Source organism: Mitsuokella sp. UBA4253, from assembly GCF_002395285.1.
Lineage (GTDB): Bacteria > Bacillota > Negativicutes > Selenomonadales > Selenomonadaceae > Mitsuokella > Mitsuokella jalaludinii.
In genome coordinates this window covers 46,167-87,436 of record NZ_DGWR01000002.1, presented here as the reverse complement: position 1 = coordinate 87,436, position 41,270 = coordinate 46,167, and the positions used below count along the sequence as shown (strand labels likewise).

Sequence of the window (41,270 nt, the reverse complement as noted above, 5' to 3'; positions counted from 1 at the left end):
CTGCCGCATAGGCAGCTTAGAAATCTGATGACTTCTACCATCGCTTTTTTCACGCGTTAACTGCCGCATAGGCAGCTTAGAAATTTTTGAAATTACGAGCATTCATGTGATTGAGGTTAACTGCCGCATAGGCAGCTTAGAAATTGATGCAGCAGTTTACAGCTTTTAAGCCGCTTGCCCATCGCCCCAAGCCAAGGCTTGCAAGGCTTTGAGCAGAGCGCTTGAATTTATGCTACTTTGGGCTTTGGACACCAAAGTGGCGAAAAATACTTCCTTGTGGATCTGTTGGCTCAGTGCGTGCCGCAGCTCTTGCGGGCTCTTGTCCTGGTAGGCACTCAGCCGCTCGTCCTCGTACGGCAGGATCTTCATAAGAGCGTGTCCGGCATTCGTCAGGTTCAGCAGATGCTCAATCGCAGTCTTTGTGCGAACTTTGTAGCTGCCGAGCTCCCCATCTTCTGCTCGTAGTAGTTCGTCTCAATGCCCCAGCGGAGTTTGTAGAGCTTGAGCGGGTAAATCGCCATATGCTTGGAGCTGGTGTTGCGGAGCCCTTTGTTCTCCTGCCAAGCAATGCTCATGTGCAGCGCCATCGGATCTATGGTGATGAAAAAGAGACGGTACGAGCCACTCTTGCTCAGCGTCACATAGGCATGGACGGTATGGTCGCCAAAGATGCGCGTTTTCACCAGACGGTGAGCAACAAAATAGTTGTCCATCCGGCAAAGGTAATTCGTGAGATCATTGGCAATCTCGTCCAGCATCAAGCGTTTACCGTACTTTGGTGGACGGCCGCGACGGCCTGCTGTCGAATCCGGCAACTCGAACATCGCCGTATCATGACGTGCATTGCAGATCACGCTGAGATTCGGGTAGCGGAGTGCATGCGCGAGCAGCTCACGCTTGGCATACCAGCTGTCGAAGAGCAGGATGACCTGGCGCTTTTCAAGGATTGGCATGACTTCATCGAGAAGCTGGCAGGCAAGCGTCAGCTTCGAGGCTTCGCCGTTGCTCATGACGTAGCCAATCGGCACCGCGATATAACGGATCTGCTGCTTGCCTGCGTTCTCATGGAAGGACCGGCACGCTCATCGTCAAGCTGACAAATGCATGGCCATTGAAATAGGACTTGCCATCGTGTTTGGCGTGGTCGTACAGGATCCCTACACCGTCGAAGTGCTTGCCCCACTTGGCAATGGACGTGTCGTCCACGCTGAGCAGGATAGGCTCCTGCCGCAGTGCCTCTGGCACTATGGCAAGCGCCCGCAGCGCCAAGGCCTGGCGAATGGATGCATCCGTGACGAGGCCGTTGCCAAGGGCACGGTAATAGCTGTTGAGCGATGTGTCCGTCTGCTTCGACAGGAACTGCCGGAACAGGCAGCGCACCGACGAAGCCGACTCCAGAGCCAGCTGAGCAATGAGAAGCCACGCCAGCAAATGGCGCGTCGGTCTCGTTGCAGCGAGAAACAAGGAAGAAAAAATCGTCAAGAGTTTGTCAACTGTTGACTGACTGGTGTATAATTGAGACACCACGTAGCACCTCTCGTGTTTGGTTTGTGGTGAATCTATTATACACCAGCAGGGGCTACGTGATTTTATTATGTCTCAAAAGCTGTAAACTGCTGAAATTGATGATGTACAGATGGCTGTCGTTAAGAGCGTTAACTGCCGCATAGGCAGCTTAGAGAGTCATCGTCACGCCGCAGAATATACAGACCAAGTTAACTGCCGCATAGGCAGCTTAGAAAAAGATCTGCGCTCTGGTCGGTTCGGACTTCGTGTTAACTGCCGCATAGGCAGCTTAGAAAGCGTGAAAAAAAGTAGCTCTCTTGCAGGGCTGGTTAACTGCCGCATAGGCAGCTTAGAAAATCCCGCTTTGCATTACTCTCGTTGATTTCCTGTTAACTGCCGCATAGGCAGCTTAGAAAACGATTTCGGCATCGACGCAGACGATTACGATGTTAACTGCCGCATAGGCAGCTTAGAAATGGTACCGCACAGCGTAGGAGGTGACACGACAGGTTAACTGCCGCATAGGCAGCTTAGAAACGGTAAAGTCACTGATGCATCGGCTTATACGAGTTAACTGCCGCATAGGCAGCTTAGAAATGAATGACTATTGGCTGCCAGGCCATACACGCGTTAACTGCCGCATAGGCAGCTTAGAAAGGACGGCCGCCCGATATCGTCGGACAAGACTGGTTAACTGCCGCATAGGTAGATTAGAGGTTCCTATTTGTGAGAGTGTCGTACGACTGAGTATGAAGTGCTAGGTGATGAAAGGGGAGGGTTGCTATGGCTTTCCGTATCGTGTCAGGCGATATTTCCACTGATTACAGACTCTTTGGTACGGTATTGATTGCGGATGGCCGCCCACCGATTGCGCTCAACAAAGTGTCGATTCTAGATTTTCAGGAGATTTCCGTTCGCACGGATTACGGTTTTAGCTGGGCGCGTGGATTGCCTGCGCTGGCTTTCGGCGCACTATGTTTTCACTTTGGTGGTGCTTTGGCTTTTGCTGCGATAGTTGGACTGCGAATCCGTCATTTGTATATGTTCCGTATTACAGTGCGCTATTATGGAACGTTTATAGCTGAGGCTGATGCGGAAACGTATAGAGATTTTTTACGCTGTTCCTTGTAGCTTGCATTAATGCTTCAGATTCTGCAGGATGGCAATGAGGGATTTTGTATCTTCGGTCCGGGTGGCCCAGCTCGTGGCAAAGCGGATTACTGTATGGTTTTCGTCATATTTTTCCCAGAACCCATAGGCGACTTTCTTTTCAAGTTCCGGCAGGATCTGATTGGGCATGACAACAAAGATCTGATTCGTCGGCGTGGGGAAGAAAAGCTGGTAATGATGTGCTTTCAGGGCTTCGCAGATCCTGTCAGCTGCTTCGATGGCAGGGCGGCCGATCTCTTGATACAGATGATCCGTGAACAGCGTATCAAACTGCAGGCCGAGCAGCCAGCCCTTGGCGAGCAGGGCACCATGTTGCTTGATGATGGTAAAGAAATGCGGCACGGTGTTCTTTTTCGGGAAGACAACAGCCTCGCCAAACAAGGTACCGCATTTCGTGCCGCCGATATAGAAGGCATCGCAGCATGCGGCAATCAGCGGCAGATCCAGCTCGTTTTCCGGGCAGGCCAGTGCATAGGCAAGGCGCGCACCATCCAGATATAGGCGGATGTGATGTTCCTGGCAGATGCGATGGATGGCGCGCAGTTCATCGGCCGTATACAGTGTGCCGTATTCGGTTGGATGTGAGAGATAGACCATGCCGGGCATGACCATGTGATCGCGGTTGCCGTCCTGCTCAAAATTTTTGAGAAAGGCATCAATCTGATCCGGGGAAAGCTTGCCGAGTTTGTGGGGCAGCGGCAGGACTTTATGGCCGCCGAATTCTATGGCGCCAGCTTCGTGAACGCTGATGTGTCCCGTATCTGCCGCAATGACACCCTGATAGGAGGGCAGCATTGCATCGATGACGGTGGCGTTTGTCTGCGTGCCGCCGATGAGAAAATGCACTTCACCTTCAGGCGCGTGGCAGGCCGCGAGAATTTTTTCGGTTGCGCGGTGCGAGATATCATCCGCGCCATAGCCAGGCATCGGCGTGTGGTTGATTTCCATCATTTTTTTGAGAATGGCAGGATGGGTGCCTTCCATATAGTCGGAAGCAAAGGGCAGAAGATAATGCTGTTCATTCATGATAAATCCTCCTGAAACAAGATTGTCGTTGATGTTTTGTTGTAGATATTGTACGATAGATTTATCCATGATACAAACGGCAAACTATCATAAACATCATGACATTTCATCATAATAGGAGAAAAAGATGGATAGTGTAAAATGTGAAGCCCTTCTGATTGCAGCGGAACAGGGCAGCCTGACGCGTGCTGGCGAGATCCTCGGTTATACGCAGTCCGGCATTACGCGCATGATCCGCTCATTGGAGCAAGAAACTGGATTTCCTATGTTGATTCGGACGCAGCACGGTGTGCGCCTGACGGCTGACGGCAAGGCAATGCTGCCGGCTTTGCGCAATATCGTGAAGGCACAGCAGATTGCCGCTGAACAGGGGGCGGCAATCCGCGGCGTGATCCAGGGCAGCCTGAATATCGGCAGTTATTACAGTGTGTCGGCGGCCTGGTTGCCGAAAGTCCTGCGGGTCTATCGGCAAAAATATCCGCAGGTGGAGATTCACCTGCGGGAAGGCACGAATCTGGACCTTTCGGCCTGGCTCAATGAAGGTTCGATTGACTGCAGCCTGTCTGCCCGGCCAACGAAAGGAATCGTCCACGACTGGATCCCGCTGGCCAGGGATGAGCTTTTTGTCTGGCTGCCACCGACGCATGATGCCGCAAGCCAGCCGGATTTTCCGATTCCTGGATTAAATCATGCATCGTTTATCATCACGTTGCCTGGACATGACACAGACATTGACCGCTTTTTGCAGGAACACCAGATCCAGCCGGATATTCAGTTCACGACGGCAGATCCCTATACGACATACTGTATGGTGGAGGAGGGGCTCGGACTGAGTCTGAATAATGATCTGACCACGAAAAACTGGACGGGCCGCGTCGTCACGAGGCCGTTTCGCCCGCGTCAGTATATTGAGCTGGGCATTGCTGTGCCGCATATGAAGGATGCATCCCCGGCTGCCAGGAAATTCATAGCCTGTGCCGTGCAGCTGCTCAGTGCCGAGGAATAGCCCGACAATGATGCATCCTGCATGCGCGGGAAGTAGTTTTTCGCAAAACGACATCATGCAGGATTAGAAATTGAACGGCAGATTGAGGAAGTACTGCTTTGGTGATGCTTTTTAGATGTTGATAGGTGAGGTAGCAGGATTCTGTAAAGTTATAGCGAATTATAATCTTACAGAAGATTGTAATTTTTAAGGAGAGGAGCGGTTGAGATGAAACATTCTTTCGTAGCTATGGCGCTGATGGCAGCGGCAATAGGGATGTCTTCGGCATTTGTCGCTTGTCCGACGGCATCGGCGAGCATCTCGTCGGAGGCGGTGAAGACAGGGGGACAGGACTCGTTGTACCCTGTCGTGCATATCAAGGATGATGCGGCGGTTGCAGCGAAGATCAATGCGGATATCCGCAGTCAGATCGAGGACATGAAAGCTGCGTTGAATTACCAGTATGATGAACTGCAGGTATCATACAAACTCAAATATGAAGGGCAGAGTTACGTTTCGCTCGTTCTCTGCGTTTGGACGTACACGCATGGTGCGGCACACGGCATGCCACATTATCGCGGCGTCACATACAGCAAGGATACCGGTGAGCGCGCGAGTATCCGCGATTTTGTGCGAATCGGTTCAGATGATGCCTGGCGCATCTACAATTTGCCGGTGTTCAGCGGTAGCGGAAAGGTAATCCCGAAGTACCAGCTGTTCCGGGATTATGCGAGTGAACCGCTTAGCGGCAATTTCTACCTTGCCGGTCACGGCCAGGTCGCGTTGATCTATCAACCTTACCAGCTCGCGGCGTTTGTTTATGGTATGACGAGCATCATTCTACCGGAGGGACTCGTCGAAGAGCTTAACGAGAAAAAACCATGATAAGTATAAACGATACATGACATAAGTGTATCGATGTATCGACACAGTATGCGGTTGACAACGAGGCGTGCGTGATATATCATAGATAATATATATGCGATACATAGTTGACGGATATGTACATATCGGTAGGTCATTCGAAAGACGGAAGCCTATGGGTCTGTGCGGGGTGCTCTGCGCCCTGGCACGGGCCTGTAGGCCTTTTTTATGGACGGGAGATGGTTTTATGCGATTTACGACACGCTTGCTGCACGGCAGCTTTGGGCCGGATCCGGCGACGGGGGCGACGACGCAGCCGATTTTTCAGACATCGGCATTCTATCAGGAGACGGCGGAGGATATGGCGTGGGTGTTTGCGGGGCGCAAGCCGGGATTTGTCTACACGCGTGTCAGCAATCCGACGCTCATGAGCCTGGAGCGCCGCATCAATGATCTGGAGGGCGGTGCCGGGGCTGTGGCCTGTGCATCGGGCATGGCGGCTGTCTCTCAGGCGGTGCTCAATGTGCTGCGGGAGGGCGATGAGCTCGTGGCGTCGGGCGGTCTTTACGGCGGCACGAGCTCGCTGTTCCGCGATCTTGCACACTACGGCATCCAGGTCCGCTACGCGGACGGCGACAGTCCTGCGGCTTTTGAGGCTGTGATGACGGAGCGCACGCGCCTGCTCTACGTCGAGACGATCGGCAACCCGAAGCTCGACGTGCCGGACATCAAGGCGCTCGCAGAGCTCGCCCATGCGCATGAGGTCCCGCTCTTCGTTGACAATACGGTGACGACGCCGTACCTCTGCCAGCCGCTCGCGCTCGGCGCGGATGTCGTCATCCACTCGACGTCAAAATCGCTCAACGGCAATGGCAATTCCATCGGCGGGATTGTCGTCAGCGGACGGAATTTCCGCTGGGACCCTGTGCGCTTCCCGAAGTTCCAGGATTACCGCTTCGGGCCAATGAGCTTTCTCGTGCGCATGCGCATGCGCATGGTGACGGATTACGGCGGCTGCATGGCGCCGATGAATGCGTATCTGACGGGCATCGGTCTCGATACGCTGGCCCTGCGCCTGGACCGCATCACATCGACGGCGCAGCAGCTCGCAGAGCATTTTGCTGCACGTGGCGTTGCTGTCAATTATCCGGGGCTTGCCTCGAGCCCTTATCATGAGGTGGCCAAAAAGCAGTTCGGCAATCGCTACGGTGCGATGCTGACCCTGCGGCTCGGCACGAAGGAAAAGGCATTTGACTTCATCAACCACTTGCACTACGCGCTCAACGTCTCGAATATCGGCGATGCCCGCACGCTCGTCCTGCATCCTGCCACGACGATCTTCGTGCATGCCAGCGAAGAGGAGAAGGCGGCGGCCGGTGTGACGTATGACCTCGTGCGCATCAACGTGGGCCTTGAGGATCCGGAAGACCTGCTCGAGGATTTCCAGCAGGCACTGCAGCAGATCTGAGTCCTGGCTGCGGCAAAGCGATTCTGCTTTGCCGCAATTTTTTTTGACTGGATTCTTCGGTCCACGCTACAATGGTGCGTGTAAGGGGGTATGTGAGATGTTTCGTGATCTGGCGCGCATGACAGCCAGCCTAAAGGGGGCGCGATATGAAGGGGCTTTGATTGGCCGGGCGGTCTGGCAGCGCAGGCGGGGGCGTGCGGGAGATGGCCTGCACATCCTGCGCGATCATCATGGGCTTCTGGATATTGTGGCTGCAGATGATTCGGGGGAACTGCGGCTCACCATGCTGCTCGGGCGCCGCGCTCTGCAGAGGAATAATCCGACCAGGCGAGCCGGGCGGCCTTTGCAGATACTGGCGGAAGGGGTGCCGGATGAGATACAGCTATCCTTCTGCTTCTCGGCGGAGGAGGTGCACGCCTTCGTGGAAGATGTCGGGGACACGAATCCGCTTCATGCCGGTGATGCGCCGCTTGTCCCCGGACTGGAGATCCTCGAAGCCGCTCTGTCCCACGAGGAAATCTGCCGTGCGGCGCGCGTCGAGCTGCGCTTTCATGGCGCTTCGTTTGCCGGGGAGATGATTTCGGTGCAGGTTCGCTCTCTTTAACGTTAACCTAAGCGATGACATTGGTTGACATGACAGGATGGCTGTCCTATAATAAGACACATGCGCAGCACTGTCGCTGCCTTGATGTTTGAGCCCTCCGCGGGGATCGGGGAGGGGATTAGGGGGAATTCGTATGGATTTAACGGCAAGAGATATGACGAAGATGGCGCTCTGCGTGGCGTTCTGCTGCGTGACGGCGTATATTTCTTTTCCGCTGCCTTTTACGCCCGGCATGGTCACGGCGCTGACGCTGGCGCTTGGCGTGACGGCTTTCGTGCTGACGCCAAAACAGACGTTCATGGCGCTGCTCGTCTATGTATTGCTCGGGTGCATCGGCCTGCCTGTATTTGTCGGCGGCACGGCCGGCTTCGGCAAGCTCTTCGGCCCGACGGGCGGCTACATCATTGCCTGGCTCGTCGTCTATCCGATCATCAGCGCATTGAAGGGCGCTACGCCGAACTTCAAGCGCTATGCGCTCGTCGACATCGTCGTCGGCATCCCGCTGACGTATGTCGGCGGCCTGATCTCCATGATGCTCGTCATGGATGTCAGCTTGGGCGCGGCGCTTGTCATGGCAGTGCTGCCGTACATTCCCGGCGACATCATCAAATGTCTCATGGCGGCGTTCCTCGGCGTCAAGGTCAATGAGGCGCTGGAGCGGGGCAGATGAGTCCGGCGGACGGGCCACTGAGCCGGGCCTGTATTGCTGGCGGACTGCGGACACCCATTGCGCATCGGGGTGGCGCGCTTTCGCGCATCCTGCCGGAAGATCTCGGCGCGTTCGTCATCCGGGCGATCCTGCAGCGGTATGGGATCGCGGGACGGGAGGTCTGCGGTGTGCTGGCGGGGAATGCCGTCGGGACGGGCGGCAACCTCGCGCGGCTGATGGCGCTGAAAGCGGGCCTGCCGGAGGAAGTCCCCGCCGTCACGATCGATGTGCAGTGTGCCTCGGCTGCGGCGGCTCTCTCGATAGCGGCCGCGAAGATCGCGAGCGGCCAGGGGGACTGCTATCTCGTCGGTGGGATGGAGAGCGCCTCGCTTCAGCCGCTGCGCATCTATGCGGAGCACGACCCGCGCCGTGCGCTCGTGCCGGATGGCGCGTACTGGACGGCGCAGTTCGCGCCGGGGGATGTGTCGGGCGATGCGATGCTGAGGGGCGCGGAACGCGTCATGGAGGCGGAGCAGGTGAGCCGGGCTGAACTCGATGCGTTCGTGCTGCGCAGCCATCGTCTGGCTGGGAAGGCGCGTCGGCTGCTGGCCGATGCGATCGTGCCGGTCGGGGACTGCCGACAGGACAGCGGTGTCCGCCCGCAGCTCACGCAGCGCCTTCTCGACCGCCTGCCGCCGCATTTCGGTCCCGGGACGCTGCTCAATGCGGGGAATGCCTGTGCGGTTCACGATGGAGCGGCCTTCCTGCTGATGGCGAGCGATGCGTTCCTGCAGAGGCACGGACTGCCACCTGAGGCGCGCGTCGTGGATGCGTGTGCGCTGGGCGGCAATCCGGCAGAGAGCCCGCGCGGCGCGATGCGCACGGCGGACTTCCTGCTCAAGCGGCGGGGCCTCTGCTATGAAGACTTGTCGGCTATCGAGTTCAACGAGGCGTTTGCGGTCATCGACGTGCTGTTTGACCGCGCACATCACGGCTGCCTCGACCGCTATAACCGGCTCGGCGGAGCACTGGCCTACGGCCATCCGTACGGCGCAACAGGTGCAATCCTAGCCATTCACCTGCTGCGTTCCCTGCAGACGGCGGGCGGCGGACTGGGCATTCTCTCCATTGCTGGAGCAGGCGGCATGGGCGAAGCCGTTCTCCTGCATATGTGATGCGGGGCGGTATGGAATTGGACAGAGGGGAAGGTCATAGATGCATGAGGGCATGAGAAGACAGGACGTGCAGGCGGCAAAGGGCTGCCTGCACGATTATGCGGCACTGCTTCGCTGGCAGGCTGCCTGGCAGCCGCAGAAGGTGTTCCTGGTCGCGGATGAGGAGAAGCTGACGTACGATGCGCTGTGGCGGCGCGTTGCTGCTATGGCGGTTGAGGCGTCTTTTTTGGGTGTTCGCGGTGACATCCTCGTCCTGGCGGATGACTTTATCGGCCAGCTGGTCTCGTTCTTGGCGCTGCAGGCCATTGGGGCACGCCCTATCCTGCTGCATCACGGGATGGAGCCTGAGGAAGTGCGGGCCGTCCAGCGGGAAAACGGCCTGCAGGGCATCTGGCGCTGCGCGGGTGCCTCGCATCTCTTTGAACCGTCGGGGCTGGTAGAGCGCACACATGAGGAGGCGGATGTCCTCGGCGTGCTGAGCTCCGGCTCGACCGGGACGCCGAAGGTCATGTACCGGACATATGCGAGCTGGGCGGGCTTTTTTCCGGTACAGGACGATATCTTCCAGGTCTGTGCGGACACGGTGATGTTCCTGCACGGCAGCCTGAGCTTCACGGGGAATATGAACAGCCTGCTCTCGGTGCTCTATGAGGGCGGCACGGTGGTGACGAGCGGTTTGATGCGCTGCCGTCATTGGGAAGACCTGATGCGCTGCCATGGCGTGAACTGCCTCTACCTCGTGCCGACAAAGCTCCACTTGCTGGGACGCGCCATGCGCGGGCCGTATGCGGGTGTTTCGACGATCTTTACAGGGTCGCAGCTCCTGACGCCTGACATGCTGCGCCAGCTGCAGGCGGTCTTTCCGGCGGCCAGGATATTGCTCTATTACGGGGCAAGCGAGCTCAACTACATCACGTACGCCGTCTGTGATGATCCGGAGCGCGACAGCGCCAATCTCGGGCGGCCGTTCCCCGGTATCGGGGTGAGCATCGGCGCAGATGGGCTCATCTACGTCACGACACCGTACCATGTCAGCGGCATCGAGATACCGTTTTCGGTCAAGGACACAGGATCGCTGAACGAGCGGGGTGAGCTGATTTTTGGCGGCCGGCGCGAGGCGTGGATCAACAAGGGCGGCGTCAAGATCAGTACGGTGCATCTCGAGGTGGCGCTCAAGGCGCTGCCGGGCATTGCCGATGCGGTTGTGCTGCCGGTCTGCGATGTGCGGCGCGGCGATACGGCCGCCGCCTTCCTCGTTCCGGAAGACGGGGCAGAGCGCCCGCTGATCCGCCACATGGTCCGTCACGCACTCAAGCCGGTTGAGGTCCCCGACGTGATCGTGCTTCTCCCGCACCTGCCGCTCAATGACCGCGGCAAGATCGACCGGACGGCACTGCACCGCATCCTCGGCACGCTGCAGAAAGCGGCGCGGGCCGGATGCGATTCCGATGCGAAATGTGAAGAAAAAACATGATCGGAGGCTTGACAAGGTCAGGGGAGGCTCCTATAATAAAGCCATCGACAAAAGCGATGCGGAAGACATGACCGCGGGGACGCTGCCTCAAGAGAGGGATGCATTTGCTGTGAGCATCTCAGGTGAGCGCCGGGGCTACCCCTTCTAAGCTGCCGTGCTGAACGAGAGTAGGCACTGCCGGAGCACATTCTCCGTTACGAAATGCTGAGTGGCTGTTTCCTGTCTGGCGATGGGGAGTGGCAATCAGGGTGGAACCACGATGCATGAGCTTCGTCCCTAAGCGGGACGGAGCTTTTTTGATTTCCTGAATTTAAGGAGGGCATATTATGTTAAAGATCACCATGAAAGACGGTGCGGTGCGCGAGGCGGAAGCTGGCATCAGCATCCAGGATTTCGTGAAACAGGTAAGCAACAGCCTGGCCAAGAAGGTGCTGGCTGCTAAGGTGGACGGCGAGACGAAAGATCTCACGACGGTCCTCGATAAAGACTGCAAGGTAGAATTTTTGACGTTCGACGACGAGGATGGCCGCTGGGCACTGCGCCACACGGCTTCCCACATCCTCGCACAGGCCGTCAAGCGCCTCTATAAGGATGCCAATGTGCGCCTGGCCATCGGACCGGCCATCGATAATGGCTTCTACTATGACTTCGACATCGACCGTCAGCTGACGGAAGCCGATCTTGCGGACATCGAGAAAGAGATGAAGAAGATCGTCAAGGAGAACCTCAAGCTCGAGCGCAAGGAAGTCAGCCGCGAAGAGGCCCTGAAGTTCTTCGAGGAGAAGGGCGAGACCTACAAGGTCGAGCTCATCAACGACCTGCCGGAAGGCGAGAAGATCACGATGTACACGCAGGGCGAGTTCACGGATCTCTGCGCTGGCCCGCACGTCGTCTCGACGGGCAAGGTCAAGGCCCTGAAGCTCATGAGCATCGCTGGTGCTTACTGGCGCGGCGATGAGCACAACAAGATGCTGCAGCGCATCTACGGCACGGCCTTCGAGAAGCAGGCAGACCTCGACGCATACCTCCACATGCTCGAGGAGGCCAAGAAGCGCGATCACCGCAAGCTCGGCAAGCAGCTCGACCTCTTCAGCCTGCATGAGGAAGGCCCGGGCTTCCCGTTCTTCCATCCGAACGGCATGGTCGTTCGCAATGAGCTCATCAACTACTGGCGCGATGTCCATCGCCGCTACGGTTACCAGGAGATCAAGACGCCAATCATCCTGAACCGTCAGCTTTGGGAAACGTCCGGCCACTGGGATCATTACAAAGAGAACATGTACTTCACGAAGATCGACGGTGAAGACTATGCGATCAAGCCGATGAACTGCCCGGGCGGCATGCTCGTCTACAACTCCAAGCAGCACAGCTACCGTGACCTGCCGCTGCGCCTCGGCGAACTCGGCCTCGTCCATCGCCACGAGAAGTCCGGCGAGCTCCACGGCCTGTTCCGCGTCCGCAACTTCACGCAGGACGATGCGCATCTCTTCGTCACGCCGGATCAGGTAGAGGAAGAAATCCAGCACACGATCGACCTCTTCGATGAAGTCTACAACACGTTCGGCCTGACCTACGTGGCCGAGCTCTCGACGCGCCCAGATGATTCCATGGGCACGGATGAGGATTGGGACCTCGCGACGAATGGCCTGCGCAAGGCTCTTGAGCACCGCGGCCTCGACTACATCGTCAATGAGGGTGACGGCGCATTCTACGGCCCGAAGATCGACTTCCACCTCAAGGATTCGATTGGCCGTACGTGGCAGTGCGGTACGATCCAGTACGACATGCAGATGCCGGAGAAGTTCAACCTGACGTACGTCGGCGAGGATGGCGAGAAGCATCGCCCGATCATGCTGCACCGCGTCGTCTACGGCTCCATCGAGCGCTTCATCGGCATCCTCATCGAGAACTACGCCGGTGCATTCCCGACCTGGCTCGCCCCGGTACAGGCACGCATCCTGCCGATTACGGACAAGCAGGCGGATTATGCCTACGAGCTGCGCAAGAAGATGTTCGACCTCGGCCTGCGCATCGAAGTCGATGACCGCAGCGAGAAGATTGGCAAGAAGATCCGCGAGAGCCAGATGCTCAAGACGCCGTATTCGCTCGTTGTCGGCGACCAGGAGATGGCCGATGGCACGGTTGCTGTCCGCAAGTATGGCGAGCAGCAGAGCGAGACGATGAAGGTCGAAGACTTCATCGCTTACCTGCAGGAGCAGATTGCGACGAAAGCAAAGAAATTCTGATCCGGAAAGAAATTCGGACGGATGACGAGATGAGGGGTTGACACGGTATCCATACCGTGATATACTCATCAAGTACGCAACAAGAAGGAGCCACCGCTTCTCACCTGATGATGAACAGTCAGCCGGGTTTATAGTATGAATTGATGGAGGTGGCTTTGTGCCGCCTCCTTTTTAGTTATTTCTATTATAAGGTTGCAGACGTGATAATTGATCAGGAGGTGTTTCCACTATTAGCAGGGAATCGTTAAGAATCAACGAACAGATCCACATCCGCGAAGTCCGCGTGACGAGCGCTACGGGTGAGCAGCTCGGCATCATGCCGACGCGCGAAGCGCTGCGCATGGCCGAGGAACAGCATCTCGACCTCGTCGAGGTTGCGCCAAAGGCAAAACCGCCGGTCTGCCGCATCATGGATTTTGGCAAGTACCGCTATGAACAGCAGAAACGGGAGAAGGAAGCCAAGAAGAAGCAGAAGACCATCAACATCAAAGAGGTCAAACTTCGCCCGAACATTGAGCAGCATGACTTTGATGTCAAGCTGAAGAACGCACTTCGCTTTGTCGAGGAAGGGAATAAGGTCAAGGTCACGATCATGTTCCGCGGCCGCGAACTCTCGCATCCGGAGCTCGGCAAGGAAGTTCTCTCGCGTGTGGCTGCGGCCCTTGGAGATGCTGTCTCCATTGAGCGCAATGCCAAACTTGAGGGTAAGAATATGACGATGATCGTTGCACCGAAGGTACAGAAGTCATCGAAAAAGAAGTCGCAGAAGACGCAGACTAAGGGAGGAAATAGCAATGCCGAAAATTAAGACTCGCAGAGCTGCCGCAAAACGCTTTACCGTAACGGGCAGCGGTGAATTCAAACGCAACAAGGCTTTCAAGAGCCACATCCTGGAGAAAAAGTCCCCGAAACGCAAGCGCAACCTGCGCAAAGCTACGCTCGTAGCTGGCGCTGATTTTGGCCGCGTCAAGAACATGCTCCCGAACGGCTGAGCCGCGGGACAATCGATATAGATATTTAGGAGGATAAGAACATGCCAAGAGTAAAAGTCGGCGTGACTGCACATAGACGTCATAAGAAGATCCTGAAGCTTGCTAAGGGTTACAAGGGTTCCAAGAGCAAACAGTTCAAGAAAGCAAACGAGACTGTCATGAAGGCGCTCTACTACGCGCGTCGTGACCGCCGTGCGAAGAAGGGCAACTTCCGTCGCCTCTGGATCGCTCGTATCAATGCGGCTGCACGTACGAACGGTATCTCCTACAGCAAGCTCATCAACGGCCTGACGAAGGCTGGCGTTGAAGTCAACCGCAAGATGCTGGCTGACCTCGCTATCTCCGATGAGAAGGCATTTGCGCAGCTCGTAGCTGTTGCAAAAGAGAATCAGTAATTCTTGAATTCTTGATTCCATGGCCCGACGGGCGGCACGCAGGTGCTCTCGCCGGGCTTTTGTATTAGGTCGTTTCAGGTTTCTGGTTTCGGGTAAGGGTAGAGCAGAGGAGAGAACCATGGTCATCGACAGTGCATCCAACAAGAAAATCAAGCTCATGGAGAGCCTGCGCCTGCGCAAGCACCGAGAGAGAGAAGGGCTTTTCCGCATCGAAGGCGTGCGCCTGGCGGAGATGGCGGCGGAGTCCGGCTGGGAACTGCGCTTTGGCCTCTACACGGCGGAGCTATTGGAAAAGGAGCGCGGCCGCCAACTGCTGGCAGGCCTCCGGGAGCGCTGTCCGCTCTATGAGATCAGCGCGCCCCTTGGGAAGAAAGTCGCAGCGACGGATACGCCGCAGGGCATCTTCCTCGCTGCAGCCCAGCAGAAGACGGACCTTTCAGAGCTGGCAGGCGGGGGGCAGAGCGGCCGGAAGCAGGATGGTGCAGAGCAGCCGCTCTTCGTCGTGCTCGACGGCGTGCAGGACCCCGGCAATGCAGGCACGATCATCCGCACGGCTGATGCCGTCGGTGCGACGGCTGTTATCCTGACGAAGGGATCGGTCGATGTCTTTGGCGACAAGGTGGTGCGCGCGACGATGGGCTCGCTCTTCCACCTGCCCATCGTGGCAGATGTCAGCGCGGCGGAGGTCGCTGCCTTTGCAGAGGCGGCAGACTGCCAGCTCCTCGCGACGGCACTCGATGCGCTGGCCAAGCCGCATTTTGCGGTTGACTTCCGCAGGGGCTCATTGATTGCCTTCGGCAATGAGGGCAATGGCGTCTCGGAGGCCCTGCTGCGCGCGGCGGCGAAGGTCTACATCCCGATGTACGGCCGGGCGGAGTCGCTCAATGTCGGCGTATCGTCAGCCGTCGTGCTCTACGAGGCCGTGCGTCAGCGCCGCTTCTGCTGATCTTGTCATTCGTGCCAGACGAAGTAGACGCCCAGCAGGCCGCTTTGAAGTGAAACGGTGAGCGCACGGCTGCCCGCGGCGAGCACATTGCTGACCGCCCGCATGCTGCTCGCTTCCAGCGTCGCGCCGTGCAGCGGCCAGTGCGTGCCGGTGAGGTCCACACCGTAGCACCGGGGCGTGAAGGGCAGGAGCGAGATGGCCTTTGGCTCTTTGGCCGGGGTGAAGGTGATCGTCTCGTCGCTGTGCACGAAGAAGAGTGCTTCGCGCTCATCGGCGAGCAGGCACGGCAGCGGCGCAAAGGCGCAGCTCATCACGGTGGAGAGCGCGTGGTCGAAGCGCCCGCCGAATGCGCCGGTGACGATGGTTGCCGGGAATCCAGCTTCTTTTGCAATCCTGAGTGCAAGCTGTGTGTCGGTGTCGTCTTTCTCGGGCGGGAATTTCTCGATAGGGATGCCTTTTTTCTCGGCGAAGTGCCAGGCAGCGGGTGTGGCGCTGTCGCCATCACCGATGAGGCGCTGCGGCACGATGCCGGCAGCTAGACAGGCATCAAGGCCGTGATCGACGGCCCAGACAATGCGCCCCTCAGATGCCTTGCGGAGCCATTCGACTTCCGGTGCGCGGCCGCCAACGACGAGCAGGCAGGCTTGCTGGAAACAGGAGAGGGCGCCCTGCAGGCAAAGTTGCGGCAACTGCAGGATGGCAGGGCGAGTGGCTGCGTTATCCCTGCCGTTCATGTCGTTCATATTGTTCATGTTGTTCATGGTAAGACCTCGATTTCACTAGGGGTGTGTGCTATAATCATAGCATAGATTGAAAGGAGTTGGAACAGATGCTCACGCTTACATATTATGGCCATTCTTGTTTCCTGCTGGATGACGGTCAGTACAAGGTACTCTTCGACCCATTCCTGACGGGCAACCCAAAAGCTGCTATCGCTGCCGCTGATGTGGACTGTGACTACATCCTCGTCAGCCATGCGCACAGCGACCATCTCGGCGATGCGCCGGAGATCGCGGCCCGCACGGGAGCGGCCATCGTCGCCATCCCGGAGGTGCTCGCGCTCTGCGAGGAGCGCAAGCCCGGCCTCAAGCAGTACCCGATGAACCTCGGCGGCTCGCTGACGCTGCCGTTCGGCAAGGTCCGCATGACGCTCGCGCAGCACAGCGCAGGCGTTGCAGGCGGTGTGGCCTGCGGTTACGTCGTCTACATGGGCGGCAAAGTCGTCTACTTTGCCGGTGATACGGCGCTGTTCCGCGACATGGAGCTCATCGGCCAGAAGGATGCGCTCGACTATGCTTTGCTGCCTATTGGCGACAATTATACGATGGGCCTTGAGGATGCCGCTCTTGCGGCGCAGCTCCTCAATGTGCGCCACGTCATCCCCATCCACTACAACACGTGGCCGATCATCAATCAGGATGTGCGCCACTACAAGGAGATTACAGAGGCGATGTCGCGCGCAGAAGTCCACATCATCGAGCCGGGCGGGAAACGGGTGCTCTGATGGGGCCTGTGTCAACCGTACCCTCAGCAAGGCGCGAGAAACTCATCGTCATCCTCGGGCCGACGGCTTCGGGCAAGACGGCACTGTCCGTCGAGCTCGCGAAGGCACTGCACACCGAGATCTTGTCAGGCGACTCGATGCTCGTCTACCGCGGTTTTGACATCGGCGCGGCTAAGCCGGATGAAGCGGAGCGTCAGGGCGTCGCGCATCATCTCATCGACATCTGTGCCCCCGATGAGGCCTATAGTGTGCCGCTCTTCCAGCAGCAGGCCAAGGCCATCATCCACCGCCTCAATGAGCGGGGCAGGGTGCCCATTCTCGCGGGCGGCACGGGCCTCTACATCAAGGCGCTGCTCGAGGATTACCAGTTCAACGAGACGGGAGAGCACGCATCCTTCCGCCAGCAGATGAAGGAGCTCATCGAAAAGGAAGGCCTCGAGTCTGTCGTTGCGCGGCTCAAACGGGAAGACCCCGCAGCGGCGGCAACTGTCGATACGAAGAATCCGCGGCGCGTCATCCGCGCGCTCGAGGTTGCGCATTTCGGCGAGACGATCTCGCGCGAAAAGGCGTTTGATGAGACGGCGGAGGACATGCAGGCGCATCTCTACTACGATGCATTCGTCATCGGCCTGCGCTGGGAGCGTGAGCTTCTCTACGCGCGCATCAACAAGCGCGTCGACCGCATGGTGGAGGCAGGCCTTGAGCAGGAAGTCCGGGGGCTGCTAGCCCGGGGTGTCACGCGCGAGATGCCCGCGATGAAGGGAATCGGCTACAAGGAGATGGCCTCCTATCTCGCGGGCGAGATCACGCGCGAGGAGGCCGTTGAGGCCATCAAGACGGGCACGCGCCACTTCGCCAAGCGCCAGATGACCTGGTACCGCAAGATGAAGTACATCCACTGGTACGAGCCGGAAGGTTGCACGGCAGATGAACTTTTGCAAAGGATTTTGACGGATATGGCAGGATTTTTGCCAGAATGAGCGAAAAGGAATAAAAGATGAGCAATGTCGGGCACGATGCCTGGCAGCATGCGTCGGGACTCGAACAAGAGAAGAACGTAGAGATTCAGAGATTCAGAAATGTAGAAACGTAGAAAGGTGGGGTTTTATGCCCAACAAGGCAATCAATCTGCAGGATAGCTTCCTCAATCAGGTGCGCAAAGAGAATGTTCCCGTGACCATCCATCTGGTCAACGGTTTCCAGATCAAGGGCAGTGTGCGCGGCTTCGACAACTTCACGGTCGTGCTCGATGTCATGGGCAAGCAGCAGATGGTCTATAAGCACGCCATCTCGACGATCACGCCGGCGCATCCGATTGCAGGGATGTTTGGCGCGGAGCATCCGGAAAAGAAACCGGAGAATGCCTGAAACACGATGCCTCGATGTTTCTTTGAAGGTCCTTCCATTTCTGATGGGAAGGGCCTTTTGTCGTGTACTGGAAGCGACACAGCGTGAAACGATACAAGTGATAAAGGCGATAGAGATGAGCCGAGAACGAAAACGAAAGGAAGATTGAGATGAAGACGAGAGGTTTCGAGATCGTATCGAAGTATCAGGGTCGCGGCATCGATCTGCCGCAGCGCAAGACGGCGGCGAGTGCTGGCTACGACCTGCAGGCAGCGCGCACGGTCGTCGTCGAGCCGGGACAGTTGGCGATGGTGCCGACGGGACTCAAGGCGTACATGCAGAGCGACGAGGTGCTGACCATCCACATTCGCTCGAGCATGGCTATAAAGCGCGGCCTCATGCTCGCCAATCATGTCGGCATCGTCGATGCCGATTACTACAATAATGAAGAGAACGAGGGTCACATCTTCATCGCGCTCTGGAATCGCGGCAAGGCGGCCGTGACGATCGAGGGCGGCGAGCGCATCGCGCAGGGCATCTTCATGAAGTACCTGGCGGTAGATGGCGATGAAGCCGGTGCGGGCGAAGTGCGCAAGGGCGGTTTCGGCTCGACGGGACGCTGAGGTGAGCACCATGGATAACGACAAGGAAAGCCTGGATCTCTTTGCAGAGCCGCCCTTCAACCCGCGCGGCCCGAAGGGGAAGAAGGGGCAGGCGGCGGACAGCGGGGCTATGCGCGCCTTCCTGCCGCTTGCGCGCCGCATGCGTCCGCGCAACTTCGAGGAATTCATCGGCCAGCAGGAGGCTGTGGGCCGCGGCCATTTCCTGCGCCGCATGATCGAGACAGACCAGATTCCGTCCATTATCTTCTATGGCCCGCCGGGTACGGGCAAGACGACGCTCGCGCAGATGATCGCTGAGATGACGGACAGCGCCTTTGAGAAGCTCAATGCTGTCTCGGCTGGCATCAGCGACCTGCGCCGCATCGTCAAGGAGGCTGATGAGGCGCGCCGTTATTATCAGCGCCGCACGATCGTCTTCATCGACGAGATCCATCGCTTCAACAAGAGCCAGCAGGATGTGCTGCTGCCATACGTTGAGGACGGCAGGCTCATCCTCATCGGCGCGACGACAGAGAATCCGTTCTTCGAGGTCAACCACGCGCTGCTCTCGCGCGTGCGCATCGTCAGGCTCTATCCGCTGACGGATGCGCAGCTCGTCGAGGTCCTGCGCCGGGCGCTCGGCGACAGTGAGCGCGGCCTCGGCGGGCAGCATATCGAGGCTGCGGACGAGGTCCTGAAGGCCATGGCGCAGATGGCGGGCGGCGATGCCCGCATGGCGCTCAACCTGCTCGAGGGCGCGGCGGCGATGCTGCCGGTATCGGGCGGCGCCATCACGCTCGATATGCTCGAGGAAATCACGGGTGAGCGCGTGCAGCGCTATGACAAGACGGGCGACAATCACTACGACACAGCGTCGGCCTTCATCAAGAGCATGCGCGGCAGTGACCCGGATGCGGCACTCCATTACCTAGCGCGCATGCTCGCAGCGGGCGAAGATGTCAAATTCATCGCGCGGCGCATCGTCATCTGTGCGTCGGAAGATGTCGGCAATGCCGACCCGATGGCCCTGACACTCGCGATGGCCGCCGCGCAGGCTGTGCAGTTCATCGGCATGCCGGAGGCGCGCATCACGTTGGCGCAGGCTGTGACATACGTCGCCTCGGCGCCGAAGAGCAATGCCGCCTACCTCGGCATCGATGCGGCGCTCGCTGATGTGCGGACGAAGGACTGCGGCACGGTGCCAAAGCACCTGCGCGACTCGCACTACAAGGGTGCCGCGGCGCTCGGTCACGGCCAGTCGTACTGTTACCCGCACGACTACCCGGGCCACTTCAAAGAGCAGGCGTACTTGCCTGACAAGATCCGCACGGCGCATTACTACGAGCCGACAGACCTCGGCCGTGAGAAGGCGCTGCACGATTACCTCAAGAAGTGCTGGCCGGAGCGCTTCTGAATTTCCTCTTGCGTATACCTGTGGCAGGGGAAACCGGGATATTTTGACACCTTGGGTCATTTCTGCTATATTGTCAATATAAATCCAAGGTATTTACTCGGAATTCCGTTTTATTCTAGATACGAGGTGCATCATGAAGATATCGACGAAAGGAAGATACAGCGTGACGGCGCTCTACGAGCTGGCGCTGCGCTACGGCGAGGGTGCTGTATCTCTGAAGAGCATCGCGACGAGCCAGGGACTCTCAGAGAACTATCTCGAACAGCTCATGGCGCCGCTGCGCAGGGCCGGCATTGTCAAGAGCGTGCGCGGGGCGCAGGGTGGCTACATGCTCGCGCGCGACCCGAAGGACATCACGATCGGCGAGATCATCACGACGGTAGAGGGGCCCATTGCGCTCGTCGACTGCCTGTTGACGAGCGCCGAGTCCTCTGAGCAGCCGTGTGACAGGGCCTGCGCCTGCGTGACGCGCGGCGTCTGGGAGAAGGTCTGTGACAGCATCAGCAATGTGCTCAACCACATCACGCTCTACGACCTCTGCGTGGATCAGCCGGACAATCCGAAGAAAGTAGGGTGCGCGCGATGAAGACTGTCTATCTGGACTACGCGGCGACGACGCCGGTCGACGCGCGCGTGCTCAAGGCGATGCTGCCGTATTTCTGTGAGCAGTACGGCAATCCCTCGAGCCTCTATTCCTTTGGACGCGAGGCGCGTCAGGCCGTGGGCCAGGCGCGCCGCCAGCTTGCCTCGCTCCTAGGTGCGGAGCCGGATGAGATTTTCTTCACGAGCGGCGGCAGTGAGAGCGACAACTGGGTCATCCGCTCCTTGTCGGAAGAGGCACTGCGCCATGGCGGCGGCCATATCATCACGACGAAGGTCGAGCATCATGCAGTGCTGCGCGCCTGTGAGGCGTTGCCCTCTGGCATCGAGGTGACGTACCTCGATGTCGACAGCGAAGGGCGTGTACAGCCCGAAGCCGTCGAATCATCGCTGCGCCCCGATACCTTTCTCGTCTCGGTGATGGCGGCCAACAACGAGGTCGGCACTATCGAGCCCATCGCTGAGATCGGCGCCATCTGCCGGGCGCACGGTGTCTTCTTCCACACGGATGCCGTGCAGGCTGTCGGCCACATTCCCGTCTCGGTCAAGGAGTGGCAGGTCGATGCGCTCTCGCTCTCTGGGCACAAGCTCTATGGGCCCAAGGGCATCGGTGCGCTCTACCTGCGCCGCGGCCACAAGCTCGCACCGTTCATCCATGGCGGCGAGCAGGAGCGCGGCCTGCGGGCAGGCACGGAGAATACGGCGGGCATCGTCGGCCTTGGCGAGGCTGCTGCCATTGCAGCGGCGGAGCTTGCGGAGGAGAGCGCGCGCCTGCAGGGACTGCGCGACCATCTCTTCGAGAAACTGCTGGAAATCCCCGGCGTGCAAGGCAACGGCCCGCGCGAAGGCCGCCTGCCGGGCAACCTGAACCTCGCCATCGATGGCGTCGACCATGAGACACTACTCATACGCCTCGATCTCATGGGCTTTGCTGTCTCGGCGGGCAGCGCCTGCAGCGCAGGCTCCCTCGAGCCGTCGCACGTCCTGACGGCGATGGGGCAGGCACCGGCGCGGGCAGCGACAGCCATCCGCGTGACGCTCGGTCGCTTCACGACGGAAGAGGAGATCGAAGCCTTCAGCCAGGCGCTCTACCAGGCTGTCCATGATATCCGCAGGCAGGCAGTCTGATGCTTGCCTGTATTTTTGTCAACATAAATTTGTTTTCAGAAAAACAATCATGTATAATGAAATGAGGTGCGATGCGCACATTATTTCAAGGAGGAATATCACGATGTTAGGAGATACACTGCGCGAGGCGCGGGAAAAACAAGGTCTTACCTATAAGGATATTGAGAAGGGCACGAGCATCCGTGCGCTATACATTGAATACATCGAGAAGGGCGAGTACGATGAACTGCCGGGCGATGTCTACACGAAGGGCTTCATCCGCAGCTATGCGAATTTCCTGAAGCTCGACGCGAATGCGCTCGTGCAGGCGTTCACGGCAGAGCGCCACGAGGGCACGGCAACAGCAGATCCGGCAGCTCCGGCAGCGCCTGCAGTCCCCAAGAAGGCACCTGCCAAGCCTGTTCAGAGAGCGGCTGCTTCCGAGAAGGAAGCGCCGAAAGCCGAGAAACCCGAAGAAAAAGCCGAAACACCGGTGAAGGCAGAAGCGCCGAAGCGCGAGAGAAAGGCACAGACTCCTGAAGAGAAGGCGGCTCCCGCCCAGCCGAAGCATGTGAAGCCAAGGGTTACTGTCAAGCCACAGCAGACGAAGAAGGCGGCTCCGCGTCTCAAGGCGCAGGACTTCAACGAGCCGAAGCGCTCGAACGGCAAGCTCATCGCCATCGTGGCCGCTGTGCTCGTCGTGCTCGCTGGTGCGGTCTATGCACTGTCGGGCAGCGATGACAGCGCAAAGCCTGCTCCAGCCGCACAGCAGCAGGCGGAGACGCCGGCTCCGAAGACGTACGACGGCGTTGAAGTCACGGCTAACTTTACGGCTGACTGCTGGCTCGAGGTCAAGGCTGATGGCAAAGTCGTCTACGAGGGCACCCTGAAGAAGGGCGACAGCCAGACCTGGAAGGGCACGGACAAGGTCACGGTGCGCGTCGGCGATGCCGGTGCCGTTTCGTTCTCGGTCAACGGCAAGGACCTTGGCACGGCCGGCAAGACGGGCCAGGTTGCCAATAAGACGTTCACGAAGGATGGCAACTGATGCAGGGATTCTTACCGATCTGCCGGCGCGACATGGAAGAGCGCGGCTGGCACGAGCTCGATTTCGTCTTCATCTCGGGTGATGCCTATGTCGACCACCCGAGTTTCGGCCCGGCCATCATCTGCCGGCTGCTCGAGAAGCACGGCTACAAGGTCGGCATTATCCCGCAGCCGGACTGGCATACGACGAAGGACTTTGACCGCCTCGGGAAGCCGCGCCTCGGCTTCCTCGTCTCGGCTGGCAACATGGATTCCCTGCTCAACAAGTTCACGGCGGCCAAGAAAGTCCGCCATGAAGATGCTTACTCGCCGGGCGGCCAGGCCGGCCATCGGCCAGAGCGCGCGACGATCGTCTACTGCAACCGCCTGCGTGAGCTCTACCCAGATGTGCCCATCATCATCGGCGGCATCGAGGCGAGCCTGCGGCGCATGGCGCATTACGACTACTGGTCGAATGCGATACGCCGCTCCATCCTCGTTGACAGCCAGGCCGACCTCCTGATCTACGGCATGGGGGAACGCGCCATCATCGAGATTGCTGCTGACCTCCAGCAGGGCATCGAGGTGGGCAATATCCAGGACGTCCAGGGCACGTGCTACCGTGTGCCCAATAAGGATTATGCCTGGGACTATCTCGAACTGCCGTCCTTTGCGGAGGTGCGCGCGGACAAGAAGCGCTTTGCTGAGGCATTCAAGCTCGAGTACCTCGAGCAGGATCCGATACGCGGCAGGCGCCTCGTGCAGCAGAATGATGAGTGGTGCGTCGTGCAGAATCCGCCGGCTCTGCCGCTCACGGAGGAGCAGATGGATGAGGTCTACGACCTGCCCTACATGCGCACCTATCATCCCATCTACGAGAAGGCCGGCGGCGTGCCGGCCATCAAGGAAGTCCAGTTCAGCCTTGTCTCGCAGCGCGGTTGCTTCGGCGGCTGCAACTTCTGTGCAATCATCTCGCACGAGGGGCGCATCATCCAGCGCCGCAGCCATGCGTCGCTCCTGCGCGAGGCGAAAATCCTGACGAAGCTCAAGGGCTTCAAGGGCTACATCCACGATGTCGGCGGCCCGACGGCAAACTTCCGCCGCACCTCATGCGACGGCCAGCTCAAGCGCGGCACCTGCCGCGGCAAGCCGTGCCTCTCGCCGGAGCCGTGCAAGATGCTCGTGGCCGACCACAGCGACTACATCAAGCTGCTGCGCGAACTGCGCAGCCTGCCGGGCGTCAAGAAGGTATTCGTGCGCTCCGGCATCCGTTTCGACTACCTGCTGCTCGCCAAGGACGATTTTCTCTACGAGCTCTGCAAGTACCATGTCAGCGGCCAGCTCAAGATTGCGCCGGAGCACATCTCCGACCGCGTGACACGACTCATGGGCAAGTCGAACCGCGCCGTCTACCTGCGCTTCGTCGAGAAGTTCCGCCGCATGAACGAGCGGCTCGGCAAGAAGCAGTACCTCGTGCCGTACTTCATGTCGAGCCATCCGGGCTCGGAGCTCAGCGATGCCATCGAGCTCGCCGAGTTCATCCGCGACATGGGCTACCATCCGCAGCAGGTGCAGGACTTCATCCCGACGCCGGGCACGCTATCGACCTGCATGTGGTATACAGGGATAGACCCGATGACGGGCGAGAAGGTCTACTCGGCTAAGAGCTACGAAGAGAAGAGGATGCAGCGGGCCCTCATGCAGTACTGGCTGCCGAAGAATCACGAGATCGTCCGCAAGGCCCTGCATCTCGGCCATCGCGAAGATCTCATCGGCTACGGGCCGAAGTGTCTCGTGCGCCCGCGCAGACAGCCAAAGCAGGTAAAGAAGGTGTAAGTATGAGATGTCCCTATTGTAAACACGAAGACAGCCGCGTCATCGACTCGCGCGCGACGGATGACGGCATGACGATACGCCGCCGCCGCGAGTGCAGTGCCTGCGGCAAGCGCTTCACGACGTACGAAGTCGTCGAGAAGCTCCCGCTCATGGTCATCAAGCACGATGGCCGCCGCGAGGTATTCAAGCGCGACAAGATCCTCAACGGCATCATACGGTCGTGTGACAAGCGCGATATCTCGATGGAGCGCATCCTGAACCTCGTCAATGAGATCGAGCGCGATATCCGCAACACGATGGACCGCGAAATCTCCTCGCAGGACATCGGCCGCCTCGTCATGGAGCATCTCAAGGACTTCGATGACGTCGCTTACATCCGCTTTGCCTCTGTCTACCGCAAGTTTGCCGACATCTCGAGCTTCCTCGAAGAGCTGCAGAACATGCAACAGCGCAAGCAGCGCGAGCACGGCAAGGGTGCCGAGGTGCATGAAACGCATGAACCGCATGAAAAGAAATGAGAAATGATTGGCCGGGGTACGGGTCAACACGGAGGATGATCACTTGGATTGGGAATTGAAACGAGAGCTGAAGGAACAGCTGCAGGAGGAGCAGGGATACTATGTCTATCCCGTGGGCACGAGGACGCGCTTTGCCCTCGTCTATCCCAATTCCTACTTCGTCGGCATGTCGAATCTCGGCTTCCACATCATCTATGACCTCTTGAACAAGCGCGGCGATACGGCCTGTGAGCGCGTCTTCCTGCCGGAGCGCACGAAGATCGCGCGCTATGAGAATACGCGCACGCCAATCATGAGCATGGAGACACAGTCTCCGCTCTATGACTTTGAGGTGCTGGGCTTTGCCGTCTCGTTCGAGATGGATTACTTCAACATCCTGCAGCTGCTCGCTTTGGGCAAGGTCAAGGCGAAGGCCGCGGAGCGCGGCGAACGCGATCCCATCCTCATCGCGGGCGGTCCGTGCCCGACGTTCAACCCCGAGCCGCTCGCGGCGATCTTTGATGCCTTTATCATCGGCGAAGGCGAGGTTGTCGTGCCGGCCTTCATGGATGTCTACCACGAGGCAAAGCGAGAGGGGCTCTCGCGCCGGGAGACTTTGCAGAAGCTCGCCGCCGTGCCGGGCGTCTACGTGCCCTCGCTCTACGCGCATCATTACGATGGCGAAGGGCATCTGACGGCCATCGAGCCGCTCCCCGGGGCGCCGAAGACTGTCGCGCGCCAGTGGGTGCACGACCTCGACGCGTATCCCGCGCACACCGTTGTCGTCACCGACAATACGGAGTTCAACTTCTATCTCATCGAGACGGCGCGCGGTTGCGGCCGCCACTGCCGCTTCTGCATGGCGGGCTACTGTTTCCGCAAGCCGCGCAACCGCTCGCTTTCGGTCATCAACGAAGAAGTGCAGGAAGCGCTCAAGTATCGCAAGCGCATCGGCCTCATGGGCGCGGCCATTTCCGATTATCCCGAGATTGATGCGCTCTGCAAGGATATCTTAGGGGAAGGCCTCTCGATGTCCGTCGCCTCGTTCCGCGCTGACTCAGTGACGAAGGAGCTCGTCGACTCGTTGGCCGAGTCCGGCCTCAAGACGCTGACGATGGCGCCAGAGGCCGGCAGTGACCGCATGCGCGCCGTCATCAACAAGGGCATCGAGGAGCACCATCTGTTCCACTCGATGGATCTCGGCCTCTCGGCCGGCATCCGCAATTTCCGCCTCTACATCATGGTCGGACTGCCGTTCGAGCAGGAGGAGGATATCGATGCCATCATCGACCTTGCTGAGCGCCTCAAGGACTACATGGAAGAGCGCGGCAGCAAGGGCACGCTGACGCTCTCCGTCAATCCCTTCATCCCGAAGCCGTTCACGCCGTTCCAGTGGGAACCGATGGCCGACCGCAAGGTCGTCGAGAAGCGGCTGAAGCGCCTAGAGAAGACGCTGCGCCGCCGCAAGCACGTCGTCGTCAATATCGAGTCGCCGAAGGAAGCCTATATCCAGGGCGTGCTCTCGCGCGGCGACCGCCGCGTCGGCGAGGCGCTTGTGCTCGCGCATGAGCTCGGTGGCAGCAAATCGTTCAAGCGCGCGATGAAGGAGATGCGCCTAGACCCGGCGTTCTATCTCTACCGCAAGCGGCCTGAGTCGGAGATTTTCCCGTGGGAGCGCCTTGGCATGGGCTTCAAGAAGTCGTACCTTTATGAAGAACTGAAGCGGGCGGCAGAGCTGAAACCGACCATCCCGTGTTTTGAGGGATGCCACCGCTGCGGCGTCTGCTGATCGGTGAGACCATCCTGCCATCCTGTCATTCTGTCATCTTGTCGTTCTGGAGGTGTTTCGATGAGCTTTTCTCTGATTGAGATAGACCCTGTCCATCGCATATACAGTGGTCATTTCTCCTCGTTTCCCGAGGATATTGCCGTCCATGGCGTTTCCTGCCGCAGGGGCGGCGTCAGCAAATCCCCGTGGGATTCACTGGACCTCGGCCTCCATGTCGGGGATGATCCCGCCGATGTCGCCGAAAACCGCCGCCGCTACCTCGCGGCACTCGGCCTCGACGCTTCGCAGCTCGTGACACCGGAGCAGGTGCACGGCGAGGCGATACAGCGCGTCGGCCGCAGCGATGCCGGCCGCGGCGCTCTTTCTTATGCGGACTCCATCGCCAAGACGGATGCGCTGATTACGGACGAGCCGGGACTGCCGCTCCTGCTCTGCTTTGCTGACTGCACGCCCATCCTGCTGCTCGACCCCGCTCATCGGGCTGTCGGCATCGCGCACGGCGGTTGGAAGGGCACAGTGCGCCGCATCGCGGCGAAGACCGTCCTGCGCATGCAGCAGGAGTTTGGCACGTGGCCAGAGGATGTCCTCGCGACCATCGGCCCATCGATCGGCCCGTGCTGCTACGAGGTCGGTCCTGAGGTCGAGCGCCAGTTCCAAGAGGTCTTCTCAGGCCATGAGGCGGCGCTCTTCTCGCATCCAGATGCGGTGGGCGGCACGCACCTGAGCCTCTGGGCGGCCAACCGCCTGCAGCTCGAGGAGATTGGCGTCCTGCGGGAGCATATCGACGAGGCGCGCACCTGCACGGCCTGCCACCACGAGGATTTCTTCTCCTATCGCGCAGATGGCGGCCAGACGGGGCGTCTCGGCGCCGTCATCGCTCTGCGCAGCTGAGCGGCGCTCCTGCCAATGGAATCATTTTATTTTTCTTTTATACCAGTTACCAATACAAACGGGGGAAGTCTCATGATTGCAGAAAATCTCCATCAAGTTGAACAGAATATCCAGGATGCCATGGCGCGCCGCACGCGCGTGCCGAAGGACACGCCTGTGAAGCTCGTCGCTGTCACGAAGAACCACGATGTCGAAGCGATGCGCGCGGCCATTGACGCCGGTGCCACCGATATCGGTGAGAATCGCATCCAGGAGGCTAAGAGCAAATTCGATGTCCTCGACCGTGATGTCACCTGGCACCTCATCGGCCACCTGCAGACCAACAAGGCCAAGCAGGCTGTCAAGTACTTCAGTCTGATCCACTCGGTCGACACAGAGCACCTCGCGCGCGCCCTCGACAAGGAAGCCCGCAAGATCGGCAAGTGCCAGGATATCCTCGTGCAGGTCAATCTCGCGAAGGAGGACAGCAAGTCGGGCATCTACAAGGAGGATTTGCGCCCGCTCTTAGACCTCGTCGATGAATTGCCGAACCTGCGCCTGCGCGGCCTCATGTGCATCGCGCCGAATTACGATGATGTCGAGAAATGCCGCCCGCTGTTCCATGAGATGTATGAAATTTTCCAGCAGGTAAAGGAGATTCCCTTCAAGACAGCGAATATATCCTATTTATCGATGGGTATGACGCATGATTACCAGATTGCCGTAGAAGAAGGGGCCAACATCGTCCGCGTGGGAACCGCAATCTTCGGCCCGCGTCAGTACTAGACCATACAAAGAGAAATCGAGGAGTGTTTCAGATGAATGTGATCGATAAGATTTGTGGCAAGTTTGGCCTCTCGGATCCAGATGAGGACGAAAAGCTGGCCTTGGCCGAAGAAGAAGAGAGAGAGAGGGAGCGCAGCCAGAAGCGCGCTGTAGAGCAGAAGGAGGAAGAAACGTTGGGGAGCAATCGAGATCATCAGGAGAAAGAGACAAGCAATGTAGTCAATCTTCATTCTGGTGCTTCGGTCCGGGAGAATGTCGTGGCGGCGCAGATGAAGGTCATCATCATCGAGCCGAAGACGTTTGACGATGCACAGCAGGTCGCGAACAATCTGCGCGAGCGCAAGCCAGTCGTCATCAACTTCGAGCACACGGATGCTGAGGCAGCTAAGCGCATCATCGACTTCATCAGCGGCACGACGTATGCCCTGAACGGCGAGATCAAGAAAGTCGGTCACAATGTCTTCCTCTGCGCGCCGAGCAATGTCAATGTGACGTATACGGAAGAGGAGCGCAAGGTGTCGGCAGAGATGCCCTGGCTCAAGAAGTGAGTGCATCGCATCCGCAAGAATACTAGGGATACTGTAAAGTCTGAGGGGGCTTTTCTATGAGCATGGATTTGCGCGTCGGTTTCATCGGCGGCGGCGCGATGGCAGAGGCCATCGTCGCCGGCATCACGCAGGGGACAGTCAGCCGCGAGAACATCTACGTATCGGACCACAAGGCAGCGCGCTGCCAGCAACTCGCTGAGCAGTACGGCATCCACGCGAGCGTGGGAGCGGACTCGTTCCTCGGCCATGTCGATGTCCTCTTCCTCGCCGTCAAGCCACAGGCCGCGGCCAAGGCTATCGCAGAGGTCAAGGACAAGGTGAAGGGCACGACGCTGATCCTCTCAATCGTCGCAGGACTGACGCTCGATGTGTTGGAAGCGTCGTTTGCGGAGCAGCCTGTCGTGCGCATCATGCCGAACACGCCGCTCTCTGTCGGCGTCGGCATGTCGGCCTTTGCCTGCGGCACGCGCGCGGGAGAGGCGGAGTCCGCCATCGTCGCGGAGCTCTTGTCTTCGGTCGGCCGCGCCATCGAAGTCACGGAGACCGCGATGGACGCCGTGACGGGGCTCTCAGGCAGCGGTCCGGCCTACGTATTCCTGCTCATCGACGCACTGTCGGACGGCGGCGTGGCCGCGGGCCTCAAGCGCGACGATGCGACGCTCTTGGCGGCGCAGACCGTCTACGGAGCGGCAAAGATGGTCCTCGAGACGGGGAAGCATCCGGACGCCCTGCGCGACCAGGTCACGAGTCCGGCCGGCACGACGATTGCCGGTGTGCGCGTGCTCGAGAATCGCGGTCTGCGCGGCGCGCTGATTGACGCCGTGATTGCTGCGACGGAGAAGTCGAAGGACTTAGGGAAAAGTAAGAAGTAAGAAAAGAAGTAAGAGAAGCATATATGGCAAGTGAACAGAAAGAAAAACTCATACGGTTTTACAAGGGCACGGAAGGCGAGGAGACGGTCGTCAAGCTCGTCGACCTCGCAGAGGCCATGCAGCGCAGCCAGAAATTCCGCCTGAGCGGCTTCCTAGACCCGTACGGCCAGGAAATCGCAGAGACGGTGGCAGCTAACTATCCGGGGCTGCGCGTCGATTTCGGCGGCGGCTATCAGGGTGCGGAACGCGCGCGTGCGATGTACATCCACGAGGACTTCGCCGGCACGCCCGCTGGCTTTGACATCGCCTGCCTCAAGGCATCGTGGAACGGTCAGTTTGCACGCCTGAGCCACCGCGATGTGCTCGGCGCCCTGATGGGGCTTGGCATTGAACGGGACCGCCTCGGTGACCTCTTGGTGACAGCGGATTCTGTGCGCATACTCTGCGACAGCAAGATGGCAGAGTACTTGCTCCAGAACCTCACGAAGATCGGCGCCGTTGGCGTCAGCTGCGAGATGGCCGACCTTGCGGACATTGCGCCGCGCGAGGAGCGCTGCAAGGAGATCCGCGCGACGGTCGCCTCGCTGCGCATCGACTCGATCGCGGCCTCGGGCTTCGGTTCGTCGCGCAGTCGCGCGGCCGCTGACATCGCCGCTGACAAGATGAAGCTCAACTGGCAGCCGGTCAAGAGCGCGTCGCAGACGGTCAAAGAGGGCGACATCATCTCGATGCGCGGCCGCGGCCGCCTCGAGGTCGCGGAAGTCCGCGGCCAGACGAAGAAGGGCCGCACCGTTGTCGTGCTCAAGCGCTACATCTGACGAGTACAGACGGGCCACAGATGCATGGATTCACAGACTCATTCATATAGATGGGAGATCTTGATTTTGCTTACACCACTCGATATCCACAACAAAGAATTTAAGCGCAGCTTCCGCGGCTATAACGAAGATGAGATCGATGACTTCCTCGACCAGGTCGTCAACGACTACGAGAAACTCTTCCGCGAGAACGACAACCTCAAGGAAGAACTCGCCCGCATGAAGAAGGACAATGCGCAGTACCAGAAGCTCGAGAACAATCTCAAGGAGACGCTGCTGATTGCGCAGAAGACGGCCAATGAGGTCACGGACACGGCCAAGCAGCACGCAGAGAACCTGCGCGAGAGCACGGCGAAGGAGTGCCAGAACATGCGCCGCGACGCTGAGATCTCGGCGCGCCAGATGGTGGAGGCAGCTGACCACCAGGTCAAGTCCGCCACTGTCGAGTACTGCCGCCTCGTCGAGGCCAAGTCGCAGTTCCTCTATCAGATCAAGGCAGCGCTTGAGTCGGAGCTCGCTGTGCTCCATGATGCCATCGACCGTCTGCCGCGCCAGCAGACCACTGCGCCGCAGCAGGAAGAGAAGGCTGAGGCAAATCCAGCTGCGCCACAGGAGAATGCCCCTGCAGCTGATGCTGTACAGAAGGGCTGAGACAGCGCCATGGCGTTTGTATTATTTGCCCTGATCCTCGCCGCCGACCAGTTGACGAAGTACGCCATCAGCGCGAACTTCCTGCCCGGTGAGAGTCTGCCCGTCGTGCCACATATCTTCCACATCACCTACGTGCTGAATCCTGGTGCCGCCTTCGGCATGCTGCCGCAGGCGCGCTGGTTCTTCGTCCTCGCGGCGGTGGCGCTCTTTATCGCCTTCATGGCCTACCACAGGCAGCTCAAAAGGCAGCCCGTAGCGTTCTACTACGGCTGTGTTGCCATGCTTGCCGGGGCCGTCGGCAATCTCATCGACCGCATCCGCCAGGGCCTCGTCATCGATTTCTTCGATTTCCGCATCTGGCCCGTATTCAATGTGGCCGATGTTGCGATCGTGCTCGGTGTTGCAGGCATGGTCTTTGCCATACTGTTCCGCATGAAAGATGCGTGAGCGCACAGAGTGCGCGATGGATGGCAAGCATGAGATAGGAGCAGGCGTGGAGCTGGAGGAGAAGAAAGGGAATGGATGAGTGAATATGTCAGATTCTACGAAGGTGTTTACAGCAGACCAGGACGATGAGCGTCTCGACCGCTTCCTCACGCGCATGGAGCCCGCGCTCTCGCGCGCCCATGTCCAGAAGGTCATCGCAGAGGGGCAGGCACTCGTCGGCGGTCGTGTGCGCAAGTCCAACTACAAGCTGCAGGCAGGGGAGGAAGTCATCTTCCATCTGCCGGAGGCGAAGCCCGTCGAGATCCTGCCGGAGGATATCCCGCTCGCCATCCTCTACGAGGACAGCGACATCATCGTCGTCAACAAGGCGCGCGGCATGGTCGTGCATCCGGCAACGGGCATCTACACGGGGACGCTCGTCAATGCACTGCTCTATCACTGCAAGGATCTCTCCGGCATCAACGGCGAGATCCGTCCGGGCATCGTCCACCGCCTCGACAAGGACACGTCGGGCGTCATGGTCGCGGCCAAGAACGACGCGGCGCATCTCGACCTCGCGGAGCAGATCCGCACAAAGGCGGCGCACCGCATCTACTGGGCCATCGTCTGCGGCAACATCCGCGAGGAGGCAGGCGTCATCAAGGGCGACATCGGCCGTCATCCGACGGACCGCAAGAAGATGGCCATCGTGCATGAGCACGGCAAGCCGGCTGTCACGCACTTCCGCGTGCTCGAGCGCTTCGGCGACTACACGCTCGTCGAGTGCCGCTTGGAGACGGGCCGCACGCACCAGATCCGCGTGCACATGGCGAGCATCGGGCATCCCGTGCTCGGCGATCCCAAGTACGGGCCGCGCAAGGCCTGCCCGTTTGCCATCAAGGGGCAGGCGCTGCATTCCATGCAACTCACGCTGACCCATCCGCGCACGCGCGAGAGTATGACCTTCACGGCACCTCTGCCCGAGGACATGGAGAAGATCCTCAGGGCACTGCGTGCCAAGTTCCAGCGCTGATCGCACGTTTAGCACCTGCAAGAGTGTATCGTGCTTTGCAGTCGTAACGATCAACGGATTGTGTTTGGGAGGGATTTTTATGCCAGTATTGACCGACAAGACCGTCATCATGGATTCCGAGGGGATTCGCCGCGCCCTGACGCGCATCTCGCATGAGATCGTCGAGCGCAACAAGGGCGTCGACAACATCGTCATCGTGGGCATCCGCACGCGCGGCGTGCCGATTGCGGAGCGCATCGCTGCCAATATCGAGCATATCGAGGGCAAGAAGCCGCCAGTCGGTGTCCTCGACATCACGCTCTATCGCGATGACCTCTCGTCACTCTCGTATCAGCCGATTGTTCATCAGACGGAACTGCCTGTCGACATCACGGGCAAGACAATCGTGCTCGTCGACGACGTGCTCTACACGGGCCGCACGATCCGCGCAGCGCTCGATGCCATCATCGACATGGGCCGCCCGAAGGCCATCCAGCTCGCAGTCCTCGTCGACCGCGGCCACCGCGAACTGCCGATCCGTGCAGACTTCGTCGGTAAGAATGTGCCGACCTCCTCGCACGAGGTCGTCAGCGTCCAGCTCAGCACGATCGACCAGGCCGAGAAGGTCGTCATCTGCGAATTCCGCGACGAGAAATAAAAATGAACCCGCTTCATTTTTTGCTTGACAGCGGCCCTGCGGATGCGTTATGATGAATATAACAAGCAGAATAGTGAACTCACATCCAGAGCGGCGGAGGGACTGGCCCAATGAAACCGCGGCAACCATTGACGCTTTGTCAAAACGGTGCCAATTCCTTTAGGTTCAGCCTATAAGATGAGAGTGCGATAGAAAGCTCTCTTTTATAGAGAGCTTTTTCTGATGTACGGGAAGAGCGGTGAGCTTGCTGGTCCGTGCAGGCCGTTCTGGAGCTGAGTGGATTCGTCCGTATTTCAGTAGTATGGATTCAACAGAAGGAGGTTTCTCTCTTGAGCAAGAAACGCATGTTATTTACCTCGGAATCGGTCACGGAGGGTCATCCGGACAAGATGGCCGACCAGATCTCGGACAGCATCCTCGATGCTATCCTCGCCAAGGACCCGAATGGGCGCGTGGCCTGCGAGACGCTCGTGACGACGGGCCAGGTACACGTCGTCGGTGAGGTGTCGACGCACTGCTACGTCGACATCCCGAAGATCATCCGCGAGACGGTGCGCGAAATCGGCTACACGCGCGCCAAGTACGGCTTCGATGCCGATACCTGCGGCATTCTCGTCTCGCTTGACGAGCAGTCGCCGGATATCGCACAGGGCGTCGACAAGGCCCTTGAAGCGCGCGAAGGCGATATGGACATCGAAGATGCCATCGGCGCCGGCGATCAGGGCATGATGTTCGGCTATGCGACGAATGAGACGAAGGAGTACATGCCGCTGACCATCGCGCTGGCACACCGCCTCGCACGCCGCCTCGCCGAGGTCCGCAAGGACGGCACGCTCTCCTATCTTCGTCCGGACGGCAAGACGCAGGTCACGGTGCTCTATGAAGATGGCAAGCCGGTCGCCGTCGACACGATCGTCATCTCGACGCAGCACGACGAGAATATCGAGCTCAAACAGATCCGCAAGGACCTCATCGAGCATGTCATCAAGGCCATCGTGCCGGCAGAACTCCTGACGGACGCGACGAAGATCTTCATCAATCCGACGGGCAAGTTCGTCATCGGCGGACCGCAGGGCGACTCGGGCCTGACGGGCCGCAAGATCATCGTCGACACGTACGGCGGCTGGGCACGCCATGGCGGCGGTGCATTCTCGGGCAAGGATCCGACGAAGGTGGACCGCAGTGCAGCCTATGCAGCTCGCTACGTCGCCAAGAACATCGTCGCCGCCGGCCTTGCCGACCGCTGCGAGATCCAGCTGGCCTACGCCATCGGCGTCGCACATCCTGTTTCCATCATGGTCGATACCTTCGGCACCAACAAGGTCGATGAGGATACGATCGAGGCGCTTGTCAAGAAGCACTTCGACCTGCGCCCGGCCGGCATCATCAAGATGCTCGACCTCCGCCGCCCCATCTACAAGCAGACTGCCGCTTACGGCCACTTCGGCCGCACTGACGTCGACCTGCCGTGGGAGCACACCGACAAGGCTGCCATCCTGCGCGAGGAAGCCGGACTGTAATACCAGATACAAAGCCGTGGAACGGGAAGTTGCTTTTTAGGCGACTTCCTATTCTTTTTTATTTTTTGTATTGACATTGTGTAGTTCTTAGTAGTATACTACATACAGTGAAAGGAGAAAGACGCGTGATCAAGAAAGTCTCGTATAAAGATCAGGTGTATCAATATTTGAAACGCGCTATCATCAAGGGAGAGCTGCAGACGGGGGTAATCTACTCGGAACAACAATTCGCTGACAAACTCGAGGTATCGCGTACGCCAGTCCGTGAGGCTGTCATTCGCCTGACGAATGAGGGGATGTTGGAAGTATTCTCCAATCGCGGCTGGGGCGTCAAGCCTGTCCTGCCTGAAGATCTGCAGAAGATCCTGCAGGCGCGCATCGCGATAGAGGGCTACAGTCTCCGTTATCTCGTCCGTCATCGCGATGAAGCAGCGTTCCAGAAGGTCATTCGGGAAATGCAGGCCTGTCAGTCCGACAGCGAGAGCTTCGCACAGGATGAGTCACATCATTTCGAGTACATGAAGGCCGATACGGACTTCCACTGCCTGATGGTATCGTGTACGGACAATGCTTATCTGAAGCGCATCAACGATCAGATGCGCACAAAGATTGAGCAGGCCACATATAATTCTCTTCACATGAGCCGCCGCAATGCAAAAGCGTGCTTGGAACATCATCAGATCCTGCAGGAAATCCTGCATGGAGACGAAAATTCCGCGATGCGTGCTTTTATGCAGCATATGCAGGAAACCGCCATGGCTTTGGGGACGACATTGCTGGAGTAAGTATCCGTACATACAGAAACATACAAAAGAAAGATTCATGCTAGTCATGAATTTTCTTATAGATTTTAGTAGTATGCTACACACTACAAAGTAGTATACTACATGCAACATTCTATTTAGGAGGAGTACATCATGAAGAAGATTGGTTTTGTAGGACTGGGCATCATGGGCAAACCGATGGTTCGCAATCTCTTGAAAGCAGGCTTTGCTGTGACTGTCTACGATATCGTGGAGGATGCAGTCAAAGCACTGGTAGAAGAGGGGGCAAAGGGTGCTTCTTCAGCAAAGGAAGTTGCAGCGGATCAAGACGTCGTCATCACGATGGTACCGAGTGGTCCGATTGTCCGCTCGTTGCTCAAGGGCGATGACGGCATCCTGGCTGGTGTCAAGGAAGGCACGGTCATCGTGGATATGAGCTCCGTCACGCCGGTGGAATCGAAGGAATTTGCTGAACTGGCAGCAGAGAAGAGATGCGCGTTCCTCGATGCACCGGTCAGCGGCGGTGAGCCGGGCGCAGTTGCAGGTTCGCTGGCCATTATGGTCGGCGGTGAAGAAGCTGTCCTCAATCAGGTTCGCGATGTCTTTGAAGCGATGGGATCTTCCATCACACTGGTCGGACCGACGGGCAGCGGCTCGGTGACGAAACTGGCCAATCAGGTCATCGTCAACCTCAATATCGCAGCGGTAGCCGAAGCGCTCATCCTTTCGACCAAGGCCGGCGCGGATCCGAAGAAAGTCTACGAGGCAATCCGCGGCGGTCTGGCTGGCAGCACGGTGCTGGATGCTAAGGCACCGATGATGTTCCGCCGCAATTTCAAACCGGGCGGACCGATCAAGATTAACCTCAAGGACATCACGAATGTCATGGATACGGCCAAGAAACTCGACCTGCCACTCGTCATGACGGGGGTGCTGGAGCAGATCATGCACAGCTTGAAGGCGACGGGCCATCTGATGGATGATCACAGTGGCATTGTCCAGTTCTATGAGAATATTTCCGGTGTCGTAGTCAAGACGCATGAAGAGTGAGGATAAAGTCATGAAGGTACTCAAAGAAGAATTGTTCAAGGATATCCCCGCTGGCGACGAGGAACGAGTCGATACGATGCTGGCAAAAGAGCGCGAGGATTTCCACAAGAAGATCATCGTGCTGGACGATGATCCGACGGGGGTGCAGACAGTCAACGGCATCCATGTCTACACGGACTGGTCGGAAGAGAGTATTGCGGCCGGTTTTGCTGAGGAACAGGACATGTTCTTCATTCTGACGAATTCCCGTGCATTCTCTGCCCAGTATACGAAAGAAGTCCATCAGACGATTGCAGAACGCGTCATGGCAGAGTCCAAGAAGACCGGGCGGGAGTTCATGATCATCAGCCGCAGCGATTCGACGCTGCGCGGCCATTATCCGCTTGAGACAGAGACGCTCTGCAAGACGCTGGAGCAGGAATCGGGCAAGACGATTGATGGCGAAGTCCTGATGCCGTTCTTCAAGGAAGGCGGCCGCTTCACGATTGGCGATGTCCACTACGTGCAGGAGGGTGATTACCTTGTACCGGCTGGAGAGACGGAATTCGCGAAGGATAAGACGTTCAGCTACACGAAGTCGAATCTTGCGGAGTATGTAGAGGAAAAGACGAAGGGGGCTTTCAAGGCTGCTGCGGTCACGTGCATCTCGCTGGATGATCTCCGTGCTGTGGCTGTCGATAAGATTGTCGAGCAGCTCATGGCGGTCAAGGACTTCAATAAGGTGATTGTCAATGCTGTGGATTATGTCGATGTCAAAGTCTTTGCGATTGCCATGATCCGTGCGATGAAGGCAGGCAAGACGTTCATGTTCCGCACGGCGGCAGCTTGGACGAAGGTCATCGGCGGCGTGCCGGACAAGGCACTCCTGACGAAGGAAGAACTCGTCGTGCCGGGCAATACGAATGGCGGCCTCATCATCATCGGCTCGCACGTCAAGAAGACGACGGATCAGCTGGCCAAGCTCAAGGAGCTCAAGGATGTCAAGTTTATCGAGTTCAATCACATGCTCGTCTTAGAGCCGGAGAAGCTCGAAGCAGAACTGAGGCGAGTCGTAGGCGATGTGGAGCAGGCCATCGAGAACGGTCAGACCGTAGCGGTCTACACGGGACGCAAGCGCTTTGATGCTGGCTCGGAAGAAGAGTCGCTGCGTGTCTCTGTCAAGATATCGGAGGCCATCACGAGCATTGTCAGCCGTCTCTCCATCCAGCCTGCCTTCCTTATCGCGAAGGGTGGCATCACGTCGAGCGATGTCGGCACGAAAGGACTCTCGGTCAAGCGCGCTCTTGTCCTTGGTCAGGTTGCACCGGGCATCCCTGTCTGGAAGACTGGTGCTGAAAGCAAGTTCCCGGGCATGAGCTACATCATCTTCCCTGGCAATGTCGGCGCTGTCACTACCCTGCGCGACATTGTAGCGAAGCTCGAGGAGAAATGATATGCTGGTCAATCTTCAGGAAATCTTGCGCCTGGCGGAAGAACGCCATTGTGCTATTGGTTCATTCAATGTCTACAATGTCGAATCCGTCCAGGCTGTCCTGAAGGCTACGGATGGCAGTCACCCTGTCATCCTGGCCTTTGGGGAAAAATATGACAGGCACATGCCGCTCGAGGCAATGGCCGCTCTGGTGAAGTCGTATGTAGCGGCGACTCCGCAGCCAGTTGTGCTCCATCTTGACCACACGAAGCAGGAGCAGACCGTCCTGCGGGCGATACGCGCCGGTTTTACTTCCATCATGTTTGACGGCTCGTCGAAGCCGCTTGCGGAAAATATCTGCTCGACTGCAAGAATCGTGGACATAGCGCATCTCGTCTCGGTCAGTGTGGAAGGTGAGCTCGGCTACCTCAATGATGAAGACGGCTCTGGTGACCCGGGTGATCCGAGAAGCTATACGACTCCGCAGGAAGCACAGGCATTCTCAGAAGGGACGGGTGTCGATGCGCTGGCCATCTCGATTGGCAATGCACATGGCCTCTATAAGGGAACGCCGCATCTGGACCTTGCGCGCCTGTCTGCCATCGCGCAGTCTGTGGAGACGCCCCTCGTCCTGCACGGCAGTTCGGGTATCTCGCGCGACACTTTGCAGGAGGCCATCCGCCGCGGCATTCGGAAGATCAACATCAATACGGAGGTGTCGACAAGCGGTGTCCGCGCGGCTCGGGAGTATCTCACTGCACAGGATGACCCGAATCTCCGCTTTGAGCAGGTTGCCAAGCAGGCAGAGTCGGCGATGGAAAACGTCGTGCGGGAGTATCTCGACTGGTTTGACCTGAAGTGAGTGCCGCGTAGCCGGCCTTTATAGAGGGCGTACCAGATATTGCAGAAAGAAATGGGGGAACGATTTTGGAAACGGCTTTCTTAGTAGGCACATTGCTTTCAGCCATCATGCTCGTCGTATTCTTGATCATGCGGGCGCATATACAGGCATTTGTCAGCCTGGTCATCGTCTGTTTCTATGTGGGCTTCGTGACAGGGATGCCGCTCAATGGCATCTGCAAGTCCATTGAGGCTGGTATGGGAAGCACACTGGGCTTCTTGGCGACGGTACTCGGATTTGGCAGTATCCTCGGCAAGATGCTCGAGACTTCCGGCGGCGCTGAGCGCCTGGCACGTACTTTGATCGCTCGCTTTGGCCAGAAGCGCGCGAACTGGGCCATGATGGTCGTCGGCCTAATCACGGGCATCCCTGTGTTCTTCCAGGTTGGCTTTGTCCTCCTGATTCCACTTGTCATCAGCGTGGCGCGCGCTACGGGCCTTTCCATCGTGCGCATCGGCGTGCCGATTGGCATCTCGCTGCAGGTCGTCCACTGCATGCTGCCGCCACATCCGGCTGCCATGGCCATCACGGCGACACTCGGTGCCGATGTCGGTGAAGTCATCCTGCTCGGCCTCGTTGTCTGCACCATCTGTGCAGCTGTGGGCGGCCCAATCTGGACGCGCTTTGTTTCCAAGGGCATCCATTCGGACCTTGACACGCTGCGCGAGGGCGAGAAGCCAGTGCCGGATAGTGAGCTGCCGAATTTCGGCATCACGCTGTTCACGATTCTCTTGCCGATGCTCATCATGGTGTCAAAGACCATCTTCGCGCTGTCTCCCTGGAAGGATTCGCCAGTTGGCGTATGGGTCGACTTCATCGGCAACCCGATTACGGCTCTCCTGATCTCGGCATTCTTCGCTTATTGGTCGCTCGGCATCTGCCGTGGCAAGACGATGCAGGACCTATTGAAGTACACGGAACAGTGCTTTGGTCCGGTCGCAGGCATCCTGCTTGTCATCGGTGCAGGCGGTGCCTTCAACAAGGTGCTGCTGGACAGCGGCCTCGGTGTCAAGCTCGGTGAGATCCTGACTTCCCTTGACATGAATCCACTGCTGCTGGCGTGGTTCGTAGCAGCAATCATGCGCTTCTCTGTCGGCTCGGCGACAGTCTCGATGATGACCTCTGCTGGCATTGTCCTGCCGATGCTTCCGCAGTATCCGAATCTCGACCCGGCTATCGTCTGCCTGGCAGTCGGTTCCGGTGCCATCTGCTTCTCGCACGTCACGGATTCCGGCTTCTGGATTGTCAAGGAGTATTTCGGCCTGACGGTGCAGGGTGCCCTGAAGTCGTATACGGCAGCGACATGCGTGGCCTCGCTGACGGCAATTAGCCTGACCTTGCTGATTGCTCAGATCTTGTAATCCTTGGAGGTATAACCTATGAAATACGAAGCGACTGTAACGGCTATCGGAGATTCTGTACTGTCGTTCATGAAGATCCGCGACAGTCTGATCTTGTTCGATAAAGATGTTCCACCCGCCTATGAGAACATGGTCATCTCCCATACGAAGGGAAATCTGACGGAAGACATCGTGCCGGGTGACCGCTTGATCATTGCAGACCGGGAGTACACGGTCACGGATGTCGGCCAGATTGCGAACCAGACCTTGCGCGAGCACGGCCATGTCACCTTGATCTTCAATCAGGAAAAGACGGAGATGCCAGGCCAGATGGCGCTCAAGGGCGGGCACGCCCCGCGGCTCATGGTCGGCGATACAATCCTGTTCATCTGATTTCCATACATACATGAAAAGGCCTGCA

At 58.4% G+C, this 41,270-nt stretch carries 42 protein-coding genes, 1 pseudogene, 1 CRISPR repeat array and 1 riboswitch; of the genes and pseudogenes, 40 read left to right on the top strand and 3 right to left on the bottom strand.

Features of this window, described 5'->3' with window-relative positions; translation table 11 throughout:
* Positions 1 to 165 precede the first annotated feature (165 nt).
* Positions 166 to 1,524: pseudogene (locus tag B2X55_RS10905) on the bottom strand (IS701 family transposase).
* A gap of 130 nt (positions 1,525 to 1,654) precedes the next feature.
* Positions 1,655 to 2,223: a CRISPR direct-repeat array (repeat unit 28 nt; unit sequence GTTAACTGCCGCATAGGCAGCTTAGAAA).
* Between the two features lie 66 nt (positions 2,224 to 2,289).
* Between B2X55_RS10905 and B2X55_RS00720 the strand changes: the two are divergent.
* Positions 2,290 to 2,637 carry a hypothetical protein gene (locus B2X55_RS00720; RefSeq protein ID WP_286820487.1) on the top strand — a complete coding sequence of 116 codons (348 nt, stop codon included), beginning with the start codon at positions 2,290 to 2,292 and terminating at the stop codon, positions 2,635 to 2,637.
* 6 nt (positions 2,638 to 2,643) lie between these two features.
* Here B2X55_RS00720 and B2X55_RS00715 read toward each other — a convergent pair whose 3' ends face one another.
* The gene (locus B2X55_RS00715) at positions 2,644 to 3,702 is read right to left on the bottom strand and encodes a threonine aldolase family protein (RefSeq protein ID WP_286820486.1); all 1,059 of its coding nucleotides are present in this window, start codon (positions 3,700 to 3,702) and stop codon (positions 2,644 to 2,646) included.
* 127 nt (positions 3,703 to 3,829) lie between these two features.
* Here B2X55_RS00715 and B2X55_RS00710 point away from each other — a divergent pair, with 127 nt between their 5' ends.
* From B2X55_RS00710 to B2X55_RS00655, 12 genes are all read left to right on the top strand, one after another.
* Positions 3,830 to 4,708, top strand: a complete 879-nt coding sequence (locus B2X55_RS00710; protein ID WP_286820484.1) for a LysR family transcriptional regulator — start codon at positions 3,830 to 3,832, stop codon at positions 4,706 to 4,708.
* 207 nt (positions 4,709 to 4,915) lie between these two features.
* Positions 4,916 to 5,572 carry a DUF4163 domain-containing protein gene (locus B2X55_RS00705; protein WP_286820482.1) on the top strand — a complete coding sequence of 219 codons (657 nt, stop codon included), beginning with the start codon at positions 4,916 to 4,918 and terminating at the stop codon, positions 5,570 to 5,572.
* Between the two features lie 226 nt (positions 5,573 to 5,798).
* A complete protein-coding gene (locus tag B2X55_RS00700; RefSeq protein WP_286820481.1) occupies positions 5,799 to 7,019 on the top strand; it encodes an O-acetylhomoserine aminocarboxypropyltransferase/cysteine synthase family protein in 1,221 nt (406 codons plus the stop codon).
* A 97-nt stretch (positions 7,020 to 7,116) separates the two neighbouring features.
* A complete protein-coding gene (locus tag B2X55_RS00695) occupies positions 7,117 to 7,623 on the top strand; it encodes a hypothetical protein (protein ID WP_286820480.1) in 507 nt (168 codons plus the stop codon).
* Positions 7,624 to 7,756: 133 nt separating this feature from the next.
* On the top strand, positions 7,757 to 8,293 hold the full coding sequence (locus B2X55_RS00690) for a biotin transporter BioY (RefSeq protein ID WP_255240426.1): 537 nt from the start codon (positions 7,757 to 7,759) through the stop codon (positions 8,291 to 8,293).
* Positions 8,290 to 9,447, top strand: coding sequence for a thiolase family protein (locus tag B2X55_RS00685; RefSeq protein WP_286820478.1), 1,158 nt, complete (start codon positions 8,290 to 8,292; stop codon positions 9,445 to 9,447). Before B2X55_RS00690 ends, B2X55_RS00685 begins: the two co-directional genes overlap by 4 nt.
* 52 nt (positions 9,448 to 9,499) lie before the next feature.
* Complete coding sequence (locus B2X55_RS00680; RefSeq protein WP_286820477.1) at positions 9,500 to 10,921, top strand: AMP-binding protein; 1,422 nt, start codon at positions 9,500 to 9,502, stop codon at positions 10,919 to 10,921.
* Positions 10,922 to 11,247: 326 nt separating this feature from the next.
* Entirely contained in the window at positions 11,248 to 13,167 is a 1,920-nt protein-coding gene (thrS, locus tag B2X55_RS00675) for a threonine--tRNA ligase (protein ID WP_286820476.1), read from the top strand.
* A gap of 229 nt (positions 13,168 to 13,396) precedes the next feature.
* Entirely contained in the window at positions 13,397 to 13,975 is a 579-nt protein-coding gene (gene infC, locus B2X55_RS00670; protein WP_036377034.1) for a translation initiation factor IF-3, read from the top strand.
* Positions 13,962 to 14,159, top strand: coding sequence for a 50S ribosomal protein L35 (gene rpmI, locus B2X55_RS00665; protein WP_005842446.1), 198 nt, complete (start codon positions 13,962 to 13,964; stop codon positions 14,157 to 14,159). Before infC ends, rpmI begins: the two co-directional genes overlap by 14 nt.
* Positions 14,160 to 14,200: 41 nt before the next feature.
* Complete coding sequence (gene rplT, locus B2X55_RS00660; RefSeq protein ID WP_005842448.1) at positions 14,201 to 14,554, top strand: 50S ribosomal protein L20; 354 nt, start codon at positions 14,201 to 14,203, stop codon at positions 14,552 to 14,554.
* Positions 14,555 to 14,672: 118 nt separating this feature from the next.
* On the top strand, positions 14,673 to 15,500 hold the full coding sequence (locus B2X55_RS00655; RefSeq protein WP_286820475.1) for a TrmH family RNA methyltransferase: 828 nt from the start codon (positions 14,673 to 14,675) through the stop codon (positions 15,498 to 15,500).
* A gap of 5 nt (positions 15,501 to 15,505) precedes the next feature.
* Here B2X55_RS00655 and B2X55_RS00650 read toward each other — a convergent pair whose 3' ends face one another.
* Entirely contained in the window at positions 15,506 to 16,261 is a 756-nt protein-coding gene (locus tag B2X55_RS00650; protein WP_286820474.1) for a thiamine diphosphokinase, read from the bottom strand.
* Positions 16,262 to 16,329: 68 nt separating this feature from the next.
* On the opposite strand from B2X55_RS00650, the gene B2X55_RS00645 reads away from it, so the two are divergent.
* The 27 genes from B2X55_RS00645 (at position 16,330) to B2X55_RS00515 (ending at position 41,242) form a co-directional block, all read left to right on the top strand.
* Positions 16,330 to 17,004 (top strand): metal-dependent hydrolase, encoded by a 675-nt coding sequence (locus B2X55_RS00645; protein ID WP_036377031.1) that lies wholly within the window; start codon positions 16,330 to 16,332, stop codon positions 17,002 to 17,004.
* A complete protein-coding gene (miaA, locus tag B2X55_RS00640) occupies positions 17,004 to 17,984 on the top strand; it encodes a tRNA (adenosine(37)-N6)-dimethylallyltransferase MiaA (RefSeq protein WP_414683471.1) in 981 nt (326 codons plus the stop codon). The genes B2X55_RS00645 and miaA overlap by 1 nt, the downstream gene beginning before the upstream one ends.
* 127 nt (positions 17,985 to 18,111) lie before the next feature.
* Complete coding sequence (hfq, locus tag B2X55_RS00635) at positions 18,112 to 18,372, top strand: RNA chaperone Hfq (RefSeq protein WP_055161965.1); 261 nt, start codon at positions 18,112 to 18,114, stop codon at positions 18,370 to 18,372.
* A gap of 149 nt (positions 18,373 to 18,521) precedes the next feature.
* A complete protein-coding gene (gene dut / locus B2X55_RS00630; RefSeq protein ID WP_055161968.1) occupies positions 18,522 to 18,974 on the top strand; it encodes a dUTP diphosphatase in 453 nt (150 codons plus the stop codon).
* 109 nt (positions 18,975 to 19,083) lie between these two features.
* On the top strand, positions 19,084 to 20,367 hold the full coding sequence (locus B2X55_RS00625; RefSeq protein ID WP_226868089.1) for a replication-associated recombination protein A: 1,284 nt from the start codon (positions 19,084 to 19,086) through the stop codon (positions 20,365 to 20,367).
* Positions 20,368 to 20,500: 133 nt separating this feature from the next.
* On the top strand, positions 20,501 to 20,953 hold the full coding sequence (locus B2X55_RS00620; RefSeq protein ID WP_036377018.1) for an RrF2 family transcriptional regulator: 453 nt from the start codon (positions 20,501 to 20,503) through the stop codon (positions 20,951 to 20,953).
* Entirely contained in the window at positions 20,950 to 22,095 is a 1,146-nt protein-coding gene (locus tag B2X55_RS00615) for a cysteine desulfurase family protein (protein ID WP_286820470.1), read from the top strand. Before B2X55_RS00620 ends, B2X55_RS00615 begins: the two co-directional genes overlap by 4 nt.
* 103 nt (positions 22,096 to 22,198) lie before the next feature.
* Positions 22,199 to 23,122, top strand: a complete 924-nt coding sequence (locus B2X55_RS00610; protein ID WP_286820468.1) for a helix-turn-helix domain-containing protein — start codon at positions 22,199 to 22,201, stop codon at positions 23,120 to 23,122.
* A complete protein-coding gene (locus tag B2X55_RS00605; protein WP_055161977.1) occupies positions 23,122 to 24,936 on the top strand; it encodes a YgiQ family radical SAM protein in 1,815 nt (604 codons plus the stop codon). Before B2X55_RS00610 ends, B2X55_RS00605 begins: the two co-directional genes overlap by 1 nt.
* A gap of 2 nt (positions 24,937 to 24,938) precedes the next feature.
* On the top strand, positions 24,939 to 25,454 hold the full coding sequence (gene nrdR / locus B2X55_RS00600; RefSeq protein ID WP_278742208.1) for a transcriptional regulator NrdR: 516 nt from the start codon (positions 24,939 to 24,941) through the stop codon (positions 25,452 to 25,454).
* A gap of 43 nt (positions 25,455 to 25,497) precedes the next feature.
* Positions 25,498 to 27,222, top strand: a complete 1,725-nt coding sequence (locus tag B2X55_RS00595) for a TIGR03960 family B12-binding radical SAM protein (protein ID WP_286820467.1) — start codon at positions 25,498 to 25,500, stop codon at positions 27,220 to 27,222.
* A 60-nt stretch (positions 27,223 to 27,282) separates the two neighbouring features.
* The gene (gene pgeF / locus B2X55_RS00590; protein WP_286820466.1) at positions 27,283 to 28,113 is read left to right on the top strand and encodes a peptidoglycan editing factor PgeF; all 831 of its coding nucleotides are present in this window, start codon (positions 27,283 to 27,285) and stop codon (positions 28,111 to 28,113) included.
* Positions 28,114 to 28,185: 72 nt separating this feature from the next.
* Complete coding sequence (locus tag B2X55_RS00585; RefSeq protein WP_036377000.1) at positions 28,186 to 28,878, top strand: YggS family pyridoxal phosphate-dependent enzyme; 693 nt, start codon at positions 28,186 to 28,188, stop codon at positions 28,876 to 28,878.
* Positions 28,879 to 28,910: 32 nt separating this feature from the next.
* On the top strand, positions 28,911 to 29,426 hold the full coding sequence (locus tag B2X55_RS00580) for a cell division protein SepF (RefSeq protein ID WP_286820464.1): 516 nt from the start codon (positions 28,911 to 28,913) through the stop codon (positions 29,424 to 29,426).
* A 56-nt stretch (positions 29,427 to 29,482) separates the two neighbouring features.
* Complete coding sequence (proC, locus tag B2X55_RS00575) at positions 29,483 to 30,298, top strand: pyrroline-5-carboxylate reductase (RefSeq protein WP_286820463.1); 816 nt, start codon at positions 29,483 to 29,485, stop codon at positions 30,296 to 30,298.
* A 23-nt stretch (positions 30,299 to 30,321) separates the two neighbouring features.
* Positions 30,322 to 31,116 (top strand): RNA-binding protein, encoded by a 795-nt coding sequence (locus B2X55_RS00570; protein ID WP_286820461.1) that lies wholly within the window; start codon positions 30,322 to 30,324, stop codon positions 31,114 to 31,116.
* A gap of 66 nt (positions 31,117 to 31,182) precedes the next feature.
* Complete coding sequence (locus tag B2X55_RS00565; RefSeq protein WP_244881903.1) at positions 31,183 to 31,767, top strand: DivIVA domain-containing protein; 585 nt, start codon at positions 31,183 to 31,185, stop codon at positions 31,765 to 31,767.
* Between the two features lie 9 nt (positions 31,768 to 31,776).
* Positions 31,777 to 32,214 carry a signal peptidase II gene (lspA, locus tag B2X55_RS00560; RefSeq protein ID WP_286820459.1) on the top strand — a complete coding sequence of 146 codons (438 nt, stop codon included), beginning with the start codon at positions 31,777 to 31,779 and terminating at the stop codon, positions 32,212 to 32,214.
* 85 nt (positions 32,215 to 32,299) lie between these two features.
* On the top strand, positions 32,300 to 33,226 hold the full coding sequence (locus tag B2X55_RS00555) for an RluA family pseudouridine synthase (RefSeq protein ID WP_036376983.1): 927 nt from the start codon (positions 32,300 to 32,302) through the stop codon (positions 33,224 to 33,226).
* A 79-nt stretch (positions 33,227 to 33,305) separates the two neighbouring features.
* On the top strand, positions 33,306 to 33,863 hold the full coding sequence (gene pyrR / locus B2X55_RS00550) for a bifunctional pyr operon transcriptional regulator/uracil phosphoribosyltransferase PyrR (RefSeq protein WP_286820458.1): 558 nt from the start codon (positions 33,306 to 33,308) through the stop codon (positions 33,861 to 33,863).
* Between the two features lie 78 nt (positions 33,864 to 33,941).
* Positions 33,942 to 34,047, top strand: a riboswitch (SAM riboswitch).
* Positions 34,048 to 34,207: 160 nt separating this feature from the next.
* Positions 34,208 to 35,383 carry a methionine adenosyltransferase gene (metK, locus tag B2X55_RS00545; RefSeq protein WP_036377111.1) on the top strand — a complete coding sequence of 392 codons (1,176 nt, stop codon included), beginning with the start codon at positions 34,208 to 34,210 and terminating at the stop codon, positions 35,381 to 35,383.
* Positions 35,384 to 35,508: 125 nt separating this feature from the next.
* A complete protein-coding gene (locus B2X55_RS00540) occupies positions 35,509 to 36,168 on the top strand; it encodes a GntR family transcriptional regulator (protein WP_286820457.1) in 660 nt (219 codons plus the stop codon).
* 132 nt (positions 36,169 to 36,300) lie between these two features.
* Entirely contained in the window at positions 36,301 to 37,197 is an 897-nt protein-coding gene (gene garR / locus B2X55_RS00535; RefSeq protein WP_286820456.1) for a 2-hydroxy-3-oxopropionate reductase, read from the top strand.
* Positions 37,198 to 37,207: 10 nt separating this feature from the next.
* Positions 37,208 to 38,629: a four-carbon acid sugar kinase family protein gene (locus B2X55_RS00530; RefSeq protein ID WP_036377104.1), complete on the top strand. Its 1,422-nt coding sequence runs from the start codon at positions 37,208 to 37,210 to the stop codon at positions 38,627 to 38,629.
* 1 nt (position 38,630) lies between these two features.
* Positions 38,631 to 39,470 (top strand): class II fructose-bisphosphate aldolase, encoded by an 840-nt coding sequence (locus B2X55_RS00525; protein ID WP_286820455.1) that lies wholly within the window; start codon positions 38,631 to 38,633, stop codon positions 39,468 to 39,470.
* 65 nt (positions 39,471 to 39,535) lie between these two features.
* Positions 39,536 to 40,870 (top strand): gluconate:H+ symporter, encoded by a 1,335-nt coding sequence (locus B2X55_RS00520; RefSeq protein ID WP_286820453.1) that lies wholly within the window; start codon positions 39,536 to 39,538, stop codon positions 40,868 to 40,870.
* Between the two features lie 18 nt (positions 40,871 to 40,888).
* Positions 40,889 to 41,242 carry a PTS glucitol/sorbitol transporter subunit IIA gene (locus tag B2X55_RS00515; RefSeq protein WP_036376972.1) on the top strand — a complete coding sequence of 118 codons (354 nt, stop codon included), beginning with the start codon at positions 40,889 to 40,891 and terminating at the stop codon, positions 41,240 to 41,242.
* Positions 41,243 to 41,270 lie beyond the last annotated feature (28 nt).

Bases quoted from the DNA above. Each gene is read 5' to 3' on its own strand.
- B2X55_RS00585 (WP_036377000.1), top strand. From the start codon at position 28,186: ATGATTGCAGAAAATCTCCATCAAGTTGAACAGAATATCCAGGATGCC.
- B2X55_RS00710 (WP_286820484.1), top strand. From the start codon at position 3,830: ATGGATAGTGTAAAATGTGAAGCCCTTCTGATTGCAGCGGAACAGGGC.
- B2X55_RS00645 (WP_036377031.1), top strand. From the start codon at position 16,330: ATGCTCACGCTTACATATTATGGCCATTCTTGTTTCCTGCTGGATGAC.
- metK (WP_036377111.1), top strand. From the start codon at position 34,208: ATGTTATTTACCTCGGAATCGGTCACGGAGGGTCATCCGGACAAGATG.
- B2X55_RS00610 (WP_286820468.1), top strand. From the start codon at position 22,199: ATGTTAGGAGATACACTGCGCGAGGCGCGGGAAAAACAAGGTCTTACC.
- B2X55_RS00530 (WP_036377104.1), top strand. From the start codon at position 37,208: ATGAAGGTACTCAAAGAAGAATTGTTCAAGGATATCCCCGCTGGCGAC.
- miaA (WP_414683471.1), top strand. From the start codon at position 17,004: ATGGGGCCTGTGTCAACCGTACCCTCAGCAAGGCGCGAGAAACTCATC.
- B2X55_RS00525 (WP_286820455.1), top strand. From the start codon at position 38,631: ATGCTGGTCAATCTTCAGGAAATCTTGCGCCTGGCGGAAGAACGCCAT.
- B2X55_RS00685 (WP_286820478.1), top strand. From the start codon at position 8,290: ATGAGTCCGGCGGACGGGCCACTGAGCCGGGCCTGTATTGCTGGCGGA.
- B2X55_RS00695 (WP_286820480.1), top strand. From the start codon at position 7,117: ATGTTTCGTGATCTGGCGCGCATGACAGCCAGCCTAAAGGGGGCGCGA.
- pyrR (WP_286820458.1), top strand. From the start codon at position 33,306: ATGCCAGTATTGACCGACAAGACCGTCATCATGGATTCCGAGGGGATT.
- pgeF (WP_286820466.1), top strand. From the start codon at position 27,283: ATGAGCTTTTCTCTGATTGAGATAGACCCTGTCCATCGCATATACAGT.
- B2X55_RS00605 (WP_055161977.1), top strand. From the start codon at position 23,122: ATGCAGGGATTCTTACCGATCTGCCGGCGCGACATGGAAGAGCGCGGC.
- garR (WP_286820456.1), top strand. From the start codon at position 36,301: ATGAAGAAGATTGGTTTTGTAGGACTGGGCATCATGGGCAAACCGATG.
- B2X55_RS00655 (WP_286820475.1), top strand. From the start codon at position 14,673: ATGGTCATCGACAGTGCATCCAACAAGAAAATCAAGCTCATGGAGAGC.
- lspA (WP_286820459.1), top strand. From the start codon at position 31,777: ATGGCGTTTGTATTATTTGCCCTGATCCTCGCCGCCGACCAGTTGACG.
- B2X55_RS00700 (WP_286820481.1), top strand. From the start codon at position 5,799: ATGCGATTTACGACACGCTTGCTGCACGGCAGCTTTGGGCCGGATCCG.
- B2X55_RS00720 (WP_286820487.1), top strand. From the start codon at position 2,290: ATGGCTTTCCGTATCGTGTCAGGCGATATTTCCACTGATTACAGACTC.
- B2X55_RS00580 (WP_286820464.1), top strand. From the start codon at position 28,911: ATGAATGTGATCGATAAGATTTGTGGCAAGTTTGGCCTCTCGGATCCA.
- B2X55_RS00680 (WP_286820477.1), top strand. From the start codon at position 9,500: ATGAGAAGACAGGACGTGCAGGCGGCAAAGGGCTGCCTGCACGATTAT.
- hfq (WP_055161965.1), top strand. From the start codon at position 18,112: ATGCCCAACAAGGCAATCAATCTGCAGGATAGCTTCCTCAATCAGGTG.
- B2X55_RS00620 (WP_036377018.1), top strand. From the start codon at position 20,501: ATGAAGATATCGACGAAAGGAAGATACAGCGTGACGGCGCTCTACGAG.
- dut (WP_055161968.1), top strand. From the start codon at position 18,522: ATGAAGACGAGAGGTTTCGAGATCGTATCGAAGTATCAGGGTCGCGGC.
- B2X55_RS00650 (WP_286820474.1), bottom strand. From the start codon at position 16,261: ATGAACAACATGAACAATATGAACGACATGAACGGCAGGGATAACGCA.
- B2X55_RS00570 (WP_286820461.1), top strand. From the start codon at position 30,322: ATGGCAAGTGAACAGAAAGAAAAACTCATACGGTTTTACAAGGGCACG.
- thrS (WP_286820476.1), top strand. From the start codon at position 11,248: ATGTTAAAGATCACCATGAAAGACGGTGCGGTGCGCGAGGCGGAAGCT.
- B2X55_RS00615 (WP_286820470.1), top strand. From the start codon at position 20,950: ATGAAGACTGTCTATCTGGACTACGCGGCGACGACGCCGGTCGACGCG.
- nrdR (WP_278742208.1), top strand. From the start codon at position 24,939: ATGAGATGTCCCTATTGTAAACACGAAGACAGCCGCGTCATCGACTCG.
- rplT (WP_005842448.1), top strand. From the start codon at position 14,201: ATGCCAAGAGTAAAAGTCGGCGTGACTGCACATAGACGTCATAAGAAG.
- proC (WP_286820463.1), top strand. From the start codon at position 29,483: ATGAGCATGGATTTGCGCGTCGGTTTCATCGGCGGCGGCGCGATGGCA.
- B2X55_RS00715 (WP_286820486.1), bottom strand. From the start codon at position 3,702: ATGAATGAACAGCATTATCTTCTGCCCTTTGCTTCCGACTATATGGAA.
- B2X55_RS00515 (WP_036376972.1), top strand. From the start codon at position 40,889: ATGAAATACGAAGCGACTGTAACGGCTATCGGAGATTCTGTACTGTCG.
- B2X55_RS00555 (WP_036376983.1), top strand. From the start codon at position 32,300: ATGTCAGATTCTACGAAGGTGTTTACAGCAGACCAGGACGATGAGCGT.
- B2X55_RS00625 (WP_226868089.1), top strand. From the start codon at position 19,084: ATGCGCGCCTTCCTGCCGCTTGCGCGCCGCATGCGTCCGCGCAACTTC.
- B2X55_RS00690 (WP_255240426.1), top strand. From the start codon at position 7,757: ATGGATTTAACGGCAAGAGATATGACGAAGATGGCGCTCTGCGTGGCG.
- rpmI (WP_005842446.1), top strand. From the start codon at position 13,962: ATGCCGAAAATTAAGACTCGCAGAGCTGCCGCAAAACGCTTTACCGTA.
- B2X55_RS00705 (WP_286820482.1), top strand. From the start codon at position 4,916: ATGAAACATTCTTTCGTAGCTATGGCGCTGATGGCAGCGGCAATAGGG.